The organism is Aeromicrobium sp. UBA7512, assembly GCF_002476985.1.
GTDB classification, from domain to species: Bacteria; Actinomycetota; Actinomycetes; order Propionibacteriales; family Nocardioidaceae; genus Aeromicrobium; species Aeromicrobium phoceense.
On record NZ_DLNK01000007.1, the window covers coordinates 756,517 to 812,228 of the forward strand.

General features: G+C 71.1%; 52 protein-coding genes and 1 tRNA gene (2 of these 53 only partly in view). 29 read left to right on the forward strand and 24 right to left on the reverse strand.

Annotated elements, in window-relative coordinates; genetic code table 11:
• The 3 genes in view from B2363_RS14545 to B2363_RS14555 are tightly spaced (each overlapping or abutting the next) and all read left to right on the forward strand, a layout consistent with a single transcriptional unit that may run on beyond the window.
• Positions 1-1,256 carry the 3' portion of an FAD-binding oxidoreductase gene (locus tag B2363_RS14545; RefSeq protein ID WP_286931036.1) on the forward strand. It extends 103 nt beyond the left edge of the window, so only the last 1,256 of its 1,359 coding nucleotides appear in the window; its start codon lies off the left edge, out of view; it ends in the stop codon at positions 1,254-1,256.
• A complete protein-coding gene (locus tag B2363_RS14550) occupies positions 1,253-2,539 on the forward strand; it encodes a class I SAM-dependent methyltransferase (protein WP_286931037.1) in 1,287 nt (428 codons plus the stop codon). Before B2363_RS14545 ends, B2363_RS14550 begins: the two co-directional genes overlap by 4 nt.
• The gene (locus B2363_RS14555) at positions 2,539-3,327 is read left to right on the forward strand and encodes an exodeoxyribonuclease III (protein WP_286931038.1); all 789 of its coding nucleotides are present in this window, start codon (positions 2,539-2,541) and stop codon (positions 3,325-3,327) included. Before B2363_RS14550 ends, B2363_RS14555 begins: the two co-directional genes overlap by 1 nt.
• A gap of 3 nt (positions 3,328-3,330) precedes the next feature.
• Here the strand turns inward: B2363_RS14555 and B2363_RS14560 are convergent, their stop codons facing one another.
• The 7 genes from B2363_RS14560 to B2363_RS14590 are packed head-to-tail and all read right to left on the reverse strand — an operon-like array spanning position 3,331 to position 9,839.
• Positions 3,331-3,726: a phage holin family protein gene (locus B2363_RS14560; RefSeq protein WP_286931039.1), complete on the reverse strand. Its 396-nt coding sequence runs from the start codon at positions 3,724-3,726 to the stop codon at positions 3,331-3,333.
• A 38-nt stretch (positions 3,727-3,764) separates the two neighbouring features.
• Positions 3,765-4,094 (reverse strand): monovalent cation/H(+) antiporter subunit G, encoded by a 330-nt coding sequence (mnhG, locus tag B2363_RS14565; protein ID WP_181753068.1) that lies wholly within the window; start codon positions 4,092-4,094, stop codon positions 3,765-3,767.
• Entirely contained in the window at positions 4,094-4,363 is a 270-nt protein-coding gene (locus tag B2363_RS14570; RefSeq protein ID WP_181753066.1) for a monovalent cation/H+ antiporter complex subunit F, read from the reverse strand. Before B2363_RS14570 ends, mnhG begins: the two co-directional genes overlap by 1 nt.
• On the reverse strand, positions 4,360-4,917 hold the full coding sequence (locus tag B2363_RS14575; RefSeq protein WP_286931040.1) for a Na+/H+ antiporter subunit E: 558 nt from the start codon (positions 4,915-4,917) through the stop codon (positions 4,360-4,362). Before B2363_RS14575 ends, B2363_RS14570 begins: the two co-directional genes overlap by 4 nt.
• Positions 4,910-6,526, reverse strand: a complete 1,617-nt coding sequence (locus tag B2363_RS14580) for a Na+/H+ antiporter subunit D (RefSeq protein ID WP_286931041.1) — start codon at positions 6,524-6,526, stop codon at positions 4,910-4,912. The genes B2363_RS14575 and B2363_RS14580 overlap by 8 nt, the downstream gene beginning before the upstream one ends.
• Positions 6,523-6,984, reverse strand: coding sequence for a Na(+)/H(+) antiporter subunit C (locus tag B2363_RS14585; RefSeq protein WP_286931042.1), 462 nt, complete (start codon positions 6,982-6,984; stop codon positions 6,523-6,525). The genes B2363_RS14580 and B2363_RS14585 overlap by 4 nt, the downstream gene beginning before the upstream one ends.
• Entirely contained in the window at positions 6,981-9,839 is a 2,859-nt protein-coding gene (locus B2363_RS14590; protein WP_286931043.1) for a Na+/H+ antiporter subunit A, read from the reverse strand. Before B2363_RS14590 ends, B2363_RS14585 begins: the two co-directional genes overlap by 4 nt.
• Positions 9,840-9,906: 67 nt before the next feature.
• On the opposite strand from B2363_RS14590, the gene B2363_RS14595 reads away from it, so the two are divergent.
• Both B2363_RS14595 and B2363_RS14600 read left to right on the forward strand, forming a co-directional pair.
• Positions 9,907-10,533 carry a hypothetical protein gene (locus tag B2363_RS14595; RefSeq protein ID WP_181753061.1) on the forward strand — a complete coding sequence of 209 codons (627 nt, stop codon included), beginning with the start codon at positions 9,907-9,909 and terminating at the stop codon, positions 10,531-10,533.
• Positions 10,526-11,290, forward strand: coding sequence for an exonuclease domain-containing protein (locus tag B2363_RS14600; RefSeq protein ID WP_286931044.1), 765 nt, complete (start codon positions 10,526-10,528; stop codon positions 11,288-11,290). Before B2363_RS14595 ends, B2363_RS14600 begins: the two co-directional genes overlap by 8 nt.
• Position 11,291: 1 nt before the next feature.
• On the opposite strand, the gene pgm is transcribed toward B2363_RS14600, so the two are convergent.
• Genes pgm through B2363_RS14615 form a run of 3 tightly spaced genes read right to left on the reverse strand, consistent with a single transcriptional unit; the run spans position 11,292 to position 14,472 of the window.
• Positions 11,292-12,929, reverse strand: coding sequence for a phosphoglucomutase (alpha-D-glucose-1,6-bisphosphate-dependent) (pgm, locus tag B2363_RS14605; RefSeq protein ID WP_286931045.1), 1,638 nt, complete (start codon positions 12,927-12,929; stop codon positions 11,292-11,294).
• Entirely contained in the window at positions 12,926-13,771 is an 846-nt protein-coding gene (locus B2363_RS14610) for an alpha/beta fold hydrolase (protein WP_286931046.1), read from the reverse strand. Before B2363_RS14610 ends, pgm begins: the two co-directional genes overlap by 4 nt.
• Positions 13,768-14,472, reverse strand: a complete 705-nt coding sequence (locus B2363_RS14615) for a lysoplasmalogenase (protein WP_181753053.1) — start codon at positions 14,470-14,472, stop codon at positions 13,768-13,770. Before B2363_RS14615 ends, B2363_RS14610 begins: the two co-directional genes overlap by 4 nt.
• A 40-nt stretch (positions 14,473-14,512) precedes the next feature.
• On the opposite strand from B2363_RS14615, the gene B2363_RS14620 reads away from it, so the two are divergent.
• A complete protein-coding gene (locus tag B2363_RS14620) occupies positions 14,513-14,920 on the forward strand; it encodes a pyridoxamine 5'-phosphate oxidase family protein (RefSeq protein WP_181753051.1) in 408 nt (135 codons plus the stop codon).
• Positions 14,921-14,936: 16 nt separating this feature from the next.
• Here the strand turns inward: B2363_RS14620 and B2363_RS14625 are convergent, their stop codons facing one another.
• The 6 genes from B2363_RS14625 to B2363_RS14650 form a co-directional block, all read right to left on the reverse strand.
• Positions 14,937-16,193, reverse strand: coding sequence for a DUF1501 domain-containing protein (locus B2363_RS14625; protein ID WP_286931047.1), 1,257 nt, complete (start codon positions 16,191-16,193; stop codon positions 14,937-14,939).
• Positions 16,190-17,710, reverse strand: a complete 1,521-nt coding sequence (locus B2363_RS14630; protein WP_286931048.1) for a DUF1800 domain-containing protein — start codon at positions 17,708-17,710, stop codon at positions 16,190-16,192. The genes B2363_RS14625 and B2363_RS14630 overlap by 4 nt, the downstream gene beginning before the upstream one ends.
• Entirely contained in the window at positions 17,650-18,597 is a 948-nt protein-coding gene (locus tag B2363_RS14635) for a hypothetical protein (RefSeq protein WP_286931050.1), read from the reverse strand. Before B2363_RS14635 ends, B2363_RS14630 begins: the two co-directional genes overlap by 61 nt.
• A 95-nt stretch (positions 18,598-18,692) precedes the next feature.
• Positions 18,693-19,511 carry a DivIVA domain-containing protein gene (locus tag B2363_RS14640; RefSeq protein ID WP_286931052.1) on the reverse strand — a complete coding sequence of 273 codons (819 nt, stop codon included), beginning with the start codon at positions 19,509-19,511 and terminating at the stop codon, positions 18,693-18,695.
• Between the two features lie 69 nt (positions 19,512-19,580).
• A complete protein-coding gene (locus B2363_RS14645; RefSeq protein ID WP_181753042.1) occupies positions 19,581-20,435 on the reverse strand; it encodes a cellulose-binding protein in 855 nt (284 codons plus the stop codon).
• A complete protein-coding gene (locus B2363_RS14650) occupies positions 20,432-21,853 on the reverse strand; it encodes a hypothetical protein (protein WP_286931055.1) in 1,422 nt (473 codons plus the stop codon). Before B2363_RS14650 ends, B2363_RS14645 begins: the two co-directional genes overlap by 4 nt.
• Before the next feature lie 170 nt (positions 21,854-22,023).
• Between B2363_RS14650 and B2363_RS14655 the strand changes: the two genes are divergently transcribed.
• The 6 genes from B2363_RS14655 (at position 22,024) to B2363_RS14680 (ending at position 28,806) form a co-directional block, all read left to right on the forward strand.
• On the forward strand, positions 22,024-23,196 hold the full coding sequence (locus B2363_RS14655) for an efflux RND transporter periplasmic adaptor subunit (protein WP_286931056.1): 1,173 nt from the start codon (positions 22,024-22,026) through the stop codon (positions 23,194-23,196).
• Complete coding sequence (locus B2363_RS14660) at positions 23,193-23,885, forward strand: ABC transporter ATP-binding protein (RefSeq protein WP_286931058.1); 693 nt, start codon at positions 23,193-23,195, stop codon at positions 23,883-23,885. Before B2363_RS14655 ends, B2363_RS14660 begins: the two co-directional genes overlap by 4 nt.
• Positions 23,882-25,108, forward strand: coding sequence for an ABC transporter permease (locus tag B2363_RS14665; RefSeq protein WP_286931060.1), 1,227 nt, complete (start codon positions 23,882-23,884; stop codon positions 25,106-25,108). Before B2363_RS14660 ends, B2363_RS14665 begins: the two co-directional genes overlap by 4 nt.
• 8 nt (positions 25,109-25,116) lie before the next feature.
• On the forward strand, positions 25,117-25,968 hold the full coding sequence (locus B2363_RS14670; RefSeq protein ID WP_286931061.1) for a DUF5666 domain-containing protein: 852 nt from the start codon (positions 25,117-25,119) through the stop codon (positions 25,966-25,968).
• Positions 25,965-27,680: a biotin/lipoyl-binding protein gene (locus tag B2363_RS14675; RefSeq protein ID WP_286931063.1), complete on the forward strand. Its 1,716-nt coding sequence runs from the start codon at positions 25,965-25,967 to the stop codon at positions 27,678-27,680. The genes B2363_RS14670 and B2363_RS14675 overlap by 4 nt, the downstream gene beginning before the upstream one ends.
• A gap of 106 nt (positions 27,681-27,786) precedes the next feature.
• Positions 27,787-28,806 (forward strand): NADP-dependent oxidoreductase, encoded by a 1,020-nt coding sequence (locus B2363_RS14680; RefSeq protein ID WP_286931065.1) that lies wholly within the window; start codon positions 27,787-27,789, stop codon positions 28,804-28,806.
• A 57-nt stretch (positions 28,807-28,863) separates the two neighbouring features.
• On the opposite strand, the gene B2363_RS14685 is transcribed toward B2363_RS14680, so the two are convergent.
• Both B2363_RS14685 and B2363_RS14690 read right to left on the reverse strand, forming a co-directional pair.
• Positions 28,864-28,939 (reverse strand) — tRNA-Lys (locus tag B2363_RS14685).
• A gap of 47 nt (positions 28,940-28,986) precedes the next feature.
• Entirely contained in the window at positions 28,987-30,459 is a 1,473-nt protein-coding gene (locus B2363_RS14690) for a polysaccharide pyruvyl transferase family protein (protein ID WP_286931066.1), read from the reverse strand.
• A 142-nt stretch (positions 30,460-30,601) separates the two neighbouring features.
• Here B2363_RS14690 and B2363_RS14695 point away from each other — a divergent pair, with 142 nt between their 5' ends.
• The 4 genes from B2363_RS14695 to B2363_RS14710 all read left to right on the forward strand — a co-directional run bounded on the left by B2363_RS14695 (position 30,602) and on the right by B2363_RS14710 (position 33,578).
• A complete protein-coding gene (locus tag B2363_RS14695; RefSeq protein WP_286931067.1) occupies positions 30,602-31,459 on the forward strand; it encodes a Rossmann-like and DUF2520 domain-containing protein in 858 nt (285 codons plus the stop codon).
• Positions 31,459-32,304 (forward strand): pantoate--beta-alanine ligase, encoded by an 846-nt coding sequence (gene panC, locus B2363_RS14700; protein WP_286931068.1) that lies wholly within the window; start codon positions 31,459-31,461, stop codon positions 32,302-32,304. The genes B2363_RS14695 and panC overlap by 1 nt, the downstream gene beginning before the upstream one ends.
• 4 nt (positions 32,305-32,308) lie before the next feature.
• A complete protein-coding gene (gene panD / locus B2363_RS14705) occupies positions 32,309-32,725 on the forward strand; it encodes an aspartate 1-decarboxylase (protein ID WP_181753019.1) in 417 nt (138 codons plus the stop codon).
• 76 nt (positions 32,726-32,801) lie between these two features.
• Positions 32,802-33,578 (forward strand): type III pantothenate kinase, encoded by a 777-nt coding sequence (locus tag B2363_RS14710; protein ID WP_286931069.1) that lies wholly within the window; start codon positions 32,802-32,804, stop codon positions 33,576-33,578.
• 2 nt (positions 33,579-33,580) lie between these two features.
• Here the strand turns inward: B2363_RS14710 and B2363_RS14715 are convergent, their stop codons facing one another.
• A complete protein-coding gene (locus B2363_RS14715) occupies positions 33,581-34,306 on the reverse strand; it encodes a glycerophosphodiester phosphodiesterase (RefSeq protein WP_286931070.1) in 726 nt (241 codons plus the stop codon).
• A gap of 129 nt (positions 34,307-34,435) precedes the next feature.
• Between B2363_RS14715 and B2363_RS14720 the strand changes: the two genes are divergently transcribed.
• The 12 genes from B2363_RS14720 (at position 34,436) to B2363_RS14775 (ending at position 48,282) form a co-directional block, all read left to right on the forward strand.
• On the forward strand, positions 34,436-35,017 hold the full coding sequence (locus B2363_RS14720) for a 1-acyl-sn-glycerol-3-phosphate acyltransferase (RefSeq protein ID WP_181753009.1): 582 nt from the start codon (positions 34,436-34,438) through the stop codon (positions 35,015-35,017).
• Between the two features lie 191 nt (positions 35,018-35,208).
• On the forward strand, positions 35,209-36,666 hold the full coding sequence (gene lysS, locus B2363_RS14725) for a lysine--tRNA ligase (RefSeq protein ID WP_286931542.1): 1,458 nt from the start codon (positions 35,209-35,211) through the stop codon (positions 36,664-36,666).
• 102 nt (positions 36,667-36,768) lie between these two features.
• On the forward strand, positions 36,769-37,794 hold the full coding sequence (locus tag B2363_RS14730) for a heme-binding protein (protein WP_286931071.1): 1,026 nt from the start codon (positions 36,769-36,771) through the stop codon (positions 37,792-37,794).
• 34 nt (positions 37,795-37,828) lie between these two features.
• Entirely contained in the window at positions 37,829-38,428 is a 600-nt protein-coding gene (locus B2363_RS14735; RefSeq protein ID WP_286931073.1) for a hypothetical protein, read from the forward strand.
• Positions 38,425-39,177 carry a hypothetical protein gene (locus B2363_RS14740; RefSeq protein ID WP_286931075.1) on the forward strand — a complete coding sequence of 251 codons (753 nt, stop codon included), beginning with the start codon at positions 38,425-38,427 and terminating at the stop codon, positions 39,175-39,177. Before B2363_RS14735 ends, B2363_RS14740 begins: the two co-directional genes overlap by 4 nt.
• Before the next feature lie 24 nt (positions 39,178-39,201).
• Positions 39,202-40,194: a HEAT repeat domain-containing protein gene (locus tag B2363_RS14745; RefSeq protein WP_286931077.1), complete on the forward strand. Its 993-nt coding sequence runs from the start codon at positions 39,202-39,204 to the stop codon at positions 40,192-40,194.
• Between the two features lie 132 nt (positions 40,195-40,326).
• Positions 40,327-42,831: an ATP-dependent Clp protease ATP-binding subunit gene (locus B2363_RS14750; RefSeq protein WP_286931078.1), complete on the forward strand. Its 2,505-nt coding sequence runs from the start codon at positions 40,327-40,329 to the stop codon at positions 42,829-42,831.
• A gap of 318 nt (positions 42,832-43,149) precedes the next feature.
• Positions 43,150-44,010, forward strand: coding sequence for an ABC transporter ATP-binding protein (locus tag B2363_RS14755; RefSeq protein ID WP_181752998.1), 861 nt, complete (start codon positions 43,150-43,152; stop codon positions 44,008-44,010).
• The gene (locus B2363_RS14760; protein WP_286931080.1) at positions 44,007-45,554 is read left to right on the forward strand and encodes an ABC transporter substrate-binding protein; all 1,548 of its coding nucleotides are present in this window, start codon (positions 44,007-44,009) and stop codon (positions 45,552-45,554) included. Before B2363_RS14755 ends, B2363_RS14760 begins: the two co-directional genes overlap by 4 nt.
• 9 nt (positions 45,555-45,563) lie before the next feature.
• Positions 45,564-46,472 (forward strand): ABC transporter ATP-binding protein, encoded by a 909-nt coding sequence (locus B2363_RS14765; protein WP_286931082.1) that lies wholly within the window; start codon positions 45,564-45,566, stop codon positions 46,470-46,472.
• A complete protein-coding gene (locus B2363_RS14770) occupies positions 46,469-47,419 on the forward strand; it encodes an ABC transporter permease (RefSeq protein ID WP_181752992.1) in 951 nt (316 codons plus the stop codon). Before B2363_RS14765 ends, B2363_RS14770 begins: the two co-directional genes overlap by 4 nt.
• Positions 47,416-48,282, forward strand: coding sequence for an ABC transporter permease (locus B2363_RS14775; RefSeq protein WP_286931084.1), 867 nt, complete (start codon positions 47,416-47,418; stop codon positions 48,280-48,282). The genes B2363_RS14770 and B2363_RS14775 overlap by 4 nt, the downstream gene beginning before the upstream one ends.
• A gap of 75 nt (positions 48,283-48,357) precedes the next feature.
• On the opposite strand, the gene B2363_RS14780 is transcribed toward B2363_RS14775, so the two are convergent.
• From B2363_RS14780 to B2363_RS14800, 5 genes are read right to left on the reverse strand one after another with little or no spacing between them, the layout of a single operon-like run.
• Positions 48,358-49,176, reverse strand: coding sequence for an enoyl-CoA hydratase-related protein (locus B2363_RS14780; protein ID WP_181752989.1), 819 nt, complete (start codon positions 49,174-49,176; stop codon positions 48,358-48,360).
• Positions 49,177-49,221: 45 nt separating this feature from the next.
• A complete protein-coding gene (locus tag B2363_RS14785; RefSeq protein ID WP_286931085.1) occupies positions 49,222-50,889 on the reverse strand; it encodes a class I adenylate-forming enzyme family protein in 1,668 nt (555 codons plus the stop codon).
• 19 nt (positions 50,890-50,908) lie between these two features.
• Positions 50,909-52,438: a class I adenylate-forming enzyme family protein gene (locus B2363_RS14790; RefSeq protein ID WP_286931086.1), complete on the reverse strand. Its 1,530-nt coding sequence runs from the start codon at positions 52,436-52,438 to the stop codon at positions 50,909-50,911.
• A gap of 47 nt (positions 52,439-52,485) precedes the next feature.
• Complete coding sequence (locus B2363_RS14795) at positions 52,486-53,721, reverse strand: acyl-CoA dehydrogenase family protein (protein WP_286931087.1); 1,236 nt, start codon at positions 53,719-53,721, stop codon at positions 52,486-52,488.
• A 33-nt stretch (positions 53,722-53,754) separates the two neighbouring features.
• Entirely contained in the window at positions 53,755-54,861 is a 1,107-nt protein-coding gene (locus tag B2363_RS14800) for an acyl-CoA dehydrogenase family protein (RefSeq protein WP_286931088.1), read from the reverse strand.
• Between the two features lie 197 nt (positions 54,862-55,058).
• On the opposite strand from B2363_RS14800, the gene B2363_RS14805 reads away from it, so the two are divergent.
• A protein-coding gene (locus B2363_RS14805) for an enoyl-CoA hydratase/isomerase family protein (protein ID WP_286931090.1) crosses the window boundary here: on the forward strand, positions 55,059-55,712 show its 5' portion. The gene runs 156 nt beyond the window's last position; the window shows 654 of its 810 coding nt (coding positions 1-654); it begins with the start codon at positions 55,059-55,061; its stop codon lies off the right edge, out of view.

Sequence of the window (55,712 nt, forward strand, 5' to 3'; positions counted from 1 at the left end):
ACCTCTTCCGGCCGCGCTCGCGTCCCGACGGTCCCGGCCTCGACGTCTCGGGCCTCGACGACGTCATCGCGATAGACCCGGTGGCCCGCACCGCCGACGTCCAGGGCATGTGCACCTACGAGCGCCTCGTCGACGAGACGCTGGCCCACGGTCTGATGCCCACGGTGGTGCCACAGCTGCGCACCATCACCCTCGGCGGCGCGGTCACCGGGCTGGGCATCGAGTCCACGTCGCTGCGGCTGGGCCTGCCCCACGAGGCGGTGCTCGAGATGGACGTCCTCACCGGCTCGGGCGAGATCGTCACGGCCACGCCCGACAACGAGCACGCCGAGCTGTTCGCCGCGTTCCCCAACTCCTACGGCAGCCTCGGCTACGCGGTGCGGCTGCGGATCGCCCTGGAGCCCGCCCCCGCCCAGGTGCGGCTGCGACACGTCCGGTTCGGGTCCGTCGTCGACGCGGCCAAGGCCATCGCCGAGATCGCCGACGCCGGCACGTGGCACGGGGTGGCAGTCGACGCGGTCGACGGCACCGCGTTCACGCCCGACGAGGTCTACCTGACGCTGGCGCAGTTCACCGACGGCGCCGGGGCCACCAGCGACTACACCGGCCAGGACGTCTTCTACCGCTCGATCCGGGAGCGCGCCGACGACGTCCTCACGATCCACGACTACCTGTGGCGCTGGGACACCGACTGGTTCTGGTGCTCGGGCGCGTTCGGCGCGCAGCACCCGCTCGTCCGCCGGGTCTGGCCGCGCCGCTGGCGCCGCAGCGACGTCTACCACCGCATCGTCGGGCTCGACTCGAAGGTGGGGATCAGCCGCCTGCTCGACCAGGTCCGGGCCGTCCCCGGCCGCGAGCGCATCATCCAGGACATCGAGGTCCCGCTGGAGCGGCTCGACGACTTCCTCACGTGGTTCGACCGCGAGGTAGGGATGCGTCCCGTCTGGCTGTGCCCGCTGCGCACCCGCCGCGCCTGGCCCACCTATCCGTTGGCGCCCGGCGAGGTCTACGTGAACGTCGGCTTCTGGGGCACGGTCGTCGTCCCGGCCGGCACCGCGCCCGGCACGGTCAACCGCCGCGTCGAGGCCGAGGTGCACCGGCTCGGCGGCCACAAGTCGCTGTACTCCGAGGCGTTCTACGACCGGCAGACCTTCGACTCCCTCTACGACACCGCGGGCCTCGACCGCGTGCGCGACCAGTACGACCCGCAGGCCCGACTCCACACTCTGTACGACAAGGCGGTGAGGAACTCATGAGCATCGCATCCGAGACGCGACTCACGATCGCTCAGGCATTCGACCGGCTGCTGCGTAATGGCATGCCCATCCGGTTCGAGGCGTTCGACGGCAGCTCGCTGGGCCCCGAGGACTCCCTCCTGCGCCTGCGCCTGCTCAACGAGCGAGGGCTGGCCTACCTCATGACCGCCCCGGGCGACCTCGGGTTCGCCCGCGCCTACGTCTCGGGCGACCTCGAGATCGACGGCGTCCACCCCGGCGACCCCTACGACATCATGGTCGCGCTCATGAGCCGTCTGCGCTTCCGGGTGCCGAGCGCGCCGGAGATGGTGCGGATCGTCCGCAGCCTGGGCCTGGGGAACCTCAAGCCGCCCACGCCGCCCACGGAGGAGCACCTGCCGAAGTGGCGCCGGGCCCTCGAGGGCCTGCGGCACAGCAAGGCGCGCGACGCCGAGGCCATCGAGCACCACTACGACGTCTCGAACCGCTTCTACGAGCTGGTGCTCGGCCCGTCGATGACCTACACGTGCGCCGTGTTCCCCAAGGCAGATGCCAGCCTGGAGGAGGCCCAGAGCGAGAAGTACGACCTGATCTGCCGCAAGCTCGACCTCAAGGCCGGCGACCGCCTGCTCGACCTGGGCTGCGGTTGGGGCGGCATGGTCCGCCACGCCGCCCAGCACTACGGCGTCCGGGCGCTCGGCGTCACGCTCTCGCGCGAGCAGGCCGCCTGGGCCGGGGCCGCGATCGAGCGCGAGGGCCTGTCGAGCCTGGCGGAGGTGCGCCACAGCGACTACCGCGACGTCACCGAGACCGGGTTCGACGCCATCAGCTCGATCGGCCTCACCGAGCACATCGGCGTGAGGAACTACGCCGCCTACTTCGAGTTCGCCCGCAGCAGGGTCAAGGTCGACGGCCGCATGCTCAACCACTGCATCACGCGCCGCGACAACACGGGCCCCGCCAACGCTGGGCAGTTCATCGACCGGTACGTGTTCCCCGACGGCGAGCTGACGGGTGCGGGCACCATCGTCACGGCGATGCAGGACGCCGGATTCGAGGTGCGCCACCTCGAGGACCTGCGCGACCACTACGCGCTGACGCTCAAGGCGTGGTGCCAGAACCTGGTGGATCACTGGGACGAGGCGCTCGACGAGGTCACCCCGGGCCGGGCCAAGGTGTGGGGTCTCTACATGGCAGGATCGAGGTTGGCCTTCGAGAGGAACGAGATCCAGTTGACCCACGTCCTGGGCGTGAACACCCCCGCCGACGGAAACTCCTCCTACCCCCTGCGAGTCGACTTCTGATGCGGATCGCGACGTGGAACGTCAACTCCGTCCGCAGCCGCATCGGTCGCGTCGTCAGCTGGCTCGAACGCCATGACGTCGACGTCCTGGCGATCCAGGAGACGAAGTGCCGTGAGGACCAGTTCCCGGCCCTCGAGCTGAGTGCGCTGGGCTACGAGTACGCCCACGTCGGCGTCAACCAGTGGAACGGCGTCGCGATCATCTCCCGCGTCGGCCTGGAGGACGTCGAGCGCTCGTTCGGCGTCGACCAGCCGATGTTCGAGGACCTGCTCGAGCCGCGCGCCATCGGCGCCACGTGCGGTGGCGTGCGGATGTGGAGCCTGTACGTGCCCAACGGGCGCGATCTCGACCACGCCCACTACGCCTACAAGCTCGACTGGCTGGCGCGGCTGCGCGCCTCCGGCGAGGCGTGGCTGGCCGAGGACCCCGACGCCCAGATCGCGCTGACCGGCGACTGGAACATCGCGCCGCAGGACGACGACGTGTGGGACATGGCCGTCTTCGAGGGGCGCACCCACGTGTCGCCCGCCGAGCGCGCCGCGTTCGCGGCGATCGTCGACACCGGCTACGCCGACGTGGTCCGGCCGCACACCCCCGGCCCGGGCGTGTACACGTACTGGGACTACACGCAGCTGAGCTTCCCGAAGAAGAAGGGCATGCGGATCGACTTCGTGCTCGGGTCGCCGGCCCTGGCCGCGCGCGTCGAGGGAGCGTTCATCGACCGCGAGGAGCGCAAGGGCAAGGGCGCCAGCGACCACGCACCCGTCGTGGTCGACCTCGCCGACTGAGTCTCAGGCCCTGCGCTCGCGGGCGTTCTCGACGCCCGCCTTCACGAGCAGGAACGGCACCAGGAACGACGCCAGTGCCGACGCCAGCCACACGATCACCGCGGCCAGCAGCCACGTGCTCAGGCCGTCGATCGTGAGGGCATCGCCGAACAGGGTCGCGACGAAGAGCGCCACGAGCGTGGACACGATGCCGACGCCGCCGAGGAACGCCTCGGCGTTCCGTCGCACCGCCACGAACACGGCCGGTGCGAGGATCGCCTGCGCCAGCGCGAAGATGACCACGGTGATGATGAAGCCCGACGGGGTGACCTCGAGGTCGTCCAGCACGGCATCGGCCACGAGCAGGCCGATGGCAGCGGAGACGAGGCTGACGACCGTGCGGATGAGCAATCGGATCATGCCCGCACTCTAGGGGTCGGAAGGGCCGCTGCCCAGAGTCAATCGCCCTCGTCGACGACCAGCGCCTCACGGTCGACCTGATCGGCCCGGAAGGCGGCCCGTCCGACCATGTGCGCCGACACCGGGGCCGTCAGCAGCTGGAACAGCGCCACGACCGCGACGAGGGTGAGATCGCCCAGGCTCTCGATCCGCAGGGCGAGCCCGGCCAGGATGAGCAGCAGCCCGAAGGTCTGCGGCTTCGTGGCCGCGTGCATCCGGGTGAGCACGTCGGGGAAGCGCACCACGCCGATGGCGGCGACCAGTGCGAACGAGGCGCCCAGGATCAGGAACGTGCCGGAGAGGACGTCGGCGACGAGGGTCCAGTCCATCACTGGCCACCGCCCGACGCCTGCGCGGCGTAGCGCGCGATGCTGACCGAGCCGAGGAACGCCACGAGCGCGAGGGCCACGAGGATCGGCAGGGTGGTGTTGTGGCGCCCGATCGCCGCCTCGACGCCGATCGCGCCGACGCACGCCGCCACGAACACGTCCGACGCGACGGTGCGGTCGAGCATCGTGGGACCGCGGACGATGCGGACCAGGCACAGCAGGCCCGTGAGGCCCAGCAGGACGGCACAGACGATTCCGACGAAGTTCATGCGTGCTCCTCGAGGAGTCGGCGTTCGCTCTCGCTGATCTCGGCCTCGGTGCCGATGGCCTTGAGCAGGCGGTGCTCCTGCAGCCGGGCCTTGCGGCGGGCGATCTCGACGCGCTCCGGGCTGCCGGCGTCCAGCACGTGAAGCCACATCCGCCGGCCCTCGGAGTCGAGCTCGATGAGCAGCGAGCCGGGCACCAGGGAGACCAGCTCGCCGGTGAGGGTCTGCCGCAGCTCGGAGTGGCTGACGAGGTCGATCCGCAGCACCGCGCTGGGCGGCGGCGCCTTCGGGCGGACGGCGAGCCAGGCCACGGTGAAGCTCGCGACGCTCAGGTCGGCGAGGAATCGCGCCACCAGCACCACGGAGGCCCACGGCCGGATCGTGCCGTTCACCGACACGCGCGGGAACGGGAACACCACGACGATGATCGCGCTCACGAGCAGCCCGCCGATGAGGTTGATGGGGGTGAGCTCGCCCCACAGCAGCAGCCACACGACCGTGAGCCACAGGATCACCGGGACGTGCCAGGGGTGCAGTCCCCGCGTGCGGTCAGCCATCGCCCAACACCGCCTCGATGTAGGGGGTGCGCTCGTGCAGCTCGTCGGCGGCGCGCTCGGTCATCGCGAAGAGCGGGCCGGCGAACACCGTCAGGGCGACGGTGACCACGCCGAGCGCGATCGTGGGGAGCGCCATGCGGGCGGGCAGTCGCTCGCCCTCGGTGTCGGTCTTCCAGGTGGTCTCGCGCTGGGTGGCGGTGGAGACGCCGCTGCGGCCGTGCAGCGAGCCACCGAGGCCGGCCGGGCCGAACGGCACCGGGGTGTCGTCCTCGGGGTCGGCGAGCGGCTGCCAGAAGGCGCGGTTCCAGATCTTCGCGACGGCGTACAGCGTGAGCAGGCTCGTGGCCACCGCGGCCCCGACGCCGAGCAGCGCGAGCCAGTCGCCCGCCTCCGCGCCCGCCTCGAGCAGCGCCAGCTTGCCCAGGAAGCCCGAGAACGGCGGGATCCCGGCCAGGTTCATGGCCGGGACGAAGAACATGACGGACAGCACCGGTGCGTAGCGGGCCAGCCCGCCGAGCCGGTCGAGGTTCGTCGTCCCGGACCGGTACTCCACCAGGCCGGCGACCAGGAAGAGCGTGGTCTGCACCGTGATGTGGTGGATGATGTAGAAGATCGCGCCGGCCACGCCGAGCTCGCTGCCCAGGGCGATGCCGAAGAGCATGTAGCCGATGTGGCTGACCAGGGTGAACGACAGCACACGTTTGATGTCCGACTGGGCGACCGCGCCCATGATGCCCACCACCATCGTCAGCACCGAGGCCCACAGCAGGATCGTGCGCAGCTCGTGCGTCGGGAACATCAGCGTCTGGGTGCGCAGCATCGCGTAGACGCCGACCTTGGTCAGCAGGCCGGCGAACACGGCCGTGACCGGCGCCGGGGCGGTCGGATAGGAGTCGGGGAGCCACGCCGACAGCGGGAACACCGCCGCCTTGACCGCGAAGGTCAGCAGGAGCAGCAGCTGCAGCATCGTGGCGGTGCTGTCGGGCAGGTCCTGCAGACGCAGCGCGAGCTGGGCGAAGTTCACCGTGCCGGTGGCGGCGTAGACGCAGGCGATCGCGATGAGGAACAGGGCCGACGAGGCCAGGCTCACGATGATGTAGATCGTTCCCGAGCGCACGCGTGCCTCGGTGCCGCCCAGCGTGATGAGCACGTACGACGACGCCAGCAGGATCTCGAAGCCCACGAACAGGTTGAACAGGTCGGCCGAGAGGAAGGCGTTGGACACGCCGGCGCTCAGCACCAGGAACGTGGGGTAGAAGACCGAGAGCGGGGTGTCGCGGCCGAACTCCACGATGCCCTGGCCGATCGAGTACAGCAGCACGCACAAGGTGACGATCGTCGAGATCAGCAGCAGCAGGGAGCTGAGTCGATCGGCGACGAGGCTGATGCCGATCTCGGCGGGCCAGCCTCCCACGTTGAACGCCTGCGGGCCGTGCTGGTCCGCGCGGACCAGGAGCACGGTGGCCGAGGCCACGACGGCCAGCAGTGTGAGGATGCTGATGACGCGCTGGGCCCCGGCGAACCGGCCGAACGCGAGGCACAGGCCCGCGCCCAGCAGGGGCAGGATCACGGGGGCGAGGACCAGCTGGTCCAGCAGGCTCTCGCTCATGCGGGCACCTCGTCGTCCTCGGGCGCGAGCGTGGAGTCGCCCGCGTAGCCCTCGTCGGGAAGCTCGGAGTCGGCCTCGTCGAAGGTGGCCGAGACCTCGTCGCGCTCGGCGCGCCGGCGGATCAGGTCGTCCTCGACGTCGTCCTGCACGTCGTCGGTGCCGGTCAGCTGCCATGCCCGGTAGGCCAGGGCCAGCCCGAACGCGGTGGTGCCCAGGGTGATCACGATCGCCGTCAGCGCCATCACCTGCGGCAGCGGATCGGCCATCGGGTCACCGGACAGGCCCAGGATCGGCGCCGCCCCGGCGGGTCCGGAGACCACGAGGAACAGCACGTTGAGGCCGTTGCCGATGAGGACGAAGCCCACGAGGATGCGGGTCAGGCTGCGCTCGAGCACGAGTGTGACGCCGCTGCCCACGAGGACACCGACGACGACGATGAGCATCAGGTTCGCAGTCACGCCGGCACCTGGTCCTTCCGGGGGTCGGGCGGGCCGGCGTCCTCGTCCTCCATGTGGGCGTCGATGCCACTGCCGAGGCTGCGCAGCACGTCGAGGGCCAGGCCGACGACGACGAGGTACACGCCGATGTCGAAGAAGACCGACGTGACCAGGTGCAGCTCGCCGAGCACGGGGATCGGGACGTCGATGATGGCGCTCTGCAGGACGCCGCCGCCGAGCAACGTGGGCAGCAGGCCCGAGAGGGCGGCGACCGCGAGGCCCAGGCCCAGCACGAATCCGGCGTCGACGGGTGCCGCGTTGTCGAGCTCCTCACGACCTCCGGCGAGGTAGCGGATCATCAGCGCGAGCCCGGCGATGAGACCGCCGGCGAAGCCGCCGCCGGGGGAGTTGTGGCCCGAGATCATGAGGTACACCGAGAACACGATCACCGTGTGGAAGACCAGGCGGGTGACGATCTCGAAGACGATCGAGCGGCGCTGGTCGTGGAGGTTGGCCGCGAGCCAGGCGTTGGAGTCGGTGGTGACCACGCGGCGCGGGCGCACCTGGCGCCCGGCGCGGTCGGTCAGCAGGAAGATCAGGCTGGCGATGCCGGTCGCGGCGACCACGAGGACGCTCAGCTCGCCGATGGTGTCCCAGGCCCGGATGTCGACCAAGGCCACGTTGACGATGTTCTTGCCCCCGCCGTACTCGTAGGCCGGCTCGGCCCAGCCCGCGGAGATGGGGGTGGCGGTGCGGGCGTTGGTGGCGACGAACGCGAAGCCGGCCACCGACAGGCCCACGGCCGTGCCGACGCCGACGCGCCACCAGCGGGCGATGTTGAACGGCCGGTCGCTGAAGAACGGGGGGAGGCGGCGCAGCACGAGCACGAACGTGACGAGCAGGAACGTCTCGACGAGCACCTGCGTGAGCGCGAGGTCGGGGGCGCCGTGGGCGACGAACAGGATCGAGGTGCCGTAGCCCGTGACGCCGAGCAGGAGCACCGCGCGCAGGCGGCGTCGCGACCGGACGGTGAGCACGGCCGCCGCGATCATCACGACGCCGACGACGATCTGCAGCGGGTTGTCGGAGAGCCGGACGTCGGGTCGCTCCCACGCGCGCACCAGGGCGGTGCCCGGCACCACCACGAGCGTCACCAGGATGATGCCGAGGTAGACCGGCAGCGAGCCCCGCTGCGTGCGGCCGGTGACCTCGACGGCGAGACGATCGACCCCGCGCATGACGCCCTGGTAGGCGCGCTCGGCGTCGGGGAAGGGAAGCCGGTCGACGATCGCGTGCTGCGCGGCCGCCACGGGGCGGCGCCACACGAACAGGGCGATGCCGGCCGCGACGGCGAGGACCGACAGCCACAGGGCCGGCGTGAAGCCGTGCCACAGCGTCAGCACCGCCTCGTGCGACCCCGCCGGGAACTGGTCGGAGTAGGTGGCCAGCCGCGGGGTCAGGAACGGCCCGGCGAGTCCGGCGACGAGGCTGAGGACCGCCAGCACGGCGGGCACTGCCGCGAACCAGGGGGAGAAGTCGCGGGGCCTGCACGGCTCGACGCCGGGCTTGTCGGCGAACGTGCCCCAGACGAAGCGGGCGCTGTACGCCACGGTGAGCACGGAGCCGAGCACGATGCCCGCGAGGGCGACCAGACCCCAGGCCGGGTGACCGAGGTCGTGGCCGAGATCGACGAAGGCCGCGAAGGCCGCCTCCTTCGCGGTGAAGCCGAACAGCACGGGCAGGCCGGCCATGGACGCCGCGGCGACGACCGTGGTGACGAAGAGCAGGGGGCGGGCCTGCCGCAGGCCGGACAGCTCGCGCAGGTCGCGCGTGCCGACCGAGCGGTCGATCACGCCGACGACCAGGAAGAGGGCCGACTTGAACAGGCCGTGCGCGCAGACCAGGGCCAGTCCGGCGAACGCGGCCGACCGCGTGCCCGCACCGACCACCGCCATGAGGAAGCCCAGCTGGCTGACCGTGCCGTAGGCCAGCAGCAGCTTCACGTCGTACTGCCGCAGCGCGCGCAGTCCGCCGAGGATCATCGTGGCGACGCCGAGGCCGATCAGCACGGGGCGCCACCCCGGAGTCTCGGCGAAGGCGGGGGCCAGCAGCGCGACGAGGTAGATGCCGGCCTTGACCATGGCCGCGGCGTGCAGGTAGGCGCTCACGGGGGTGGGGGCGGCCATCGCGCCCGGGAGCCAGAAGTGGAACGGCAGCAGGGCCGACTTGGAGAGCGCGCCCACCAGGACCAGGGCGATCGACGCGGTCACCGCGGTGCTCGGCTCGGGCGGGTCGGCGAGGATCTCGCTCAGCCGCGCCGTGCCGCTCAGCAGGTGCAGTCCGACCAGGCCCACCAGCATCGCCAGGCCACCGAACGTGGTCACGATGAGCGCGTTGAGGGCGGCGCGACGGTTGGCGCGGCGCTCGGGGTTGTGGCCGATCAGCAGGAACGACAGGACGGTCGTGAGCTCCCAGAACACGTAGAGCACGTAGACGTTGTCGGCGAGCACCAGGCCGAGCATCGCGCCGGCGAAGGCGGTCAGGACGCCGGAGAAGCGCCAGATCTCGGTGTCCTTGGGCCGGAAGTACCAGGCGCAGTAGACGAGCACGAGGGCGCCGACGCCCGTGACGAGCAGGGCCACGATCCCGCTGAGGGAGTTCACGGCGAAGTCCAGGTCGAGCCCGATCTGGGGAATCCAGGCCCGGTGCTCGTACGTCGGATCGCCGCCGGTGGCGCGCGAGACTGGCCCCAGGAGCCACACGAACGAGGCCGCCGGGACGAGCGCGAGGACGAGGAAAGCCCGTCTATCCACGATGCGGACGAGCGCAGGGGCGACCGCTGCAACGAGAAAGTGCAGCGCGACGAGGAAGACCATGGGCTCGGGCCAACCCTAGCGGGTAGCCCCCTGTGAACTGTCCGCCAGGAGTGCGAGAATGGACGCCATGGCCGACCCCGCGAACACCCGTTCCGCAGGTCTGCCGTCAGAAGGTCCCGGGACTCGGACCGGGGCCGAGATCTGGGTACGACGGATCGTCGTCGTGCTCGTGCTCGTGGTGGCGGCTCTCGTCGTCTACGGACTGCTGGCCGCGGCTCTGCCGCGCTGGTGGGCCCAACGCGTCGGGAACCAGGTCGACGGACGCATGACCGTCGGCATCTTCTGGGGTGTGTTCTACGGCTTCATCTTCAGCTTCCTCCCGGTGCTCGTCGTGTGGCAGGTACGACGCCCGTTCCTGAAGTGGCCGTGGAAGATCGGTGTCTTCCTGGTGGCCTTGCTGCTGGCGGCGCCGAACTGGCTCACCCTGTCGATCAGCCTCGGCGACAACAGTGCGTCGGACGCCGGATGGATCACGCTGGTGAACGAGGCGCCCGGCTTCCAGTGGGCGACCTTCTTCGGCGCCCTCGTGGGCGTGCTGGCGTCGTTCGCCCTGATCGCCACGATCACCGCGGCACGGCGACGCAAGGGCCAGGTCTCCCGACTCGAGGGTCAGTTGGCGGAACGGGACGCGGCGACGCGGGCGGGGACGGCAGAGTCGAACACCGAGCACCGAGAGGAACCGCCGCATGCCTGAAGCGTCCGCCCGTCCCACGTCCGAGCCGGGTCGTCCCGGCGCGGGACGGCGCGCCAAGAACGTCCTGCCCCCGCGCGAGGACCCGAACGCCTGGTACCGCCAGCCGCTCGCGTCCCTCGACTTCGAGACCACGGGAATCGATCCCCACAAGGACCGGATCCTGAGCTTCGCCGCGCTGTCGGACGTCGGCGGGGACCTCATGGGCATGGTCAACCCCGGCGTGCCGATCCCCGAGTCCTCGGCCGACATCCACGGCATCACCGCCTCCGACCTCGCGCGGGCGCCGATGTCGGCGCAGGCGCTGCGGCCCGTGCTGGCCTGGGTCCACGACGTGATCGAGCGCCGCATCGGCCTGGTCGTCTACAACGCCTCGTTCGACCTCACGCTGCTGCGCGCCGAGGCGATCCGCCACGACCTCGACCAGCCCGACTGGGACCGGCTGCTCGTCGTCGACCCGTTCGTCATCGACTGGGGCATCGACCGCGAGCGTGAGGGACAGCGCCGGCTGGCCGATGTCGCGGCGCACTACGGCGTCCGGCTCGACAAGGCGCACGACGCGGCCCACGACGCCCGCGCGGCGCGCGAGATCGCGATCACGATGGGCCAGAGCTTCGAGAAGGCCATCGGGTCGAGCCTGACGATGCTGATGGCGCAGCAGCGCTACTGGATCGCGGCGCGCACGATGGACTGGAACAAGCGCGCCCACGAGCTGGGCCGCGGGCTGACGATCCCCGACCGCAACTGGCCGTTCGCCTGAGTCAGTCCGAGGCCAGTGCCGCGTCGACCACCGACTTCGCCGCGGCCTGCACCTCGGCCAGGTGGTCGGCGCCGCGGAACGACTCGGCGTAGATCTTGTAGACGTCCTCGGTGCCCGACGGCCGGGCGGCGAACCACGCCGACTCCGTCGTGACCTTCAGGCCGCCGATGGCCGCGCCGTTGCCCGGAGCCTCCGTCAGCACCGCCGTGATCGGCTCACCGGCCAGCTCGGTGGCCGTGACGTCGTCGCGGCTCAGGTTCCCGAGCCGGGCCTTCTGGTCGCGGTCGGCGGGGGCGTCCACGCGGGCGTAGGCGGGATCGCCGTGCCGCTCGACCAGCTCGCCGTAGAGCACGCTCGGCGTCTTCCCGGTGGTGGCGATGATCTCCGAGGCCAGCAGCGCCGCGATGATGCCGTCCTTGTCGGTCGTCCAGACGCCGCCGTCGCGCCGCAGGAACGACGCGCCGGCCGACTCCTCGCCGCCGAAGCCGAACGAGCCGTCGATGAGCCCCGGCACGAACCACTTGAACCCGACAGGGACCTCCACGAGCGGACGGCCGATCTCCTGCGCGACCCGGTCGATCATCGAGGACGACACCAGCGTCTTGCCGATCCGCGCCCCGGCGGGCCAGTCGGGGCGGCTGCCGCCGAAGAGGTGGGCGATCGCGACCGCGAGGAAGTGGTTGGGGTTCATCAGGCCGGCGTCGGGGGTGACGATGCCGTGCCGGTCGGAGTCGGCGTCGTTGCCCGTGGCCACGTCGAACCGGTCGCGCTGCTCGATGAGCGAGGCCATGGCGGCGGGCGACGAGCAGTCCATCCGGATCTTGCCGTCCCAGTCCAGGGTCATGAAGCGGAACGTGCCGTCCACGAGCGGGTTGACCACGGTGAGGTCGAGCCCGTGCCGGTCGGCGATCTCACCCCAGTACGCCACGCTCGCGCCGCCGAGGGGGTCGGCGCCGATCCGCACGCCGGCACCCGCGATGGCCTCGAGGTCGACGACGTTCGGGAGGTCGTCGACGTACGTCCCGAGGAAGTCGTAGGGGCGGCAGGCGGCGCGGGCGCGGGAGAAGGGGACGCGGCGCACGCCCGAGAGGCCCGCGGCGATGAGCTCGTTCGCCCGGGCCGCGATGACGGACGTGGCGTCGCTGTCGGCGGGACCACCGTGGGGCGGGTTGTACTTGAAGCCGCCGTCGGCGGGCGGGTTGTGCGACGGCGTCACGACGATCCCGTCGGCCAGGCCGGTGGTCCTGCCGCGATTGGCTCGCAGGATCGCGTGCGACACCGCAGGCGTGGGCGTGTACCCGTCGCGGTCGTCCACCAGCACGTCGACGTCGTTGCCGACCAGCACTTCGATCGCCGTGGCCCACGCCGGCTCGGAGAGGGCGTGGGTGTCGCGTCCGATGAACAGCGGCCCGTCGATGCCCTGGTGGGCGCGGTAGTCGCAGATCGCCTGGGTCGTCGCCGCGATGTGGGCCTCGTTGAACGCGGTGTTCAGGCTCGACCCACGGTGGCCACTCGTGCCGAACGCCACGCGCTGCTCGACCACGTCGGGGTCGGGTCGCAACGTGTAGTAGGCCGTCACCAGATGGGCCAGGTCGACGAGGTCCTCCGCCGCGGCCGGCTGTCCTGCGCGATCCGTCATGCGTCCATCATGCCGTTTCCGGCGCTTCGCACCCGCTCGAGAATCTCGGAGGCGAGCAGGTCCGGGTGGGTGTCGGGGAGCCAGTGGCCGCTGTCGATCTCGACGAAGCGGTAGTCGCCGCTGACGTGGTCGCCGCAGCGCTCGGCGCCGTAGCGACCGATCGCGAGGTCGGTGGCGCCCCAGACGAACGTGGTGGGCACGGTGACCTCGGGCGTCGCCGAGAGCTCGGGGCCCATCGCGCGGTACCAGTTCAGGGTGGCCGTGAGGGCGCCCGGCTCGGCCAGCTTGTCGACGTAGGCGGCCTCGTCCTCGGGCTCGACGTCACCGCCGTACATCGCGCGCAGGCGGGCGCCGTCGTCCTCGAGCAGGACCTCCTCGGCCTTGCCCGGTCGGCGCAGCAGCCCGATGTACGCGCCGCGCTGCTGCTGGTCGGGGTCGCCGGCCAGCGCCTCGTTGTAGGCGGCCAGGTGCGGAACGGACACGGCCGTCAGCGTCAGCACGCGGTGGGCGTGGCGCGTGGCCACGACCCACGAGACGGCAGCGCCCCAGTCGTGGCCGACGAGGTGGAACCGCTCGTGCCCGAGCGCCGCCATGATCGCGACGACGTCGTCGGCGAGGATCTCGGCGCGGTAGTGCTCGACCCCCTCGGGACGCGCTCCCGGGCTGTAGCCGCGCTGGTCGGGGACGACGACCCGCAGTCCCTCGGCGGCGAGACGCTCGGCGACACCGCGCCACGAGCGACGGTCCTGGGGCCAGCCGTGCAGGAGGACCACCGGCGTGCCGTCCTCAGGGCCGAACAGGTCGAGGTCGAAGGTGAGGCCCGCGGCCTCCACGGTGCTCACAGCGCCCCCGCCGGGAGCTTCGGCCAGCAGTCCGTGGCCCGCGTCGCATCGAACCCTCCGGCGGCGCGGCTGCGCGCCTCCTTCTGGACGATCGCCGTCGCGAGGAGGAACAGGGCGAGCGAGTAGGTCAGCATGACGACGAAGCCGCCGAAGGCGGAGTCCTCGGGGACCCGGTCGGCGATGCGCGCCGCGATGAGGCCGTCGCTGAAGAGGAACAGCAACGCGCCGATCCCGGCCCGAAGATCCACCGCGAGCGCCGTGGCGGCCGTCGAGGCGAGCAGCAGGGCGTAGACGACGACCGGGCCACGCAGCCCCGGCTCGAGGCCCGACCAGACCCAGGCCAGCAGCAGGACCGCCCCGGCCGCGAGGGCGAGCGGGATCCAGACGGTGCGGCGCAGCACGTCGAGCGCGCCGCGACGGACGAAGAAGGTCACGAAGCACACGTGCGCCGCGGCGAAGGACGCCATGCCGGCGATGAAGAGGCCGTCGATCTCGAGGAAGAGGTCACCGAACAGGCACAGGACCAGCGCGATCGCGAGGAGTCGCGGACCGTGCTGCTCGATGACCCAGGCCACGAGGAGGGGGGCGATGAGGCACTTGGTGATGCTGTCCCAGGGCTGTGCCTCGGCGAGCACGAGGGCCAGGTGCACCACGACGGCGATGCCGAAGGCGGCGAGCCAGGGGCTCCGGAGCGAGTTCATGGGCTCACCGTAACGTGGCTCACACGTGCACAATGGATTCATGAGCACCGGAACGATCCAGGAGTTGGACCAGGACGAGTGCCGTGAGCTGCTGAAGGTCGGCAGGTTCGCGCGGATCGCGTTCGACACCGGCGAGCGCCTGGAGCTGCTGCCCGTCAACTACGCGTACGACGACGGCACGATCCTGATCAGCACGAGCCGCACCTCCGGGCTCGCCACGATCGTCGATCGCCGGTTCGTCCTCGAGGCGGATCACCACGACGACACCTACCAGACCGGCTGGAGCGTGATCGTGCGCGGAACCGCGCAGGAGGCCACGGCCGAGCAGCTGGAGTCGTTCGGCACGCGACTGCCGAGCTCGTGGGCGGGCGCGACGGGCGAGTCCACGCACATCGCGATCACCGTCGAGGACATCGGCGGCCGGCGCGTGCGCCAGTTCCCGAACTGATCGCTGAGCCCCGCGGTCAGTGGGGCGACATGAAGCCCAGGGTCGTCCGGCTTAGGCCCGGGAAGACGGTCCCGACGCCCACCTCGGGGAAGCGCGCCTGCAGGATCTCGCCCAGCACGTTGCGGTAGTCCGTGGTCACGGCGAGGTCGCCGTCGACCTGCTTGCCGTTCGCGAGCGTGGGCCAGTTCGCGTAGTAGCCGCCCCTGACGCCGGCGCCGAACGCGAAGACCGCGTTCCCGTAGCCGTGGTCGAGCCCGGCCGCTCCGTTCTGGCCCAGCCGACGGCCGAACTCGCTGAGCGTCACGATCGTCACCCGCGAGGCGTGCGGGCCCAGGTCGGTCAGGAACGCCGCGATGGACTGCGACATCTGCTCGATCTGGCGGCTGATCCGCCACGAGATGTCGACGTGGTGGTCCCAGCCGCCGAAGTCCACGGCGATCGCACGCACCCCGACGCCGGATCGGATCAGCGCGGCCGAGCTCGCCAGGGCCTTCCCGAGCTCGTTGTGCTGGGGATAGACGGCCCCGTTCTGCGGGCCCTTCTTCTCCTCGGCGGCGATCGTCCCGGTCCGCCGGTCGAGCGCGATGGCCTCCTGGCCCGCCCGGCCGATGACGGTCCCGGCGTCGCGGTACATGTCGGACAGGACCGAGCGCATCCGGGGGCCGAGGGTCGCGTGGTCGGCCCAGGGCGCGGAGAGCGAGGTGAAGTCCGAGGTCGCGAACGAGGGCTCGGGGCCGATCAGCGCCGTCGGCATGACGGTGGAGCCCACCTGGATGCCGTCGAACACGTCGTTGGGGGTGAAGCACCCGATCACGCGGTTGAGCCAGCCGATGCGCTCCGACGAGCCGGGGTCGGCGTCCTCCACGAGCTCCATCGCCTCGAAGTGCGAGCGGTTCGGCGTCGGCAGCCCGACCGCGTGGATGGCGGCCATCCTCCCGCTGTCCCACAGGCCCGCGAGCGGCGCGAACGACGGGTGCAGGCCGAAGCTCGCGTCGGGCCGGAACAGCTCGCCCTTCCTGACCGCGATGGACGGCCGCGCGGCGTAGTAGGCCGGCTCGGCGTGGGGCACCATCATCGACATGCCGTCGGCCCCGCCGCGCAGTGACAGCACGACGAGGATGTTGCCGTTCGTGGCGCCGTAGGCCGTGGACGTCAGCACGTCGCCGAACATCGCCGTGGACACGCCGGCCATGCCGATGAGACCGGCGGACTTGAGCAGGTTGCGGCGGGTGACGCCGTAGTCGGCGCAGGCGTCGTCGTGGCCGTCGGTCATCGCAGCATCGCCTCCGGCGCGTTGAGGATCGCCGTCCGGATCAGCGTCAGCATCCAGGCGAGGTAGTCGGTCTCGCGCTCCCACGACTTCGAGAACACGTGGGTGGCGGGCTTGTCGATCAGCGTCGCGGCGCCGTTCACCGTCTCGCGGGTGGCGCGGCGGCCGGTCATCATCACGGCCTGGTGGTGCACGAGGTCCTCCAGCGGCAGCGGCCACACCGGCGGGATGAGGTCGCGCACGAGCGGGCGCCTCGCCTGCTTCAGCGAGCCGTTGGTGCTGGCCATCCAGGAGTGCGCGGTCCACGTGCGCAGCATGCGGGCGGGGGAGAGGTAGGTGTCGGACTGCTCCGGCGAGCCATCGGGGCGTGGCCAGGAGAACGGCGCCTGTCCGGTCCAGCTGCACTGCCAGCTGAACGAGTCGACGTGACTGCCCGAGCCGGCGCCCGTGGGCACGATGTCGCACGCGCGCTGCGTGGCGAGGACGTCCTCGACGGGGGTGCGCGCCTTCAGGAACGCGGCCGCACGGAAGCCAGGGTGGCGCACCAGGGTGCGCAGGCACGCCGTGATGTCGCTGCCCGAGTCGAGATAGGTGGCGGTCACCGCGTCGACCGCGCTGGAGGGCGGGTCGTCGCTGATGAAACGCACGCACAGCCGGCGGGCGATGCGAGCGGCGGTCTCGGGCCGCCCGGCCAGCCAGTCGAGGTAGGCGTTCAGCTGGGCCCGGCCGTCCGCGTCGGCGTTCTCGAACCGCTGGCCCAGCACGGTGACGGCCCCGACGTGGTGCCGGCTCGGGTCGTAGCCGGCGGCGTAGTCCTTGCCGACGGCCACGGTGAACCCCGTGAGCAGCCGGGCCGAGCTCTTGACGTCGTCCTCGGTGTACCCGGCGGCTCGCCCGACGGTGTAGAGCTCGAGCAGCTCGCGACCCAGGTTCTCGTTGATCTGGGCCTTGGTGTTGCGGTGGTTCGACAGGTAGCCCGACATCGACGGATGGGTCACCGCGGCGCGCAGCAGCGCGCGGTAGGTCCCGAGCGCGTGCGGGCGGATGGCGGTGGTGTCGTAGTGCATGCGCCACGGGAAGCTCGAGTCCTCGCCCGCCGGGATGTGCAGCAGGTTCGACCAGAAGTCGACCATCACCTCGTGCACCTGGTTCGCGGCCACCACGCGCCGGCAGAGGGAGTGGCGGACGAGGTCGTTGCCGTACTGCCAGCCGCCGTAGACCCCGTCCCGCGCGTTCTGCCAGGCGACCGCGGGCGAGTCCTTGAGGTGCGGGAACCAGGCCAGGGTGGCGTCGGCCTCCGCATCGCGTCCGGGGGACAACTGGGCCTCGAACCAGGCATCGACGTCACGGTGGCGCAGGACGTCGGCCTCGAGCCGGCCGTTGTGGCCGTACGTGAAGCGTCGGACCACGTGCTGGGCGTACTCCGACAGGCGCGGCTGCGTCCCGGGCAGGGCGACCATCAGCACGCCCCCGAGCCGGTGGTCGCGCTCGTGTCCGAGGCGACCAGGACGGTGAGCCACCGGGTGTCGCCGACCACGGGCGCGGCGATGCCGTACTCGAAGCCGGGGGCGTCGTGGCAGGCCGACAGCAGGCGGCCGGTCTCGCCGTAGGGGGACGACAGCCAGGCGTCGACAGAGCCCTGGACGGCGGCGGCCGCGGTGGACCCGCCGACGGCGCGCGTGACGGTGGTGACGGTGCGTCCGGGACAGTCGGCCACCGGCAGGGGCCGCGCGGCCGCTCGGTGCTCGGCGGACCCGGGATCGACGGCGCGGCCGAGCGACGCCATCCAGGCGGAGTGGCGGCGTGCGGACGCGGTGAGACAGGCCTCGGCGCCGCGATCCGCGGCACCCTGGATCCCGGGGCGTGCGTAGGTCGTCCTGGCCGACCGCACTGCCGCCAGCAGGGTCTTCTCGTCGGCGGTCAGCGTGGCGGGGCGCGAGGGCACGGTCCGCTTCACCGCCCGCGCGGTGACGACGAGGGTCTTCGTGCGCGCGGTGGCGTGGACGTGGGTGCGACCCCCGGAGCGGTGCTTCACGCGTGGCGCGACGGCGCGGTAGCGGACGCTGCCGGTCGCGGGCTTGAGCCGGATGGTTGCACTGGCGCGCACGGTCCGCTTGGCGGCATTGCGCCAGACCTTGCGCCGCGCGTCCCAGCGCTGCAGGCGCACGGATCGCGGGTGCTTCGTGGACGTCCGAACGCGGAAGGTGATGACCTTGCCGGCGTCGACGGTGCGGGGCGTGGCGCTCAGCCGCAGCGCCGGCTTGGCCGCGGCCGGCGCGACCACGATGCTCCCCGAGCGGTTGCGGACGCCGTCGCGCTCCTGGGCCACGACCACGGCGCCCCCGGCGAGCGCCGTCACGACGACGGCCACGGCCGCCGCGGTGCCGATGTGGCGGATGTGACCCATGGGGATGATGATGACTCATTGCGCGCGGAAATGACAGCCGTTCGAGCACGAAAATGGCCCGCCCGGAGGGGCGGGCCACGATTTCGTGCGGTGGATCAGGCGCGGTCGTTCGAGGCCTCGAAGAGCGCGCCCTGCTCGCCCTGCGCCTCCTCGCCGGTCAGACCGGCCAGCGCACGACGCACGTTGGTGAGCTGAGCGTTGATGCTCTCGCGGCGGCGCTCGATCTCGGCGACCTCGCGCTCGGACTCGAGGCGGACGCGCTCAGCCTCGGCCTTGGCCTTCTCGACGATGGAGATCGCCTGGCGGTGGGCCTCGTCGGTGCGCTCGCGCTCGGTGCGCTCGGCCTCGACCCGCTTGGCCTCGGCGTCGGCCCGGCGAGCAGCGAGGTCCTTCTCGAAGTCGGCGACCGCGCGCTGGTGCTCGGCCGTGATCCGGTCGAGCTCGGCCTGCGCGGCCTGCGTGACCTTCGCGGCCTCGTCGAGGGCCTGCTTGCGCACCTGGTCGGCCTCGGCCTGCGCCTCGGCGCGGGTGGCCTCGGCGTAGTCGTCGGCCTCGCGGCGGGTGGCGCCGGCGTACTCGTCAGCCTCGCGGCGCGTGGTGACGTCGTAGGCGTCGGCCTCCTTGCGGAGCCGGCGCACGGCGTCGGCGGCGTCGGTGCGCTGCTTCTCGATCTCCTTGGCCGTGGCCTTGCGCAGCGTGGCCGACTCCTCCTCGGCGAGGCTCAGGATCTGGCCCACGCGCGCGCCCAGGTGGGAGAAGTTGGGCTCGGTGACCGAGGCCAGCCGCTCCTCGACCTCGGCGATCTGCTGGCGCAGGGCTTTCGCGTGCTCCTTGAGCGTGGCGATGTGGGCGTCGACCTCGGCGGGATCGTACCCGCGCATGACGGTCCGGAAGGAGGAAGTGGGGCTGCTCATGGTGTCACCATCATCTCAGAGAGGACAAGCACGCCACAGGCCGTCGGGACGCGGGACGGGTGTCCCGCCTCACGTCGTGGCGTCGTCCCTGGAGGTCGCCGGGCCCCCGGTGAGGGTGCTCAGCATCTGGCGCAGGTTGGCCAGCTGGTCGTTGATGCTGTCGCGTCGTTGCATCGCGGCGGCAACTTCTCGTTCCGACTCGGCCCGGATGCGGTCGGCCGTGGACTTCGCGTCGTGGACGAGGCCGTTCGCGCGGGCCTGGGCGTCCTCGATCAGGCGTCGGGCCTCGCGCTCGGCGTCGGCCCGCTCGGCCTCGGCGGCGGCCCGCTGCTCGCTCACCCGGCGCTCGATCTCGTCGAGCCGGGACCGGTGCTCGGCCTCGGCGTCGTTGAACTGCTGCTCCGCGGCGTCACGCCGGGCCGCCATGGCCACCTCGAAGTCGGCGTTCGCCGCGGCGGCCTTCGCGCGCTGGCGTTCGACGAGGGTCTCGGCCTCGTGGCGCCGGGTGGCGACCTCGCGCTCGGCGGTGTCGAGCAGGTCGGCAGCGGTGCTCCTGGCGTCCTCCACGGTGCGGGTCGCCTCGGCCTCGGCGTCGGCCCGGGTGGCCTCGGCATGGACCTGCGCCTCCTCGCGGAGGCGGGCGATCTCCTCGTGGGCGGCCGCGCGCGCGGCCTGCACCTCCGCCTCGGCAGACCCGCGCAGCTCGGCGGCCTCCTCGCGGGCGAGGGCCAGGACCTGGACCATCCGCTCGCCGAGGTGCTCGAACGACGCGGGCTCCTGCGGGCGCTCCTCCGGCGCCGGAGCGCTGTCGGGACGTTCGCGGAGGTGCTCGATCTCGCCCTCGAGCTCGTTGACGCGGGCCTGGACCTGGGCGGGGTCGAAACCGCGCAGCACGATGCGGAAGTCGGCGGTGGACTCGGTCATGCGGATGGGTGCTCCTCGTTGCCGGGGTGAGGGGTGTCAGGGCCCGAGAGAACCGTGATGACGTCGGAGAGGCGCGCCAGCTCGTCGGCCGCGCGGTCGCGCGCGACCAGCAGGGCGTCGGCCTCGTTGCGGGCCCGCTCCACGAGGACGCGGGCCTCCTCCTTGGCCTGCGCCAGGCGCTCGCGCGCCTCTGCGAGCAGGGCGGTGGCCTCGTCGCGACGGGCCTTGCTCTCGCGCAGCGCGTCGCGCTGGGTGGTGAGGACCTCGTCGCTGACCCGGCTGCGCAGCAGGCGGGCACTCGACTCGGCCTCGCCCAGGCGGCGGGAGGCCCGTTCCTGCGTGGCGTCGGCCATGGCCTGGGCCTGCGAGCGCAGCCGCGTGGCCTCCAGGCCGGCCTCGATCAGGATCCGCTCGGCGCGCTCCTGGGCGTCGGAGAGGACGTCGTCGGCGGCCCCGGCCAGGTCGGCTGCGGCAGCCTCGGCCTCGGCCAGCTGGGCGGAGAGCCGCTGGCGGATCCGGCCGGCGAGCCCACCGGCGACGAGGTGTGTGCGGCGCAGGACCTTGGCGGCGTCGCGGTGGCCCTGCTGGCGCATCCGCTCGGCCTCGAGCCGGCCGTTGCCGACCAGGAGGTCGATCGTGGTGCGGGTGTCGTCGAGTTCGGCCCGGGCGGCCGCGATGGTGCGCTCGGACTCGGCCCGGGCGTGCTCGATGCTGCTCTCGGCCTGCTCGCGTGCGTGGCTCAGCAGCCGTTCGGACTCCGAGCGGGCGCGGTCGGCCTCGTCGATCGCGGACTCCACGACCATCTCGGCGTTGCGCGTGGCGGCCTGAGAGATCTCGAGGGTGTGCTGCTCGGCCTCGTTGACGATGCGCTCGACGTACTCCTCGGCCTCGGTGGTGCGGCGCTCGGCGTCGGCCTCGGCCGTGCCCACCGCGGTGGCGGCGCGCTCCTCGGCCCGGCGGGTGATCTCGTCGGCCTTCTCGCGGGCGTCGGAGAGGAGACGGCCGGCCTCGACCGCGGCCTCGGTGAGCATCGCGTCGGTGCGCTCGCGCGCCTCCGCGAGCGCCTTCTCCGCGTCGCGCTCGGCGGCCTCGCGGCGCTCCTCGGCGTCGCGCACCAGCATCGTGGCCTGCTCGCTCGCGTCGGCGACGATCGTGGCCGCGTCCTCGGACGCGCGGTCGAGCTGCTCGGTGACGTTGACCAGCTGGGCCTGGGCGGTGTCGCGCACGTGGCGGGCGTCGTCGTAGAGCAGGTGGGCCTCGGCCTGCAGGCGCCTGGCCTCGGTGGTGATGCGCTCGGCCTCGGCGGCCGCGGAGGCCTCCAGCTCGAGGGCCACCTCCTGGGCATGGCGCAGCAGATCGGCGACACCGCGGGCGTGGGCGGTGGCCGATCCGGACCCGGTGCTGTGATCCCCCGACATGGTCTGGCCAGTGTCCCACGCGGGCCGGTCCGGATCGAGGGGTGAGACGGGCTTTTCCGGCCGGTGAGACGCGCCACACCCGAGGCCCCACAGGCTCGTCACAGGCGGGTGGAAGCGACGTCACATCTCGGCCGTCCACGGTGGTGCTCGACACCGACACGGAGGACTGCATGGGAACGATCGCGAGAGTGCTGGGAACCCGCCGCCGGCGGCTGATGGCGGTGAGCGTCGTCGTGGTGGTCGCGGCAGCGGCTTGGTACGTCGGACGCTCGGACGCCGACGGGGCGACCGGCACGACCGCGACCGCCGAAGCGACCGTCTCGACCGTGCAGGACACCGTGACCGGGTCAGGCACCCTCGCCGCGCGCCGCTCCTCCACGCTGACGTTCGGGTCGGCCGGGAGCGTCACGAAGGTCGCGGTCGCCGAGGGCGACACGGTCCGCCGGGGCGAGGTGCTCGCGTCGATCGACACGTCGGCGCTGGAGGCGGCACTGGCCTCGGCGCAGGCCCAGTTGACGGCGGCTGAGACGACTGCCGCGAACGACGGCAGCGAGACCTCGGCCCAGCAGGCCGCGAACGCGGCGCGGGTGGACAGCACGACGGCCGACGTCGCCGAGGCGCAGGACGCACTGGACGCGGCGACGCTGACGGCTCCCTTCTCGGGCCTGGTCGCCTCGGTCGGCTACGAGAAGGGCGACCGGGTGGGTTCGTCCGGTGGCGGTTCCGCCTCGGGCGCGACAGACGCGGCCACGACCTCCGCCGACACCTCGGGCATCACCGTGATCACGCCGCGGCGCTTCGTCCTGACCGCCGACGTCTCGGCCAGCGATGTCGAGCGCATCACGAAGGGCATGCAGGCCGAGATCACCCCGACGGGCGCGACCGAACCGGTCTTCGGCACGGTGCAGAGCGTGGGCCGGGTCGCCCAGACCGGCACCGACGGCACGGCGACGTTCCCCGTCACGATCGCGCTGACGGGCGAGCAGGAGGACCTCTACGCGGGAACCTCGGCCGACGTCTCGATCATCGTGGAGTCCCGCGACGACGTCCTGACCGTCCCGACCGCCGCGGTCACCACCGAGGGCGACACGACGTACGTCACGAAGGTGGCCGACGGCACGGCGACCAGGAGCGAGGTCGAGATCGGCGACACCTTCGGCATGACCACCGAGATCGTCTCCGGGCTCAGTGAGGGCGACACCGTCCGGTACGAGCAGACGACCCGCCGGCCTGGCGGCGGTAGCGCAGGCCAGGGCGGGATGCCCGGCGGCGGCACCGGGGGCTTCCCCGGTGGCGGGATGCCCGGCGGCGCTGCCCCGGCCATGCCGGGAGGCGACCAGTGAGCGCGCTGCTCTCCTTGCGCGACGTGCGCAAGGTGTACGCCACTGGCGCTCTCGAGGTGGCCGCGTTGGACGGCGTGACGCTCGACATCGAGGAGGGGGAGTACGTCGCGATCGTCGGGCCATCCGGCTCGGGCAAGTCGACGCTCATGAACATCCTCGGCTGTCTCGACGTGCCCACCCACGGGTCCTACCGGCTCGCCGGCGAGGACGTCTCTACGCTGGACGAGGTCCGCCTGGCGGACGTCCGCAACCGCCTCATCGGCTTCGTGTTCCAGCAGTTCAACCTGCTGTCGAGCCTGCCCGCGTGGCGCAACGTGGAGCTTCCGCTCGTCTATGCCGGGGTCGGCCGCGACGAGCGCCGCGAGCGCTCGGTCGCCGCGCTGGCCCGCGTCGGGCTGGGCGACCGCGCCGACCACCGCCCGGGCGAGCTCTCCGGCGGCCAGCAGCAACGCGTCGCCGTGGCGCGGGCGCTGGTGACCGACCCGGCGATGGTGCTGGCTGACGAGCCCACGGGCAACCTCGACTCGAGGTCCACGGCGGACGTCCTGGCGCTCCTCGACGAGCTGTCGGGAATGGGCCGCACGATCGTCCTCATCACGCACGAGCACGACGTGGCCGAGCGCGCCGACCGTCAGGTCGTCGTGCGGGACGGCCGCGTGGTCGAGTCCTCGGTCCGGAGCCTCGCATGAACTGGGCCGAGACGTTCCGCACCGGCCTCGAGGCGGTCCGCGCCCACGCCCTGCGATCGGCGCTGACGATGCTCGGCATCATCATCGGCGTCTCGTCGGTGATCCTGACCGTCGGCCTGGGCCAGGGGGCGCAGGACGAGGTCGCCGAGCAGATCGACTCGCTCGGCAGCAACCTGCTGGTGGTCGCGCCCGGCAGCTCCACCAGCGAGGGGCAGCGGGGCGGCTTCGGGTCGGCGACGACGCTGACGCTCTCCGACGCGGTCGCGATCGCCGACGAGACGGTCGTGCCCGACGTCCGGGCCGTGGCGCCCGCCACCTCCTCGTCGGTGTCTCTCGTCAACGGCACGACCAACTGGACGACCTCGCTGGTGGGCACGACGCCGTCGTGGGCGTCGGTGCGCAACCGCGAGATCGCGTCCGGCCGCTTCTTCACCGCGGCCGAGGCGGAGTCCGGCGCCAAAGTCATGGTCATCGGGCCCGACACGGCCACCGAGCTCTTCGCCGTCGGGTCGCCCGTCGGCCAGAAGGTGACGGTCAACGGGTCGGCGTTCACCGTGATCGGGGTGCTGGAGTCTTCGGGCGGCTCCTCCTCCGAGACGAGCCAGGACGACACCGCGGTGGTGCCCCTGGCGGCCGCCGCCGCCGCGACCGGATCCACCGGCACGACGCTCTCCTCGGTCTACGTGGAGGCCGCGTCCGCGGACCGGCTCTCCGCGGCCTACCAGGAGATCGAGGCGCTGATGACGAACCTGCACGGCATCACCGGCGACGACGAGGCCGACTTCACGATCACGAGCCAGGCGGCACTGCTGGAGACGGCGAACTCGACGAATCGGACCCTGACGGTCCTGCTCGGCGGCGTCGCGGCCATCTCGCTGCTCGTCGGCGGCATCGGCGTCATGAACATCATGCTCGTCTCGGTGACCGAGCGGATCCGCGAGATCGGCCTGCGCAAGGCCCTGGGCGCGACGCCGTCGGTGATCGGTCGCCAGTTCCTCGTCGAGGCTTCCATCCTCGGCCTCGCGGGCGGCCTCGCCGGCGTCGCCCTGGGCCTGGTCGGCGCGTGGGTCCTGCCTCCGTTGATCGACCAGCCCGTGTCCGTCTCCGCGGTCGCCACGGCGCTGGCGCTCGCGACCTCCCTGGCCCTCGGCCTCGGCTTCGGGGTCTACCCCGCCAGCCGCGCCGCCCGGCTCACCCCCATCGAAGCCCTCCGCAGCGAATGAACCCCACCATGACTGGAGCAACCATGAAGCGCACCTTCGCCCTGACCGCCACCGCCCTGACCCTCGCATTCTCCGTCGCAGCCTGCGGCGGGGCCGCGTCCGACACGCAGGCGGCCTCGTCCGAGCAGCAGCAGTCCCAGCAGGAGGGGGGCGGTGGCCGTCCTGGTGGCCAGCCCGGATCGGGGAAGGTCGCCGCCGTCGACGGCTCGACCGCCCAGGTCCAGGGCTCCTCCAGCCAGACCGCCGTCACCTGGACGGACTCGACGACGTTCACGCGTCAGGTGAGCGGGTCCCTCGAGGACGTCACGAAGGGCTCGTGCGTCGTCGTGACGGGCGGGGGATCGAGCGACGCGGTGACCGCGACGTCGGTCCGGGTCACGCAGCAGGCCGACGGCGAGTGTGCCGACGGCTTCGGAAGCGGCGGCCCCGGGGGCGGCGAGCGACCGACCGACCGGCCCAGCGGTGCCCCCGAGGGGCAGGAGCCGCCGTCGGCACCGCAGGGTGAGCGCCCCGGTGGCGCAAAGGGCGGCGGCATGACGGCCGGCGAGGTCACCGCGGTCTCCGGTAGCGGGTTCACGGTCGCGTCGAGCACGCCCGGGTCCGACGAGACCAGCGACGTGAAGGTCACCGTCGGCGACGACACGACTTACACGACCACGGCGAAGGCCGACGCCGATGACGTGAAGGTCGGCGTGTGCCTCCAGACCCGGGGCGAGACCGACTCGACCGGAGCCGTGAAGGCGACCTCGATCCAGATCAGCACGGCCGCCGACGGCAAGTGCGTGACGCGCGGCTCCGGCCGGCGCGACGACGCGCCTGCTGACGACTCGACGCAGCAGGACGAGGGCGAGGCGGCGTGATCCACGTCAGCAGGCGCCTGGGCGTCGCCGCGGTCGCGGCCGCCACGGTCGTGGGCGTGGGGCTGTTCGCTGCCTCCTCGACCGCAGGGGAGGACCGCTACCGGACCGTCGCGGCCACGCGCGGCGACGTCGAGCAGATCGTGTCGTACGACGGCACGATCGCCGCGTCGCAGCGGTCCGATCCCGTGTTCGCGACCGACGGCACGGTGAGGAAGGTGGCGGTGGAGGTCGGCGACGAGGTCGAGGCGGGCGACGTGCTCGCCACGCTCGACGCGAGCGACCTGAAGGCGGCCGTCATCGAAACGCGGGCCGACCTGGCCGACGCCGAGGCCTACCTGGACGACGTCGAGGACGGCCAGATCGACACGGTCGCCCGGGCATCCGGCGGTGGCGGGAGCGCGACGGAGTCGTCGGCCACGGACGCCGGCACGGTGACCCTGGCGCTCTACACGGAGTCGTCCTCGTCGCCCATGACCTTCGCCTCGACCAGCGACAGGCTGAAGGACGCGCTCGCCGAGCTGGCCGCTGAGCAGGAGACGGTGAAGTCGGCCCGGAGCGCCGCCACCGATGCCATCACCGCGGCGAAGGCAGCGCTCGCGGCGCAGCAGGCCGCCTGCGAGGAGGACGACCCCGCCACCGCGACGGCGATCTCGCAGGAGTGCCGGGATGCGCTCACCGCCGTGCAGGAGGCGCAGGACGTCGTCGCGGAGCAACAGGATGCGCTGCAGTCCGCGCTGGAGGCCCTCGGCTCGACCTTGGGTGACGCCGTGAAGCAACTGGAGAAGGACGCCGGCTCGGCCGATGCCTCCGGAGGCAGCGCTGACACGAAGGATGAGACGAAGGAGCAGGACTCCGGGAAGGCCGCGGGCCAGGACCGGGACTCCGGCGGCACCACCTCCCAGACGCCGGGTCAGGGCGCCCAGCCCGACGCGGGGAGCTCAGGCCCCGGCTCCGGGGCGGGGAGCTCGTCGGGCACCACCGCGACCGCCGCGGACCTCGCCTCGGCGCAGGCCGATGTCGACACGGCCGAGGCCGCGCTGACCTCCGCCAAGACCGACCTCGCGGCGGCGACCCTGACCGCCCCGTTCGACGGCACGGTCATGTCCGTCGGCATCGCTGCCGGTGACGAGGTCTCCACGTCGGACGCCGCTCTCGTACTGATCGGCGAGGGCGACACCACGGCGACCGTTAGCGTTCCCGTCGACGACCTCGCCGCGATCGAGGTCGGGCAGGCCGCCACCGTCACGCCAGGATCGGCCACCGCCGCGCGCGGCACGGTCTCGGCCGTCGGCCTGGTGCCGGAGGCGTCGGACGAGCAGGCGTCCGCGACCACGTACAGCGTCACGGTCACGCTCGACGACGACCTCGCGGCGCCCGAGGGCTCGGCGGCAGTCGTCGCGATCGTCACGGGGACGGCGTCGGACGTCGTCACCGTGCCTGCCTCGGCGGTGACCCGCCGGACGGCGACCCAGGGCAGCGTCCTGGTGCTGGCCGACGGCGAGGTCGAGCGGCGGCAGGTCACGCTGGGGACGATGGGGGCCACCTCCGCCGCCGTCACCGAGGGTGTCGACAAGGGCGAGCAGGTGGTGGTCGCGGATCTCGAGGCCGCGCTCCCGAGCAGTGACGAGGCGAGCACCCGATCGCTCACGGGCGGCGGGCGTGGAGGCCCACCGTCGGGAGGAGGGATGGGCGGCGGTCGCCCGCCCGGCTGAGGGCACGCGTCGGGGTGGGTCCCTACGATGGCCGGAGCCGGGTGGACCGCGTCGACGCGAGCCCGGACCAGCGCCGCACAGCGGCGACCCGAACGGGAGGACGAGCATGACCACCACGACCCGCGAGATCCATCTGGCCCAGCGCCCCACCGGCCTGCCGGGAGCCGAGACCTACCGGTTCGTCGAGCGCGAGCTGCGCGACCTGCGCGACGGCGACGTGCTGGTGGAGAACATCGTGCTCACCGTCGACCCGTACATGCGCCCCCGCATGAACGACGTGAAGTCCTACGTCCCGCCGTTCAAGCTCGACCACCCGCTCGACGGCGGGGCCATCGGCGTCGTCGTCGAGTCGCGCTCCGACGCGCTGCCCGTCGGCAGCATCGTGCGCCACGGCCTGGGCTGGCGTGAGCACGCCGTGCTGGCCGACCAGTACGCGACGAAGGTCGAGCTCAACGGCCTCCCGTCCTCCTACTTCCTGGGCGTGCTGGGGATGCCCGGCATGACCGCCTACGCGGGCCTGTTCGACGTCGCGGCGTTCCAGCCCGGCGACTCGGTATTCGTGTCGGCCGCGGCCGGCGCCGTGGGCAGCCTCGTCGGCCAGTTCGCCCGCCTCGCCGGGGCCGACCGCGTGGTCGGCAGCGCCGGCTCGGCCGAGAAGGTCGCGCTGCTGGTGGACGAGCTGAAGTTCGACGCCGGCATCAACTACCGCGAGGGCGACGTGATGGGCCAGGTCGGGGCGGCGTTCCCCGACGGCTTCGACGTCTACTTCGACAACGTGGGCGGCGACCACCTGGAGGCGGCGCTCGAGCACATCAACGAGCGGGGCCGGATGGCGCTGTGCGGCTCGATCTCGGGCTACAACGACCCGAACGCCAGCGGTCCGCGCAACATGTTCAAGGCCGTGGGCAAGCGCCTCACGCTGCGCGGCTTCATCGTGAGCGACCACGAGAGCCTGCGTCCCGAGTTCGAGCAGAAGGTGGGCCAGTGGCTGCGCGACGGCGACCTCGCCTACCGCGAGACCACGTGGAACGGCCTGGACGCCATGCCCGACGCCTTCGCGGGCCTGCTCACCGGCGCCAACACCGGCAAGGCGATCGTGCGCCTGCGCGAGGACCCGACCGCCTGAGCGTCGCGCCACTCGGTGGCGTGGTTCGTCATGTCGTGAGGGCGGGGAGGGGTGCGGTGGTGGGCCCCGTGGGACTCGAACCCACAACCCGCGGATTAAAAGTCCGCTGCTCTGCCAATTGAGCTAGAGGCCCGCGCCGGTGGCGCAGGGAACCAGTGTGCCAGCCGGTACGGGGCTGGCTCAGCCCCGGCGCAGCATCGCGCGCACCTTGCGCACGAGCCGGACGACGAGTCCGCCGGGCGTGACGCGCTCGATGCGGTCGATCCGCGTCGTCAGCTCGTCGATGCGCTGCTGCTGGCTCCTGAGCTTCGCGGCGCGTTGCTCGGCCAGGCGGGCGTGGCGAGAGCCGGCGCCCTGGTAGGTGGGCGTGTTGAAGGGGTACTCGTAGCGCTTCGGGTGCCGCGTGAGGTCGATGACCATGGCGTGCCGCAGCCACTCGAGCCGCGCGGCCACCTCGGACAGGTCGGGCGCCGCCAGGGTGTGCACCCCGGGCGGGAGCGAGGCCTGCGCCAGTCGCTCGTCGAACTGCGCGCCGTCGCGGCCGTCCTGCCAGCGGTGCTCGAGGCCGTTGCGCTCGAGGAAGGCGGTGTAGCGACCGAACCGCTCGGGCATGGCGGCGTGGAACGGCGCGAGGTCGGTGGCCTCGGCGAGGTCCTCCACGCGGATCGGCTCGTCGAAGTGCGGCTGGAGCCGGTGCGGCATGCGGTGGTACTCGGCCAGCTCGAGCGTGCGCGAGTCGTGCGCCAGCATGAGGGCGGGCGTGCCGGCCAGCAGCGCCGCGACGTTCCCGTGGAAGCGCGTGCCGTAGACGAAGTCCTGCTGGGCGAGGAAGTCGTACCAGGTCCAGGTGTCGACGAAGAGCCGCATGCGGTCCTGCTGGTACAGCGGGTGCCGCAGGTGCGTGGGCACCAGCGGATCGGTGACATGGGGGTGCGGGACGCCCCACAGCAGCAGCCGCAGGTCGTGCTGGTCCTGGCCGACGTAGGTGAGATTCGGGTGCCGCGCGGCCTGCTCGGTGGCGAACGCGCCGATCCCCGGCACCTCCGGCGTCAGGTTCAGCCCGAGACTCGCGTCGACGTCCACGGTGCCGGGCTCGCGCACGCGCAGGTCGGGGCCCTGCAGGAACAGCGACGGGCAGCCGATGACGTCGATCGCGTCGCCGGGGAAGCCGAGGTCGACGAGGAAGTCGCGGGTGAACTCACCGCGCACGCCGATCGAGGGGGAGCGCTCCAGCACGGCCGCCACGAAGCGACGGCTCACGTCGCGGACGCCCGCGAGGGCGTCGAACGAGCGGTCGGCCGGGGCCTGCGCGCCGATGCCGATGACGGTGGTGGGGATCGTCAGCTGCTCGATCAGCGCGGCCAGGTGGTCGAGCTTCTCCGCGAAGTCGGCGCGGAACGAGTTCGCCATCGGCACGACGAAGTGGTCGAACTCCTCGTTGATGCGGGCGGCGTCCTCGGCGGAGGCGACGCGACGCTCGCTCAGCGTGGAGTTCGCGACCAGCTCGTGCGGTGCCACGTCGAGGGCCTTCCACACCGAGTGCTGGAACAGGAAGTTCCCGCTGTTGGAGTTGAAGACGTCCTGCGTCAGCGTCGTCTCGGGTACGACTGCCGTGAACGGGTCCTTGCCCGCGCGGATCAGGATCCGAGCCATGGCGTCAGTGTGGCAGAGCGGACCGCGCGCGCGTGCGTGTGACCCTCGTCACCTCATCTCCCGTCCGCGGGTGCGGCGACGTAGACTGACGACGTCACTTTGTCTGGTACCCGCTCCGGGACTGGAACGAAAGGCAACACACATGTCGCACCCTCGCGTGGGTGTGGTCGGCGCCGGCCGTGTCGGTGCTGTCCTCGCCGCCCGGCTCCAGCGAGCCGGCCACCACATCGTCGGCGTCAGCGGACGCTCGGACGCCTCGCACCTGCGCGTCCAGACGCTGCTCGCGGACATCCCCGTGCTCGACCGCGCCGAGGTCGTCCGCCGGGCCGAGATCGTCATCCTCGCGGTGCCCGACGACGCGCTGGCCGACGTCGTCGCCGAGCTCGCGCCCTTCGCCGGTCCTGGCCGGCTCTTCGCGCACACCAGCGGCCGCCACGGGCTGGCCGTCCTCGCGCCGTTCGTCCAGGCCGGCGCCCGCGCGATCGCCATGCACCCCGCGATGACGTTCACCGGCACCGAGGTCGACATCGACCGCGGCTGCGTCTTCGGCGTCACCGCCGAGCCCGCCGACCGCGACGTCGCCGAGACCCTCGTCGCCGACCTCGGCGGCTCGGTCATGTGGGTCGAGGAGGCCGACCGCGCCACCTACCACGCGTCGCTGGCCCACGGCGCCAACCACCTGACCACGATCGTCACCCAGGCGATGGACCTGCTGCGCGAGATCGGGGCCGACGACCCGGCCGCCGTGCTGCGCCCGTTGCTGGCCGCCGCGCTCGACAACACGCTGGCCTACGGCGATGCCGCGCTCACCGGCCCCGTCGCCCGTGGCGACGTCGACACGGTGCGCGCCCACGTCGCGCACCTGCACGACCCGTCCGTGCGGCGCACCTACGCCGCGCTGGCCACCGCCACCGCCGATCGCGCCGAGTCCACCGGCCGCATCGACACCGACACGGCCGACGCCGTCCGCACCGCCGTGATCCGCGAGAAGGTCCGCTGATGCCACGCGTCGTCCGCACCGCGGCCGAGCTGCGCGCCGCCACGTCCGGCACCGTCGCCCTCGTGCCCACGATGGGCGCGCTGCACGACGGCCACCAGAGCCTGATGCAGCACGCGCGGCCGCTGGCCGAGACCCTCGTCGTGTCGATCTTCGTCAACCCCACGCAGTTCGCGCCGGGGGAGGACCTCGACGCCTACCCGCGCACCTTCGATGCCGACCTCGAGCGCTGCGACGCCGCCGGCGTGGACGTGGTCTTCGCGCCCACCGTCGACGAGATGTACCCGCACGGGCTCGACGGCACGATCATGGTCGACCCCGGTCCGCTCGCGTCGATCCTCGAGGGGGCCGAGCGGCCCACCCACTTCCGCGGGGTGCTCACCGTCGTCGCGAAGCTGTTCGGCCTCGTCCGCCCCGACGTGGCCGTGTTCGGCGAGAAGGATTACCAGCAGCTCACCCTGATCCGGCTGATGGCGCAGGAGCTGTGCCTGGGCGTCGACGTCGTCGGCTGCCCCACCGTCCGCGAGGCCGACGGCCTGGCGATGAGCTCGCGCAACCGCTACCTGACCGCGTCCGAGCGTGAGCGTGCCGCCGCCATCTCGGCCGCGCTCCGTGCCGGCGTCGACGCCGGACCCGACGGCCCCGAGGCCGTCCTCCACGCTGCCGGGAAGGTGCTGGCCGACGCCGGCATCGACCCGGACTATCTCGTGCTCACCAGCCCCGACCTCGGACCGGCGGAGGCCGGCCGGGAGTCTCGCCTGCTGGTGGCCGCCCGGGTGGGCCGACCGCGCCTGCTCGACAACTGCGCGGTCCCTCTCGGGACCGACGCGAAGAACCGAGGGAAGTGACCCGATGCTGCGCACCATGATGAAGTCCAAGATCCACCGCGCCACCGTGACCCAGGCCGACCTGCACTACGTCGGCTCGGTCACCGTCGACGAGGACCTGCTCGACGCGTCCGACATCCTGCCCGGTGAGCTCGTGCACATCGTCGACGTCACCAACGGCGCCCGTCTCGAGACCTACACGATCGCCGGCCCCCGCGGCTCGGGCGTCATCGGGATCAACGGCGCCGCCGCGCACCTCGTGCACCCCGGTGACATCGTCATCCTCATCGCCTACGCGCAGGTCGACGACGCCGAGGCGCGCCGGCTCGAGCCCAGCGTCGTGTTCGTCGACGCCGACAACTCGATCGTCACGCTCGGCCACGACGCCGCCGAGGTCCCGGCCGACTCCGGCCTCAAGCGGGGCGACCTGGTTTCGGTATGAGCGAGCGCCAGCGAGTGACCGTGGGATCGGTCATTCCGGCGACCTCGTACCTTTGCTCTTCGACGAGGGCGCCGGTATGACGCTGCTGGCGATCGACGCGGGCAACGCCGAGACCAGCATCGGGCTGTTCGACGGCGACGAGCTGGTCGCCGACTTCGTCGTTGCCTCCGACGAGCGCCGCACCTCCGACGAGTGGTTCCTGGTGGTGGAGGGCTTCCTGCGCCGCTCGGGCCTGCCCGAGGTCGACGAGATCGCCATGTGCTGCACCGTGCCGGCGCTGCTGGTGGCGCTGCGGCGCACGTACCTGCGCTACTACGAGAACATTCCCGCGTGGGTCGTCGGGCCCGGCGTCAAGACCGGCGTGCCCATCCACACCGACAATCCCCGTGAGGTCGGCACCGACCGCATCGTCAACGCGCTCGCGGCGAAGGAGCTCTACGGCGGGCCCGCGATCGTCGTGGACCTCACCGGCACGGCCACCGTGGTTGACGCCATCGATGCCGAGGGCCGCTACCTCGGTGGCGCGATCGCGCCGGGCGTCGAGGTCTCGCTCGACGCGATCGTCCGCCGCAGCGCCCAGCTGCGCAGCGTCGAGATCACCACGCCGCGCGACGTCATCGGCAAGAACACCGTGGAGGCGCTGCAGTCCGGGATCGTCTTCGGCTTCGCCGGCCTCATCGACGCGATCGTCGAGCGGATGATCGAGTCCCTCGGCGAGGACCCCGACGACGTCTCGGTCATCGCCACCGGCAGCCACGCCGCCGTCGTGCTCACCGAGTGCGAGACGATCACCGCCCGCGACGCGAAGCTCACCCTCCAGGGCCTGCGCCTCGTCGCCGCCAAGAACCGCTGAGGTCAGACGAGCGCGGGGCGGGCCGCCGAGACGTCGTTCGTGGTGATCCCGTCCACGCCGAGGGCGGCGAGCCGCTCCACCTGGCGCGGGTCGTCCACCGTCCAGGCGGTGAGGGTGCCGCCACCGGCGTGCACGCGGTCGACCAGGGCGCGGTCGACGCGGCGCGCGCTCACGTGGAACTCGTCGAAGCGATCGATGTCGGCGGCGTTCGGACGGCCGCGGCTCACGAGGCCCACGGCGTGGTGCACGGGCAGGGCGGCCTCGGCGACGTCGCGGTCGAAGCTCATCAGCGTGACGCGGCTGTGTCCACCGAGCTCGTCGAGGACGGCACGGACGTAGGAGCGGGCGTCCACGGGCGCCGACTTCATCTCGACGACCAGCCGCACCTCGGTGCCGCGCAGCGCGTGCACGACGTCGCGCAGGGTGGGCACCGGCGTGCCGGCGAAGGCCGGCGACTTCCAGCTGCCGGCGTCGAGCTGCGCCAGCTCGGCCAGGGTGAATCTCTGCACCGACAGGCCGACCTTCGAGGTCTGGACGTGCCGGATGTTCGTCGTGCGCAGGGGCGAGCGGTCGTGCATCAGCACGATCGAGCCGTCCGCGGTGGGCTGGACGTCGAACTCGAGGGCGTCGGCCCCCAGGCGCACCGCTTCGCGGAGCGCAGGAATGGTGTTCTCGGGGTGCGTCGCGCTCTGGCCCCGGTGTGCGGTGATCCGCGGAGCTGTCGTCATGCCTCCACGGTGCCCCGCGCACCTGACCGTGAGATGAACGCAGGCTGTGGATCCGCCCAACGTCCGACGCCCGCCGCGGGGCGGTCGACCCGTCCGGCCGACCGCCCCGGGGCGCGCTAGCCTCCGGGGATGAGGATCTTGCGCCTGGTCGCCGACGTGTTCTGGACCGTCAGCCGGTGGAGCTTCCGGTCGGAGCCGGCACCGAAGGGTCCCACGATCCTGCTGGCGGGACCGCACACGTCGAACTGGGACTTCGTCCTCATGCTGGCCATCGCGTGGAAGTGCGGCTTCCGACCCCACTTCCTGGGCAAGAAGGAGCTCTTCCGCGGCCCCGCCGGTCCGTTCATGCGCGCGCTCGGCGGCATCGAGGTCGACCGCAAGAACCCGGCGGGCCTCATCGACGAGCTCATCGAGCACGCGCGGTCGGGCGACAACTTCCAGCTCGTCATCACCCCCGAGGGGACCCGCGGCAACGTCAAGCGCTGGAAGTCGGGCTTCTACCGGCTGGCTCGCGAGGCCGACCTGCCCGTCACGCTCGGCTACTGCGACCGCACCACCATGACCGCCGGCCTCGGCCCGACGTTCCGCCTCACGGGCGACGTCCGCGCCGACATGGACGTCATCCGGGCCTTCTTCGCCGACAAGGCCGGTGTCCGCCCCGAGCGCCGCGTCGAGCCGCGCCTCGCCGAGGAGGACCGCCCGGCCGAGTGATCGGGGCTGCTCCCGAGCCGCCGCCGCCCGACTTTTGTGACACGGTTCGGGCGAGATCGGACCAGGACGGCGAACGCCGTCACAAAAGTCGGGGCTGGGGCGGGGAGCGTCGGTGCGCGCGACGGCGCGGACTAGACTCGTGCCTCGTGACCGAGACGCCTGAGCTTCCCGAGGACGACCTGCCCGAGCAGATGCGGGTGCGCCGGGAGAAGCGCCAGCGGATGCTGGACGCCGGCGTCGATCCGTACCCACTGCTCGTCGACCGCACCCACACGATTCGCGAGATCGTCGAGTCGCACGACCCCGAGCAGCTCGGCCCCGACGCCCACACCGGCCTGACCGTCTCGATCACCGGCCGCGTCATCTTCCTGCGCAACACCGGCAAGCTGTGCTTCGTCCGCCTGCGCGAGGGCGACGGCAGCGAGGTTCAGGCGATGCTCTCCCTCGCCGAGGTGGGGGAGGAGTCGCTGGCCGACTTCAAGGCTCTCGTCGACCTGGGCGACCACCTGGGAGTCACCGGCGAAGTCATCACGAGCCGCCGTGGCGAGCTGTCGGTCATGGCCACGGCGTGGCGGATCGCGACCAAGACGCTGCGTCCGATGCCGGTCGAGCACAAGCCGCTCTCCGACGAGGCCCGCACCCGGATGCGCTACCTCGACCTCGTGGTCCGCGAGGAGGCCCGCCAGAACGTGCGCGTCAAGGCCGCCGTGCTGAAGTCGCTGCGCTCCACGCTGGACCGCCACGGGTACATCGAGGTCGAGACTCCCGTCCTGCAGCACACCAACGGCGGCGCGGCGGCGCGCCCGTTCCACACGCACCTCAACGCCTTCGACGAGCCGCAGCTGCTGCGCATCGCGCTGGAGCTGCACCTCAAGCGCTCCCTCGTCGGCGGCATCGACAAGGTCTACGAGATCGGCAAGACGTTCCGCAACGAGGGCGTCGACAACACCCACAACCCCGAGTTCATGATGCTCGAGGCGTACGAGGCCTACGGCTCCTACGACACGATGGCCGAGCTCGTGCAGGACCTGGTCGTGGACGCCGCGCGCGCCGTCGGCAAGACGGTCGTCACGGGTCGCGACGGCACCACGATCGACCTCGAGGCGCCCTGGCGCCGCGCCACCATCCACGAGCTCGTCGCCGAGGCCACCGGCGCGGCCATCGACGTGCACACCCCCGAGGAGCAGGTGCGCGAGGTCGCTCGCGACCACGGCGTCGCCCTGCAGGACGGCTGGGGCGCGGGCGAGGTCGTGCTCGAGCTCTTCGAGAAGCTCGTCGAGCACACCCTCATCCAGCCCACGTTCGTGTGCGACTACCCCGAGGCCGTGCGCCCGCTGGCGAAGAAGCACCGCACCACCCCCGGCCTGGTCGAGGCGTGGGACCTCATCATCAACGGCGTCGAGCTGGCGCCCGCGTACTCCGAGCTCAACGATCCCGTCATCCAGCGCGAGCGGCTCGAGGAGCAGGCCCGCCTCGCGGCGGCCGGCGACCCCGAGGCGATGGACGTCGACGAGGACTTCCTGCGGGCGCTCGAGTTCGGCATGCCGCCCGCCGGTGGCATCGGTCTCGGCGTCGACCGGCTCGTGATGCTGCTGCAGGGCATCGGCATCCGGGAGGCCATCCTCTTCCCGGTGCAGCGCCGCGAGTAGGTATCACCGGTCGCGCGACTGATCTCGTCATCGACATCAGTCCGCAGGGACGCGCTCGGGGCGTCGGAGGCGGAACCTTCGATACCCCAGAGGTGTCCCCCCATGAGAACCGCTTCCGAACAGCTCGACGCCCTGCGGGGCCAGGTACGCGAGGTCGCCCCGGCGGTCACCGGCGACGAGGACCTCGGTCCCTTCAAGCTGCTGCCCGGCGTCTGGACGAACGAGCCCGACCTCGCCGGCCGCGGCTGGAACATGATCGCGCTGCCCTTCGGTCCGCCCCAGGGCGCGACCTTCCGGCCTGCGTACCGGCTGCTGCTCCACCAGTACAACGAGAAGCTGACCTTCAGCCTCGTCGACAAGGCCGTCCCCAACCGCGGCATCGCCCCGGCCAACGGCGGCGTCACCCCGCACGCCGATCAGCTCCTCGTGGCGCTCGACTACGAGCAGGGCATCAATCAGCTCGTCGGCGAGGACTTCCCCGCCTCGGGCCTGCAGGGCGACCCCGGTGGGGCGATCCACCACGAGCCCGGGCTCTTCCTCAACATGTCCGACCCGTTGAACGAGGACGTCGTCGACATCGCGCGGCTCGCGACCGTCCCGCACGGTGACTCCGTGCTGGGCCTGGGCACGGCGTCGATCTCCGACGGACCGCCGTCGATCCCGCCCATCAACGCCCTGCCGCTCGGCGTCAACCAGGACATCGAGAAGAACCCCTACCTGGCGCCCTACAAGCACTTCCACGACAACCTCTTCCGTGGACTGTTCGACCCGCTCGACTCGACGGCGCTGCTGAAGTCCGCGAACGAGGGCGTCGACATCGTGCGCACGACGAAGCTAGAGTTCGACAGCACCGTCGCCACCGGCGGCATCTCGAACATCCCCTTCATCGTGCGGCAGGCGAACGCCTCGGAGATGAAGTCGACCTTCTGGATCCAGGAGGTCCGGCGCGAGGACGGCACCATCGGCCTGCGCCTGCAGTACGTGCAGGTCGTCCAGCTGGACTTCTTCGACCGCTTCGACGGCGGCCCGGGCCGGATCAAGTGGCCCCACGTCAGCATCAACACGCTCGCGAAGGTCGAGGACTCTCCCGTCCCGTCACCCGCCGGCTACTCGGTGATGCCGAGCTGAAACCACTCCCACCCCTCCTGACAGGACCACCGAGATGACCGACATCCGCTTCGACGGCGACTTCATCCACCTCGAGGGCCTCGTCGTGCGTGCCACGGCGAACGACCTCATGCTCGACGCCACGGCGCGCCGCAGGACCAACACCCCGTTCCGGCGGGCGCTGGTCCACGACTTCGACGACGGCCTGACCCTCAATTGGGACAGCGACTACCCCGGCGGGGTCAGCGTCAACAGCTGCAAGCAGATCCTGGGCTTCAACAACCGGGACTGGCTGATCGTCCGCAGCCGGATCATGCAGCAGTTCGGGACCGACTTCATGCTCGATGGTGGCCCGGACCGGCGCGGGCGACTCTCGACCTCGCTGCGCCGCAACCCCTTCCGGCGCGCCCTGGTGCACGGCCCCGGCGACCAGCTGGTCCTGAACTGGGACCGCGACTACACCGGCGGCGTCGTCGTCAACGGCCGCGTGACCATGCCGGACGGCGCGGTCGTCGCCGGTCAGGACGTGGCCGCGACCCTGACGACCCTCGCCGGCCAGGTGACGTCGCTGACCACGCAGCTCGCCGCGGCCAGGGCGGCGATCGCCGACCTCACGGCCCGCGTGACGGCGCTGGAGTCGGAGGTCACGCCATGAGCGTGCGGTCGGTGCGCCAGGCCATGTCCGCCATGGGCCTCGGTGGCACGGGGAACCTCTCGGTGATGCGCGACGTGCTCGGGTTCTGGCGCGCCACGCCGCCCCCGGACCCCAGCACGGGGTCGCCGGTGCAGGTCACGCTCGGCGAGGCCTTCACCGCCCTCGAGCGCAAGCACGTGCACCTCAACCTGGTCGAGGTCGGCTTCGACGCCGCCGCGGTGACCCTGGCCGAGGCGGACGAGCGCGTGGACTACGCCGTCCACCGGATCCGCCGGATCTACGCGGACGCGTCGCTCGGCCTCGGCCGGGTCCAGTACTTCTGGCTCGACGTGCCCACCGCGAACGGGTACGAGGACCTCGGCAGCGAGTCCGAGGCCGACGACCTGTCCGACGACTGGGGTGTCCCGAACGACGGGATCGACATGTTCCTCGTCGCGAACATCAGCGACGACTTCGTGGGGATCTCCCCGGTGCCCGGTGACTGCACCAAGGGCGGGAAGTCCGACGGCCTCGTCGGCGGCGAGGTCGGGCGCGCGGCGGAGGCCTTCTCCCGCACGGCGGCGCACGAGCTGGGCCACTTCCTCGACCTCTCCCACAACCACGGGGACGACTGCCCGACGGCCACGTCGGCGCGGGAGAACCTCATGGCCCAGACGCGGTGCTCGGTGAGCGTCCGCAGCTCGGTCCTGTTGACCTCGGGCCAGGGCAGCACCGTGCGCGGTCGCTGCCAGACCCGTGCGGGCCAGTGAGCCCCGCACGCGAAAGGACGCATCATGCCTGACACCACCCCCTTCGAACAGCGCGGCGACGACGAGCTCGTCGAGCTCGCGCACCGCTCGCGCGGCGACATCGCGAAGGAGTCCCTCGTCGCCCTCGTACGGCGCGACTCCGACCGGGCCACCCCCGTGGCCGTCGAGCTGCTGACCGCGCACGCCGAGCCACGGGTGAGGTCGCTCGCGGCGGTCACCCTGGGCCGCACGCCGGACCCCGACGCGCCGGCGGCCCTCACCCGGGCCCTCGCCGACGCCGATCCCACCGTCGTGCGGCGGGCCGCGCAGTCGCTCGCCCGCGTGGGCGACGAGTCGGTCCTGCCCGACCTCGCGCGGTCGCAGCCGCCCGAGGCCACGCCGGCCGGGCGCGCCGTGCTGACGGCGCGCCTGCTGATCGGCTACCGCGCCCACCAGTCCGAGCTGCTCGTGCCGGCCACGGCCGAGGTCACCGAGTTCGGCCGGCGCCGGGGCGAGGAGATCGCCTTCGGCGGCCGGGCCAAGGTGGCGAAGGCGACCGTGCTGGCCGCCGTGCGCGCCGAGGTCCCGGCCCTGGCGTTCGCCCCGCGTGAGCTGCTGACGTTCACGTGCTCGGGGGCGGCGGGTGCCGTGGCCCTCGCGGAGGACGTCGGCGAGGCCGACCTGTCGGTGCCGCAGATGCTCGGCGTGATGGTGCGCGAGCGCGTCTGCTCCGAGCGGTACTCGCTCGACTGCTACGTGCTCAGCGACGACCGCGACGCCACCGGCGGCACGCGACCATACCTGTGGCTCGTGCGTCCGAGCGGTCGCGTGATCCACGTGGGCCGTCTGGAGGTGGGCGACGACCGGGCGAGGTTCTCCGTCACCGGCTCGGTGGCGCCCTACGCCAACCCCGTGAAGGTGGTGGGGGAGCGGACCGCGTCGGGCACCCTCACGATCGAGTCGGCGCTCGTGGGCAAACCGGCCACGGGAGCGGCGCGGGCGGCCGCGCCTCCGGCCCGCGAGGCCCTCATGCGGTGAGCCGATTCCGCCGACAGCGAACAGTGGAAGCCGCGCCCGTGCATGACGGTTGAGTTAAGCAACTGGACAGGGCGAGTCGGGTCACCAAGACCCGTCTATGCTGAAAAGACCAGTCCAGCAGAGGGGACCGACATGTTCGAAAGATTCACCGACCGGGCCCGACGAGTCGTGGTGCTTGCGCAGGAGGAAGCGCGCATGCTCAGCCACAACTACATCGGCACCGAACACATCCTGCTGGGCCTCATCCACGAGGGTGAGGGCGTCGCCGCGAAGGCACTGGAAAGCCTTGACATCTCGCTCGAGGCCGTCCGCGGCCAGGTCGAGGACATCATCGGCCAGGGCCAGCAGGCACCCAGCGGGCACATCCCGTTCACCCCGCGCGCCAAGAAGGTGCTCGAGCTGAGCCTGCGCGAGGCGTTGCAGCTGGGACACACCTACATCGGCACCGAGCACATCCTGCTCGGCCTGATCCGCGAGGGCGAGGGCGTCGCCGCCCAGGTCCTCGTGAAGCTGGGCGCCGATCTCAACCGCGTCCGCCAGCAGGTCATCCAGCTGGTGAGCGGCTTCCAGGGCAAGGAGTCCGAGACCACGGGCGCCGGCACCGAGGCTCCCGCCGCCGCGTCCAGCGCCGTGCTGGACCAGTTCGGCCGCAATCTGACCCAGGCCGCCCGCGAGGGCAAGCTCGACCCGGTCATCGGCCGGGCCGACGAGGCCGAGCGCGTCATGCAGACGCTGAGCCGCCGTACGAAGAACAACCCTGTCCTCGTGGGCGAGCCGGGCGTCGGCAAGACCGCCGTCGTCGAGTCGCTGGCGCAGGACATCGTGCGCGGCGACGTGCCCGAGACGCTCAAGGACAAGCAGATCTACACGCTCGACCTCGGCGCGCTCGTGGCGGGCTCCCGCTACCGCGGCGACTTCGAGGAGCGCCTCAAGAAGGTGCTCAAGGAGATCCGCACCCGCGGCGACATCATCTTGTTCATCGACGAGATCCACACCCTGGTGGGTGCGGGTGCCGCCGAGGGCGCGATCGATGCCGCCAGCATCCTCAAGCCGATGCTGGCCCGCGGTGAGCTGCAGACCATCGGCGCCACCACGCTCGACGAGTACCGCAAGCACTTCGAGAAGGACGCGGCGCTCAACCGTCGCTTCCAGCCGGTGCTCGTCAACGAGCCGTCCGTCGCCGACTCGGTCGAGATCCTCAAGGGGCTCCGCGACCGGTACGAGGCGCACCACCGCGTCTCGATCACCGACGACGCGCTCGTGGCCGCCGCCACGATGGCCGACCGCTACGTGAGCGACCGGTTCCTGCCGGACAAGGCGATCGACCTGATCGACGAGGCCGGTGCGCGCCTGCGCATCCGTCGCGCCGCCGCGCCGCCGGAGTTCAAGGAGTTCGACGAGCAGATCGCCGACGTCCGCCGCCGCAAGGAGGGCGCGATCGACGCCCAGGACTTCGAGCTCGCCGCGAGCCTTCGCGACGAGGAGAAGAAGCTCATCGCCGCCAAGCACGAGCGTGAGCGCGCCTGGAAGTCCGGCGACCTCGACCAGGTCGCGGTCGTCGACGAGCACCTCATCGCCGAGGTCCTGGCCAAGGCGACGGGCATCCCGGTCGGTCAGCTCAGCGAAGAGGAGTCCAGCCGACTCCTGCACATGGAGGACGAGCTGCACAAGCGCGTCATCGGTCAGGACGAGGCCATCAAGGCCCTGTCCCGGGCGATCCGTCGTGGCCGTGCCGGCCTGAAGGATCCCCGCCGTCCCGGTGGATCGTTCATCTTCGCCGGGCCCTCGGGCGTCGGCAAGACGTGGCTCTCCAAGGCGCTGGCGAACTTCCTGTTCGGCGACGACGAGGCGCTGATCCAGCTCGACATGAGCGAGTACAGCGAGAAGCACACCGTCTCGCGCCTGTTCGGCTCGCCTCCGGGCTACGTCGGGTACGAGGAGGGTGGCCAGCTCACCGAGAAGGTGCGGCGCAAGCCGTTCAGCGTGGTCCTGTTCGACGAGATCGAGAAGGCCCACCCGGACATCTTCAACTCGCTCCTGCAGATCCTCGAGGAGGGTCACCTCACCGATGGTCAGGGTCGCGTCGTCAACTTCAAGAACGCCGTGATCATCATGACCACCAACCTCGGTGCGCGTGAGATCTCCAAGGGCGTCAACCTGGGCTTCTCCCAGGCCGGCGACGTCGCGGGGACCTACGAGAAGATGAAGGAGCGCGTCGGCACGGAGCTCAAGCAGCACTTCCGTCCAGAGTTCCTGAACCGCGTCGACGAGGTCATCGTGTTCCCGCCGCTGACGCAGGAGGAGATCCTGCGGATGGTCGACATGATGGTCGGTTCCCTGGAGGCCCGTCTGGCCGAGAAGGACATCGACATCGAGCTCACCACCGCGGCGAAGATCAAGCTGTCCGCCTACGGCTTCGACCCCGTGCTCGGTGCGCGGCCGCTGCGTCGCACGGTGCAGCGCGAGGTCGAGGACGTCCTGGCCGAGAAGCTGCTCTACGGAGAGCTCCACGCCGGCCAGATCGTCGTGGTCGACGTCGTGGACGGTGAGTTCACCTTCACCGGCACGTCGAAGGCCGATCTGGAGCTGCCTGAGGTTCCCCCGGCCGTCGAGGCCGGCGCCAGCAGCGACGACTGAGCACCACCAACAGCACCACCACGCAGGGCCCGGGTCATCGACCCGGGCCCTTCGTGCGTCCCGGCGTGCTCTCAATGCCATCCGTGATGAGCCGGTGAGCCGCAGCCGGGCAGGCGAACCGGCGCCCTGACCCGTGGTCGGGCGCGACTGATGCGCGGGCCTCGGTCCACCCGCGATTTCCCCTGTCCTCCCAGCGGATTCGCCATGCCCGAAGGCGCGGCGCAAGGCCGACGAACCGCGATCCCAGAAACCAAGAAATAAACTTGATGTCAGGTTCAATGTGATCTAGCCTACACAAAACCCACCTGGGAGGGATGCATGGAGAACTTGACTCGCGAGGGCCCGACGACGGCCACGAAGCCCGCGCTCTCCGTCGAGGACCTGGTGATCGAGTACCGCCTCGCCCGCGGTGGCGTGGTGCGTGCCGTCGACGGGGTCAGCTTCGACGTCGGCGAGTCCGAGATCGTCGGGATCGTCGGCGAGTCCGGAAGCGGCAAGTCCAGCGTCGGGATGGTCGTGGCCGGCTTCCTCAACGCGACCGACGGCCGTCTGCACTTCGACGGGACGACGACCCAGGAGTGGGGCCAGGTGTCGAACTCGGGCCGCGCCGGGGTCCAGATGATCTTCCAGGACTCCTCGACCGCGGTGAACCCGCGCCGCAGCGTGGGCAGCATCATCGCCGAGGCCATCGCCAAGGGTGGCCGGATCACCAAGAGCCACATCCAACAGAGCGTCGCGTACATCGAGCGCGTCGGCCTCGACCCCGCCCTGGTGAACCGGAAGCCGCGCGAGCTCTCCGGCGGCCAGAAGCAGCGCGTGGCGATCGCCCGTGCGCTGGCCGCACGGCCCGGCCTGCTGGTCTGCGACGAGTCCGTCTCGGCGCTGGACGTGTCCGTCAGGGCGCGCATCCTGAACCTCCTCGTCCAGATCCGCCGGGACGAGGGCATCGCGATCCTGTTCATCTCGCACGATCTCGCCGTCGTGAGCCAGCTGGTCGACCGGGTCGTCGTGATGCAGCAGGGGAAGGTCGTCGAGGTCGGCCCGGTCCGCGACGTCATCGACCGTCCCCAGCACGCCTACACGCAGAAGCTCCTGAACGCCATCCCGCGTCTGGAGCGGACCACCGTCAGCACCCATCCGAATCAGCAGTTCACTTCCATGAAAGAGGAGACCTCGTGAAGCGAATCTTTGGACCAGCGCGATGGGTCGCCATTGCGGCCCTCGTCGGCGTCATGTCGGCCTGTACCGGGTCGGACGGCGGCGCCGAGGGCGATGCGTCGAAGCTCAAGGCCGGATCGCTGCTGCAGCCCAGCAGCCTGGACCCGGTCAACGTCACCGGCGGACACGACATGACCTTCCTGCGGCTGATCTACGACCGTCTCCTCGAGGTCGACGCCGAGACCGGCCAGGTCAAGGAGGGCCTCGCCACCGAGTGGGGCTACTCCGAGGACAAGAAGACGTTCACCCTGAAGCTGCGCGAGGGCGTGAAGTTCTCCGACGGCACGCCGGTGGACGCCGAGGCCGTGAAGGCGAATCTCGACCGCAACTTCAAGCTGACCAAGCTCGGCCTCATCACGTCGGTCGACTCGGTCGAGGTCGTCTCGCCCACCGAGCTGAAGCTCACCCTCGGTGAGGACAGCGCGTGGCTGGCGGAGCAGCTGGCGCACAACTCGGGCTACATGGTGTCCCCGAAGGCCTTCGAGGCCTCGGGCGACGACGTCTCGGGCAACCCCATCGGCTCGGGTCCCTACGTCATCAAGACGAACGTGTCGGGCTCGCAGATCGTGTTCGAGAAGAACGACGACTACTGGAACGACGACCGTGGCTTCTACGAGTCCATCGACCTGAAGTTCTTCAAGACCCCGGTCTCGATGAACCAGGCGCTGCAGTCGGGTCAGATCGACGTGGCGGCCCGGACGGCCCTCACCGACATCGACACCCTGAAGAAGGCCGACGGCATCGAGGTCGAGGTCGACCCGTCGCTGGCGCACTACCACGTGCAGTTCAACATGGCGAGCCCCAAGCTCGAGGACAAGCGCGTCCGCGATGCGTTCAACTTCGCGCTGGACCGCGAGGCGCTGGCCAAGGCCGCCACCGGCGGCTACGGCGAGCCGACGCAGAGCATGTACCCGTCGTCGTCGGAGTACAGCAGCGACGAGACGCAGTCGCTGTACACCTACGACCCGGCCAAGGCCAAGCAGCTGCTGGCCGACGCGGGCTTCGCCGACGGCATCGAGCTCAAGTGCAGCACCTACACCGGTTCGGGCTACGAGACCTCGTCGCCCTACATCCTCGAGCAGCTCGAGGCCGTGGGCATCAAGGTCGACCTGGAGATCAGCGAGCTGACCGAGGTGATGGCCAACTTCTACAAGGGTGGCGACATGGCAGCGGCCGCCAAGGCTCCCGACTGCAACTTCACCAGCTGGCCCAGCCAGCCGACCCCGCGTGACACGTTCAACGCGGAGTACGGCAAGTCGATCTACAACGTCGGTCACGCCGAGGTCGTGCCGTGGGAGATGCTCGCCGACTTCGAGACGACTCTCGATCCCGACGAGCGGGTGACCAAGGCCCAGGCGATCCAGGTCGAGGCCGCGAACAACCCGAACATGGCGAACATGTACACGAAGCCGAAGGCCTACGCGCACCGGACGAACGTCGAGCCGCACGAGCCCAACCTGCTCGAGTTCGACATCGACATGGCCGCGCTGAAGCCGGCCGAGTAAGGAGGGCCCATGCCACATCCCAGTAGTGCAACCCAGGTGTCCGACGACCAGCGTCGCGAGCCGATCCTGTCGGTCCGCCAGCTCGAGGTGGACTTCGGCGGACCCCAGAAGGCAGTCGTCGACGTCTCCTTGGATCTGTTCCCGGGGGAGATTCTGGGAGTGGCTGGACAGTCCGGGAGCGGCAAGAGCCTCACGGCCCTTGCCGCCCTCGGGCTGGCCCCGACGAACGCGCACATCAACGGCTCGATCCGCTTCAAGGGCAAGGAGCTCATCGGCGCGAGCGAGTCCGAGCGGGCGAAGGTCCGCGGCTCCGGGATGACGATGATCTTCCAAGAGACCGTGACAGCCCTCAATCCCGTGGTGCAGATCGAACGACAGATGGAGCTCGCCCTGCGGGCGAACGTCGAGTGCTCGAAGGCCCAGGCCAGGGAGCGCATCGTCGAGGCCCTCAACGACGTCCAGCTCCGTGACGTGGAGCGGGTGCTCCACAGCTACCCGTACGAGCTGTCCGGTGGCATGTGCCAGCGCGTCATGATCGCGATGGCGCTGGTGTGCGGCGCGGACATCCTGTTCGCCGACGAGCCCACCACGGCGCTCGACGTGACGGTCCAGCGCGAGGTCATGGACATCATCCGCAAGGTGACGGACGAGCGGAAGCTGGCCGTCATGCTGATCTCCCACGACATCGGCGTCCTCGACGAGGTGTCCGACCAGCTGGCCGTGATGTACCGCGGGCGGGTCGTGGAGACCGGCCCGTCGTCGGCGGTGATCGCCGACCCCGGGCACCCCTACACGCAGGCGCTCATCAGCAGCATCCCCAGGATCCACGGGGCGCACAACGAGTTCATCGAGATGCCCCAGCTCGACTTCGAGGAGTTCGAGCCGCTCCATCACCCAGCCAGGGAAGGTGTCGCGTGACCCGTCTATTCCTTCGCCGCCTGAGGGTGGTCATCCCGACCCTCCTGCTGATCACGCTGCTGTCGTTCATGCTGCGCGTGATCATCCCCGGTGGTCCGGCCGAGGCCCTGCTGGGCGGCTCGGACAACCCCGACACCATCAAGATGATCAACGAGCGGTACGGCCTCGACCAGCCGCTGTGGCAGCAGTACTTCAGCTGGCTCGGCGGCGTCCTGCAGGGCGACTTCGGCATCTCCTACGCCACCGGCCTCCCGGTCGTGGACGTCCTGGCGCCCCGCATGGTGTCGACGCTGGAGATCGTCGGACTCGGCATGCTCGTCGCGCTCGTCGCCGGTGGTGGCATCGGCATCTTCGCCGCCATCAAGCGCGAGACGAAGCTGGGCCGCACCGTCTTCGCCGTCTCCGGCCTGGGCGTCTCGGTCCCGGTCTTCTGGATCTCCACGATGTGCGTGGGCATCTTCGGCGCCAGCCTGGGCTGGCTGCCGGTCAACGGCTACACGCCGTGGTCGGAGGGCGTGATCCCGCACCTCGAGTCCATCCTCATGCCGGTGCTGCTGATCGCCGTACCGCCCACGGCCTTCACGATCCGCCACGTCCGCAGTGCCATGGTGGCGGCCCTGGACAGCCCGTACATCCGCGCCGCCCGTGCGATGGGCGTCAGCCCGGCACGGATCAACTTCGATCTCGCGCTGCGCAACGCCGTGGGACCGATCATCACGTTCATCCCGTTCCTGGCCTCGACCCTCGTCGGCGAGCTCGTCATCATCGACGTCGTCTTCGTGCTGCCGGGGCTCGGGGCCTCGATCATCGACGCCGTCCACTTCCGTGACTTCGCCGCGCTCCAGGCGATCGTCCTGATGCTGGCGTTCGCGGTCGTGATGCTGTCCCTGATCGCCGATCTGGTGCTGACGGCGATCGATCCCCGTCGCAGGAAGGAGCTCGCATGAGCATCGCCCAGAACCTCGTGCCCGGACGCGCCGGGACCGGCGGCAGGCGCAACAGGTCCGACGTGGTCTTCACCCCGACGGTGATCTTCGCCATCGCGGTGGTCGCCACCCTGATCCTGGTCGGCCTGCTGGCCCCGCTGATCGCTCCGTACGACCCGCTCACGACCGACGCGGACAACACGTTCGCGAACCCGTCGGCGTCGCACTGGCTGGGCACCGACCAGGCCGGACGCGACGTCCTGAGCCGGCTGATGTACGGCGCCGCCGCGGCCTTCCAGGGCACGGCCATCGCCGTCGCGGTCTTCCTCCTCATCGGTGTTCCGTGGGGCCTGGCCGCCGGATACATCGGTGGTCCGCTGGACGAGGTCAGCATGCGGCTCGCGGACGCCATCCTGTCCATCCCGGGCCTGGTGCTGGCCGTCGCGATCACCGGTGTCGTGGGATCTGGGCTCAACATGTCGATGGTGGCGCTCGGGTTCATCTTCGCGCCGAGCATCGCGATGCTGCTGAGGTCGAACATCCTGCCCATCCGGCGGGCGGACTACCTGCTGGTCGCGCGTTCGCTGGGCGTCAGCAACACGCGCGCCGCCATCCGCCACGTGCTGCCGAACGCGTTCGCGCCGGTGCTGGTCCAGGCGTGCAGCCTGGCGAGCATCGCCATGATCGTCCAGGCGGCGCTGGGCTTCCTCGGCCTGGGCGTGAACCCGCCGCACCCGTCCTGGGGCGGGGACCTGGCGGACGCGTACCTGTTCTTCACGCAGGCGCCGTTCGCGACGGTCGTCCCCGGCCTGGTGATCGTGCTGGCGGCCTTCTCCATCAGCCGCATCGGCGACGCGATCCGCGTCGCGCTGCACGTCGGCTGATCCCGCGACGACGACGGGGCCCGGTCCGAGTGGACCGGGCCCCGTCGTCGTGGCGTCACCGAGGTGACGCCACGGTCACTGCTTCGCCGCGAAGGTCGTCGGCGGGACGGCGGAGTGGTCGAGCGGCGCGAACTTGGGCTGGCGGCGCTCCAGGAAGCTCGCCACGCCCTCGGCCAGGTCCGGCCGGGCCGCCGAGGCGCGCATCAGCTCGTCCGAGTGGTCCATGGACTCGATCAGCGGGCGGTCGTAGTGGTTGTACATCTGCCACTTGATGACGGCCATCGCGGTGGGCGACACGTTGTCGGCCAGGTCCCGGGCGTAGGCGTTGGCCCGGTCCAGGACCTCGTCGCGCGGCACGGCGAAGTGGACGACACCGAGTCGCTCGGCCTCGTCCCCCTTGAAGACGCGCGCCGACAGGAGCAGCTCGGAGGCCGTCGCCAGCGACGTCAGGCGGGAGAAGAGCCAGCTGAGGCCGTGCTCCGCGATGAGTCCACGGCGCGCGAACGCCGTGGTGAACTTCGCGTCCTGCGAGGCGATGCGCACGTCGCACATGAGGGCCAGCTGCAGGCCGATGCCGGCGCAGGCTCCGTTGATCGCCGCGATGACCGGCTTGGGGAACCACATCGGGGCCAGCAGCGGGCGGCTGCCGGCGCCGGTGCCGCCGTCCTCCTCCGAGAGGATCTCCATGTCGGCTCCGGCCGAGAAGGCCTTGCCGGCTCCCGTGATGATGACGACGCGCACGTCGTCGTCGTGGGCCATCGTGTCGAAGAGCCCGAACAGCTTGGTCTGGACCTCGCTGTTCCACGCGTTGTAGACGTCGGGTCGATTGAGGGTGATCGTGGCGACCCCGTCCTCGACGTCGACGAGGATCACATCATTGTCCGTTGCTGCCATGGTGTGTCGCTTTCCCTTCCGGGGAGGTGGTGGTGCTGCCGAAAATCAGAGGGTGGACCTGACGCTCTCCCTGACCGAGGTCCGGATGTCGCGCTTGAGGAGCTTGCCCACGGGATTGCGGGGGAGCTCGTCCATGTACTCGATGAGCTCGGGGAGCTTGTAGACCGCCAGGCCCGCGTCGCGCAGGTGGGAGAGGATGTCGGCCAGCGTCGGCGGAGCCGACTCGTCCTGGGGCACGACGACGACGCAGACGCGCTCACCCAGCTCCTCGTCGGGGACGCCGACGGCCGCGCAGTCCGCCACGCCGGGCGCCCCGACGACGAGGTTCTCGACCTCGGCGGCGCTGATGTTGAAGCCGCCGCGGATGATGATGTCCTTCTGCCGGTCGAAGTACGACAGGAACCCGTCTCCCTTGATGAGGAACAGGTCACCGGTACGGAGGTAGCCCTGGTCGTCGAAGGCCCGCTCCGCCAGGTCGGGGCGGTTGAAGTACCCGGGGAAGACGAGCGGTCCGCGGACACGCAGCTCGCCGGTGTCGCCCGCGGTGGTCGTCGCGTGGTCGTTCTCGTCGACGACCCGGTACTGCATGCCGCTGATGCCGGAGGGCCAGGAGTAGCCGGGGAGTCCGTACCAGGGCAGGTGCGTCGACCGCATGTCGGCCGCGGGCACGTCGTCGGGGCCGGCCCACAGGCCGGCACCCTCGTTCATCCCCCAGCCGTTGACGATCTCGACGCCCCACCGCTCCTTGTACCCCTCGATGAGGGAGCCCGAGGGCGGGGAGCCGCCGGTCATGATCGAGTCCACCGAGGTCAGGTCCAGGGCCGAGTCGGGTGCGTTCAGCAGTTGACGCAGGATCGCCGGCGGGAGGATCAGGAACTGGGTCTCGTGGTCGTTGATCTGCTGGATCAGCAGGTCGAGGTCGAGCGGGTGGTGCAGGGCCACCGAACCGGAGAGCTTGAGGTTCACGGTGATCGTCAGGCACACGCCGAGCATGTTCGTGACGGGCGCGGCCGCCACCTGGCGGTGGCTGCCCTCGCGCAGGCTCAGGCTCTTGACCAGCGCCTGGCCGCCGTAGTTCCAGTTGTTGTGGCTGAGCGGGCAGCCCTTCGGCTGGCTCTCGGTGCCCGAGGTCCAGCACAGCGTGAAGATCTCGTAGGGGCTGGGTCGCCGCTCGGCCAGGACGTCGGGCCGGGGCTTCGTCTCCGCCATCGTCATGATGTCCGCGAGGTCGATGAGGTGCTCGATCGTCGAGCCGTCCTGCCAGCCGCGTGCGTCGTCGAGCGGCCGGTGGCTCTTGAACGTCTCGGGGGCGATCAGGAACCGCGAGCCGGTCAGCTCGGCCACGTAGCCGATGTCCTTGGAGCGCCACTGCATCGGCACGGGCGAGATGATCCCGCCGGCGGCGCAGATCGCGAGGTACAGCAGGGGCAGCTCCACGACGTTGGGGGACTGGACGATGACCACGTCGTCCTTCTCCAGGCCCAGGTCGACCAGGCTCGTGGCCACGCCCTCGGCCGCGTCCTTCAGCTGCGACCAGGTGAGAGCCGTGGGGTCCGAGCCGATCAGGTCGCGCCGGTTGGGCGGGTCGGAGTACGCCACCCGGTCGGGGTGGGTGCGGGCCCCGGTGTCCAGATCGTCGAGGAGCGTGTGGTCGGCGGACCACAGCCCGGCAGCGGTGAACTCTTCGATCTGCTCTGGACGATGAAGGATCATGGTTCTCCCTGGCGTGGTTTCAGGTGGTCGGGACCGGCTTCGAGGTCCTGGCGGTGCGGAGGCCTTCGGCGTCGACGACCGACCGGTCGATCTCGCGCTTGAGGATCTTGCCCGTCGAGCCCCTCGGGAGCTCGGTGACGACGTGGTAGATCCGCGGGGTCTTGTAGGCGGCGACCCGCTCGGACATCCAGGCCTGCATTCCGGCGACGTCGAAGTCACGCCCCTCGCGCAGGACGACCACGGCCGCGATCTCCTCGCCGAGACGCTCGTCGGGGACGCCCACGACGGCGGCCTCCAGTACGTCCGGGTGCGAGTAGAGGATCTCCTCGAGCTCCTTGGGATACACGTTGTACCCGCCGCGGATGATCAGGTCCTTGATCCGGTCGACGACCCACAGGTGGCCCTCGTCGTCCATGCGCCCGAGGTCACCGGTGAGGAACCAGTCCTCGTGCCACGCCTTGGCCGTGGCCTCCGGCCGGTTCCAGTAGTTCTTGAAGCACATGTCGGAGCGGACCGCGATCTCGCCGATGCTGCCCGGCGGGAGCTGCCGGTGCTCGGTGTCGAGGATGGCCAGCTCGGCGCCGGGCCAGGCGATGCCGGCGCTCTGGGGCTTGTGCGGGGCGTCGAGGGGCGGGCAGGCGCCCACCCCCGCCGTCTCCGTGAGGCCGTAGCCGGCCAAGACCTCGCAGCCGTAACGGTCCTCGAACCGGCTGGCGACCTCGGTGGGCAGGCCGGCGCCGCCGGAGATGGCGAGCCGCAGCCGCGAGAGGTCGAGCGAGTCGACCTCGGGCCCGACGTTGGACATGGCGTTCCACATCGTCGGAACGCCGGCCAGCAGGGTGACTCCGTGCCGGGCCGCGGTCTCCAGCAGGGCGGCCGCGTCGAACTTCGTCATCAGGGTGACGGGAATGCCCAGCTCGTACGCCGTGCGGATGATCGTCACCTGCCCGAACACGTGGAAGAGCGGCAGCGCGCTGCCGAAGTGGTCGTCGGACGTGAGGCCGAGCGCCTCGCTGATCGACCTGGCGCTTCCCCGGATGCCGTGGTGGGTGAGCTGGGCGCCCTTCGGCTGGCCTGTCGTCCCGGAGGTGTACATGATGCACGCGCCGGCATCCGGCTCGACGGAGCGCGGCAGATCGCTCTCCGCGACCGGCCCGGCCGACTCGTTCAGGTTCCAGACCGGAACTCCCAGCTCCTCGCCGGCCTCCTCGAGGTGGGCCTGCGTGCTGTCGCCGGCCAGGGCGAGGACGGCCCCGGAGTCCTCGAGGAAGTACCGCAGCTCGCCCCGCGTCGATCCGGGATTCACCGTGACCGCGATGGCGCCGATCGCCAGGATCCCGTGGTACGCGAAGACCCACTCGGCCTGGGTGCCGGCGGCGAGCAGGACCCGCTCGCCCGGTGCGACCCCCGCTGCGGCCAGCCGCGCGCCCCAGGCCGCGGACGCGTCCCGCAGGTCGCGGAACGACCACTCGACACCGTCGATGCGCAGGGCGACGGCATCGGGCTGGCTCTGGGCGTTCGTCCAGATCGGCTGGGCTGCGTTCACCATGGGTGGCCTTTCGGGCGTTGAGGCAGGTGGGGGAAGCGGACTGCGGCTCAGCGGCTCCGGTTGGTCTCCACCTTGGGCTCGCGCGGCATGCCCAGGATCTTCTCGGACAGCAGGTTGCGCTGGACCTGGGACGTCCCGGCGAAGATCGTGCTCGCCTTGGCGTTGAGGAAGCCGGTGATCCAGCCCGCGCTGTCGGTCGGTGCCCCCGGGGCGTCCGGGCCGTCGGGGATGGCGGGACGGCGTCCCTCCAGCGTCAGGACGTTCTCGCCGAGGATGTCCATCGACAGCTCGGTCAGGACCCGGTGGTACTCGGACCAGAAGAACTTGTTCATGGCGCCCTCGGGGCCGATGCCCTGACCCGACAGCGACCGGGTCAGCGCCCGGTAGCCCATGAGTCGCATCGCGAGAACGCGCGCCCGGCACCACGCGATGCGCTGGCGGATGCCCTCCTCGTGGTTGCGGCCGTGCTCGCGGGCCAGCTCCTCCAGGCGGTCGAGCTCCTCGGCGAAGCGGATGGCCAGGACCGCGGCAGCGCCACCACGCTCGTGCTCGAGCAGTGCCGTGGCCACGCGCCAGCCGTCGTTGACCGGGCCGATCGTGTTCTCGGCCGAAGTGACGGCGTCGGTGAAGAAGACCTCGTTGAAGTCGGCCTCGCCCGAGATCTGCTTGATCTGGCGGACCTCGACACCGGCCTGGTCCATGGGGCACGCGAGCAGCGTGAGCCCGCGGTGCTTGGCGGCCTCGGAGTCGGTGCGGACGAGGACGAAGATCCAATCGGCCAGGTGCGCGGTCGACGTCCAGATCTTCTGTCCGTTGATGCGCCACTGACCGTCCTCGAGGACGGCGTTCGTGGCAGCGCTCGCGAGGTCGGAGCCCGACTGCGGCTCGGAGTAGCCCTGGCACCACTTGTCCTCACCGCTGAGGATGCGCGGCAGGAACTTCTGCTTCTGCTCCTCGGTGCCGAAGGCGAGCAGGGTGCTGCCGAACATCTGGATGCTGAAGACGTCGCTCATGGCGGCCTGGGGGAGCTTGTGGCGCGTGAGCTCCTCGGTGATGGCCACCTGGTACTCGGCGCTCAGCCCGCGGCCGCCGTACTCCTTCGGCCACGAGATGCCGATGTAGCCGCGCTCGTACAGCTCCTTACGGATGCGCTCGGCGAAGGGGTCGTACTCCTCGCGCGGCAGGGTCCCGGCGCCGGCCCAGTCGGTCGGCACGAGATCGCGCAGCACGACGGCGAATTCCTTCTGGAACGCCTGGACGTCAGGGGAGAAAGTGGGGTTCATGCGGCGTCGTTCCAATCTGTGGTGAGCGTCGGTTCAGACGGCGAGGAGGTCGGCGATGCGGGCGCGGTGGCGGTGCGGCGTGCCGAACAGCGCCGACGACGCCTTGGCGCGGCGGAAGTACAGATGGGCCGAGTGCTCCCAGGTGAAGCCGATGCCGCCGTGGATCTGGATGTTGTTGCCCGCGGCCAGGCTGAACGCGTCGGACGCGGCCTGCTTGGCCATGGAGGCCACGACGCTGGCGTCGGGAGCGCCCTCCTGGATGGCCCAGGCGGCGTACTCGGCCAGGAGGCGAGCCGTCTCGACCTCGACGAGTGCGTCGGCGCACATGTGCTTGATGGCCTGGAAGGAGCCGATCGGCCGGCCGAACTGCGTCCGCTCCAGGCTCCACGACACCGACTGGTCGAGCGCAGCCTTCGCGCCGCCGACCATCTCGGCCGCGAGCGCGGCCGCGGCCTTGTCGTTGACCTCGGCCAGGACCTGTCCCGCGGCGTGCGGGCCCACCACGAGGTCGGCCTTCACGTCGCGCAGCACGAGCCGGCCGATGGGGCGGGTGAGGTCGAGGCTCTCGCGCAGGTCGACCGTGACGCCGGGTGCGTCGGCGGCGACCCGGAACCACGCCGGGCCCTCGGGCAGCGAGGCGATGACGACGAACTCGTCGGCGGCGTCCGCGTCGGTGACGTTGACCTTCAGGCCCGTCAGGCGGTAGTCGTCGCCCACCTCGAACGCCTTCGTGGCGTGTCCGGGTGCGGACCACGTGCCGCCCTCGTCGGCGATGGCGAGGGTGAGGACGCGCGAGCCGTCGGCGATGCCCCGCAGGGACTCCAGGGCATCGTCGCCACCGTGCTCCAGCACCCAGCTGGCGGCGATCGTGGAGAAGTAGGGGCCGGCGTACGAATCGCGGCCCAGCTCCTCGAGGACGATCGACGTCTCGATGAAGCCGGCACCACTGCCGTCGACCGACTCCGGCAGGGCCAGGCCCTGCAGACCCAGCTGCCGGGCCATGGTCGTCCACAGCTCGCGGTCGAACTCGTAGCCGGACTTCAAGAGCTTGTTGCGGGCCTCGCTCCCTGAGCGGCGGGCGAGGAAGTCTTTCACCGAGCTGCGAAGGTCCTCTTGCTCCCTGCTGAAGGAGAACTCCATGTCTGCGCCTTTCAGGTCGGGTCTGTCGGGGTCAGCCGCGACGGGGCGTGCGAAACGGCCCGACGGCGTGATCGAGATCACGTTAACTCCGAATTGAGTTTGACGTCAACTTTGAAATTGAACTTGACTTCCGTTTCACCTGGGTCTTGACTTCCGGCAAGCCGCACTGTTGGAAATCACTGTGAGGAGCGCCGCCCGTGGGAGTCGAAAAGACTGAGGATCCGGTCATTATCGAGCGCGGAGACGGGATCGCCCGGCTGACGCTGAATCGTCCCGATCGGCTCAATGCGATGAGCGACGCCATGCTCGATCTGTTCGTCGAGCTGGTCGCGGACGTCACCGCCGACGAGGACGTCCGGGTCATCGTGCTGACCGGCGCCGGGCGCGGGTTCTGCGTCGGGGGAGACCTCGACGCCTTCAGCGAGTCCGGCGAGGCCGAGCCCGTCACGCGGGGCGCCTCGATCGAGAAGCTGCACCGCCACATGCGCGCCTCGGAGCTGCTGAGGTCGTCGCACGCGGTGTCCGTCGCCGCGGTGAACGGTGCCTGCGCGGGCGCCGGGCTGTCCCTGGCCGCCGCCTGCGACCTTCGCGTCAGCTCCTCGGCCGCGGTCTTCCGCTCGGCCTTCGTCGACGCGGCCCTGTCGGGCGACTTCGGCGGGACCTGGCTGCTGACGCGGCTGATCGGCGAGTCCCGCGCCAAGCAGATGGCCTTCCTCAACGAGAAGGTCACGCCTGAGACCGCACGGGAGTGGGGCCTGGTGTCTGCGGTGCACGCCCCGGAGGTGTTCGAGGACGAGGTGAACGCCCTCGCGACGACCCTGTCCAGGAAGGCGCCACGCGCCCTGGCCGGA

What these genes read in the sequence shown, in the direction of transcription:
- B2363_RS14550 (WP_286931037.1), top strand. Translation starts at nt 1,253, where the DNA reads ATGAGCATCGCATCCGAGACGCGACTCACGATCGCTCAGGCATTCGAC.
- B2363_RS14555 (WP_286931038.1), top strand. Translation starts at nt 2,539, where the DNA reads ATGCGGATCGCGACGTGGAACGTCAACTCCGTCCGCAGCCGCATCGGT.
- B2363_RS14560 (WP_286931039.1), bottom strand. Translation starts at nt 3,726, where the DNA reads ATGATCCGATTGCTCATCCGCACGGTCGTCAGCCTCGTCTCCGCTGCC.
- mnhG (WP_181753068.1), bottom strand. Translation starts at nt 4,094, where the DNA reads ATGGACTGGACCCTCGTCGCCGACGTCCTCTCCGGCACGTTCCTGATC.
- B2363_RS14570 (WP_181753066.1), bottom strand. Translation starts at nt 4,363, where the DNA reads ATGAACTTCGTCGGAATCGTCTGTGCCGTCCTGCTGGGCCTCACGGGC.
- B2363_RS14575 (WP_286931040.1), bottom strand. Translation starts at nt 4,917, where the DNA reads ATGGCTGACCGCACGCGGGGACTGCACCCCTGGCACGTCCCGGTGATC.
- B2363_RS14580 (WP_286931041.1), bottom strand. Translation starts at nt 6,526, where the DNA reads ATGAGCGAGAGCCTGCTGGACCAGCTGGTCCTCGCCCCCGTGATCCTG.
- B2363_RS14590 (WP_286931043.1), bottom strand. Translation starts at nt 9,839, where the DNA reads ATGGTCTTCCTCGTCGCGCTGCACTTTCTCGTTGCAGCGGTCGCCCCT.
- B2363_RS14595 (WP_181753061.1), top strand. Translation starts at nt 9,907, where the DNA reads ATGGCCGACCCCGCGAACACCCGTTCCGCAGGTCTGCCGTCAGAAGGT.
- B2363_RS14600 (WP_286931044.1), top strand. Translation starts at nt 10,526, where the DNA reads ATGCCTGAAGCGTCCGCCCGTCCCACGTCCGAGCCGGGTCGTCCCGGC.
- pgm (WP_286931045.1), bottom strand. Translation starts at nt 12,929, where the DNA reads ATGACGGATCGCGCAGGACAGCCGGCCGCGGCGGAGGACCTCGTCGAC.
- B2363_RS14615 (WP_181753053.1), bottom strand. Translation starts at nt 14,472, where the DNA reads ATGAACTCGCTCCGGAGCCCCTGGCTCGCCGCCTTCGGCATCGCCGTC.
- B2363_RS14620 (WP_181753051.1), top strand. Translation starts at nt 14,513, where the DNA reads ATGAGCACCGGAACGATCCAGGAGTTGGACCAGGACGAGTGCCGTGAG.
- B2363_RS14625 (WP_286931047.1), bottom strand. Translation starts at nt 16,193, where the DNA reads ATGACCGACGGCCACGACGACGCCTGCGCCGACTACGGCGTCACCCGC.
- B2363_RS14635 (WP_286931050.1), bottom strand. Translation starts at nt 18,597, where the DNA reads ATGGGTCACATCCGCCACATCGGCACCGCGGCGGCCGTGGCCGTCGTC.
- B2363_RS14640 (WP_286931052.1), bottom strand. Translation starts at nt 19,511, where the DNA reads ATGAGCAGCCCCACTTCCTCCTTCCGGACCGTCATGCGCGGGTACGAT.
- B2363_RS14645 (WP_181753042.1), bottom strand. Translation starts at nt 20,435, where the DNA reads ATGACCGAGTCCACCGCCGACTTCCGCATCGTGCTGCGCGGTTTCGAC.
- B2363_RS14650 (WP_286931055.1), bottom strand. Translation starts at nt 21,853, where the DNA reads ATGTCGGGGGATCACAGCACCGGGTCCGGATCGGCCACCGCCCACGCC.
- B2363_RS14655 (WP_286931056.1), top strand. Translation starts at nt 22,024, where the DNA reads ATGGGAACGATCGCGAGAGTGCTGGGAACCCGCCGCCGGCGGCTGATG.
- B2363_RS14665 (WP_286931060.1), top strand. Translation starts at nt 23,882, where the DNA reads ATGAACTGGGCCGAGACGTTCCGCACCGGCCTCGAGGCGGTCCGCGCC.
- B2363_RS14670 (WP_286931061.1), top strand. Translation starts at nt 25,117, where the DNA reads ATGACTGGAGCAACCATGAAGCGCACCTTCGCCCTGACCGCCACCGCC.
- B2363_RS14680 (WP_286931065.1), top strand. Translation starts at nt 27,787, where the DNA reads ATGACCACCACGACCCGCGAGATCCATCTGGCCCAGCGCCCCACCGGC.
- B2363_RS14690 (WP_286931066.1), bottom strand. Translation starts at nt 30,459, where the DNA reads ATGGCTCGGATCCTGATCCGCGCGGGCAAGGACCCGTTCACGGCAGTC.
- B2363_RS14695 (WP_286931067.1), top strand. Translation starts at nt 30,602, where the DNA reads ATGTCGCACCCTCGCGTGGGTGTGGTCGGCGCCGGCCGTGTCGGTGCT.
- panC (WP_286931068.1), top strand. Translation starts at nt 31,459, where the DNA reads ATGCCACGCGTCGTCCGCACCGCGGCCGAGCTGCGCGCCGCCACGTCC.
- panD (WP_181753019.1), top strand. Translation starts at nt 32,309, where the DNA reads ATGCTGCGCACCATGATGAAGTCCAAGATCCACCGCGCCACCGTGACC.
- B2363_RS14710 (WP_286931069.1), top strand. Translation starts at nt 32,802, where the DNA reads ATGACGCTGCTGGCGATCGACGCGGGCAACGCCGAGACCAGCATCGGG.
- B2363_RS14715 (WP_286931070.1), bottom strand. Translation starts at nt 34,306, where the DNA reads ATGACGACAGCTCCGCGGATCACCGCACACCGGGGCCAGAGCGCGACG.
- B2363_RS14720 (WP_181753009.1), top strand. Translation starts at nt 34,436, where the DNA reads ATGAGGATCTTGCGCCTGGTCGCCGACGTGTTCTGGACCGTCAGCCGG.
- lysS (WP_286931542.1), top strand. Translation starts at nt 35,209, where the DNA reads ATGCGGGTGCGCCGGGAGAAGCGCCAGCGGATGCTGGACGCCGGCGTC.
- B2363_RS14730 (WP_286931071.1), top strand. Translation starts at nt 36,769, where the DNA reads ATGAGAACCGCTTCCGAACAGCTCGACGCCCTGCGGGGCCAGGTACGC.
- B2363_RS14735 (WP_286931073.1), top strand. Translation starts at nt 37,829, where the DNA reads ATGACCGACATCCGCTTCGACGGCGACTTCATCCACCTCGAGGGCCTC.
- B2363_RS14740 (WP_286931075.1), top strand. Translation starts at nt 38,425, where the DNA reads ATGAGCGTGCGGTCGGTGCGCCAGGCCATGTCCGCCATGGGCCTCGGT.
- B2363_RS14745 (WP_286931077.1), top strand. Translation starts at nt 39,202, where the DNA reads ATGCCTGACACCACCCCCTTCGAACAGCGCGGCGACGACGAGCTCGTC.
- B2363_RS14750 (WP_286931078.1), top strand. Translation starts at nt 40,327, where the DNA reads ATGTTCGAAAGATTCACCGACCGGGCCCGACGAGTCGTGGTGCTTGCG.
- B2363_RS14755 (WP_181752998.1), top strand. Translation starts at nt 43,150, where the DNA reads ATGGAGAACTTGACTCGCGAGGGCCCGACGACGGCCACGAAGCCCGCG.
- B2363_RS14765 (WP_286931082.1), top strand. Translation starts at nt 45,564, where the DNA reads ATGCCACATCCCAGTAGTGCAACCCAGGTGTCCGACGACCAGCGTCGC.
- B2363_RS14775 (WP_286931084.1), top strand. Translation starts at nt 47,416, where the DNA reads ATGAGCATCGCCCAGAACCTCGTGCCCGGACGCGCCGGGACCGGCGGC.
- B2363_RS14780 (WP_181752989.1), bottom strand. Translation starts at nt 49,176, where the DNA reads ATGGCAGCAACGGACAATGATGTGATCCTCGTCGACGTCGAGGACGGG.
- B2363_RS14785 (WP_286931085.1), bottom strand. Translation starts at nt 50,889, where the DNA reads ATGATCCTTCATCGTCCAGAGCAGATCGAAGAGTTCACCGCTGCCGGG.
- B2363_RS14790 (WP_286931086.1), bottom strand. Translation starts at nt 52,438, where the DNA reads ATGGTGAACGCAGCCCAGCCGATCTGGACGAACGCCCAGAGCCAGCCC.
- B2363_RS14795 (WP_286931087.1), bottom strand. Translation starts at nt 53,721, where the DNA reads ATGAACCCCACTTTCTCCCCTGACGTCCAGGCGTTCCAGAAGGAATTC.
- B2363_RS14800 (WP_286931088.1), bottom strand. Translation starts at nt 54,861, where the DNA reads ATGGAGTTCTCCTTCAGCAGGGAGCAAGAGGACCTTCGCAGCTCGGTG.